The sequence below is a fragment of the Agrobacterium sp. genome, from assembly GCF_032092815.1.
Taxonomy (GTDB): domain Bacteria; phylum Pseudomonadota; class Alphaproteobacteria; order Rhizobiales; family Rhizobiaceae; genus Agrobacterium.
Genome location: NZ_DAMDBP010000031.1, coordinates 1 through 46,478 on the forward strand (window position 1 = coordinate 1; position 46,478 = coordinate 46,478).

44 protein-coding genes and 3 tRNA genes are annotated in these 46,478 nt (G+C 55.7%); 34 read left to right on the top strand and 13 right to left on the bottom strand.

All coding sequences use genetic code 11. From position 1 onward, the window contains the following. From phnD to RT613_RS16855, 8 genes are all read left to right on the top strand, one after another. The coding region (gene phnD / locus RT613_RS16820; RefSeq protein WP_313617162.1) for a phosphate/phosphite/phosphonate ABC transporter substrate-binding protein at positions 1 to 529 on the top strand (529 nt) is incomplete at its 5' end. A gap of 128 nt (positions 530 to 657) precedes the next feature. Next, the gene (phnE, locus tag RT613_RS16825; protein WP_313617237.1) at positions 658 to 1,578 is read left to right on the top strand and encodes a phosphonate ABC transporter, permease protein PhnE; all 921 of its coding nucleotides are present in this window, start codon (positions 658 to 660) and stop codon (positions 1,576 to 1,578) included. Next, entirely contained in the window at positions 1,578 to 2,927 is a 1,350-nt protein-coding gene (gene phnE, locus RT613_RS16830) for a phosphonate ABC transporter, permease protein PhnE (protein WP_313617163.1), read from the top strand. Before phnE (RT613_RS16825) ends, phnE (RT613_RS16830) begins: the two co-directional genes overlap by 1 nt. Positions 2,928 to 3,060: 133 nt before the next feature. Further along, positions 3,061 to 3,729: a DUF1045 domain-containing protein gene (locus RT613_RS16835; RefSeq protein ID WP_313617164.1), complete on the top strand. Its 669-nt coding sequence runs from the start codon at positions 3,061 to 3,063 to the stop codon at positions 3,727 to 3,729. Positions 3,730 to 3,742: 13 nt separating this feature from the next. Next, positions 3,743 to 4,882 (top strand): alpha-D-ribose 1-methylphosphonate 5-triphosphate diphosphatase, encoded by a 1,140-nt coding sequence (locus RT613_RS16840; RefSeq protein WP_313617165.1) that lies wholly within the window; start codon positions 3,743 to 3,745, stop codon positions 4,880 to 4,882. Further along, entirely contained in the window at positions 4,882 to 5,475 is a 594-nt protein-coding gene (gene phnN / locus RT613_RS16845; protein WP_313617239.1) for a phosphonate metabolism protein/1,5-bisphosphokinase (PRPP-forming) PhnN, read from the top strand. The genes RT613_RS16840 and phnN overlap by 1 nt, the downstream gene beginning before the upstream one ends. 147 nt (positions 5,476 to 5,622) lie before the next feature. Continuing rightward, positions 5,623 to 6,660 (top strand): AraC family transcriptional regulator ligand-binding domain-containing protein, encoded by a 1,038-nt coding sequence (locus RT613_RS16850; protein WP_313617166.1) that lies wholly within the window; start codon positions 5,623 to 5,625, stop codon positions 6,658 to 6,660. A 354-nt stretch (positions 6,661 to 7,014) separates the two neighbouring features. Continuing rightward, on the top strand, positions 7,015 to 7,260 hold the full coding sequence (locus tag RT613_RS16855) for a LuxR C-terminal-related transcriptional regulator (RefSeq protein WP_313617168.1): 246 nt from the start codon (positions 7,015 to 7,017) through the stop codon (positions 7,258 to 7,260). 367 nt (positions 7,261 to 7,627) lie between these two features. Here RT613_RS16855 and RT613_RS16860 read toward each other — a convergent pair whose 3' ends face one another. The 4 genes from RT613_RS16860 to exbB all read right to left on the bottom strand — a co-directional run bounded on the left by RT613_RS16860 (position 7,628) and on the right by exbB (position 11,499). Beyond that, positions 7,628 to 8,617, bottom strand: a complete 990-nt coding sequence (locus RT613_RS16860; RefSeq protein ID WP_313617169.1) for an Ldh family oxidoreductase — start codon at positions 8,615 to 8,617, stop codon at positions 7,628 to 7,630. Positions 8,618 to 8,753: 136 nt separating this feature from the next. Beyond that, on the bottom strand, positions 8,754 to 9,701 hold the full coding sequence (locus tag RT613_RS16865) for a TonB family protein (protein WP_313617171.1): 948 nt from the start codon (positions 9,699 to 9,701) through the stop codon (positions 8,754 to 8,756). Next, positions 9,698 to 10,189, bottom strand: coding sequence for a TonB system transport protein ExbD (exbD, locus tag RT613_RS16870; protein ID WP_313617173.1), 492 nt, complete (start codon positions 10,187 to 10,189; stop codon positions 9,698 to 9,700). Before exbD ends, RT613_RS16865 begins: the two co-directional genes overlap by 4 nt. Before the next feature lie 5 nt (positions 10,190 to 10,194). Next, on the bottom strand, positions 10,195 to 11,499 hold the full coding sequence (gene exbB, locus RT613_RS16875; protein WP_313617175.1) for a tonB-system energizer ExbB: 1,305 nt from the start codon (positions 11,497 to 11,499) through the stop codon (positions 10,195 to 10,197). A 39-nt stretch (positions 11,500 to 11,538) separates the two neighbouring features. Between exbB and RT613_RS16880 the strand changes: the two genes are divergently transcribed. Both RT613_RS16880 and RT613_RS16885 read left to right on the top strand, forming a co-directional pair. Next, on the top strand, positions 11,539 to 11,784 hold the full coding sequence (locus RT613_RS16880) for a hypothetical protein (RefSeq protein ID WP_313617177.1): 246 nt from the start codon (positions 11,539 to 11,541) through the stop codon (positions 11,782 to 11,784). A gap of 167 nt (positions 11,785 to 11,951) precedes the next feature. Next, positions 11,952 to 12,665 (top strand): YoaK family protein, encoded by a 714-nt coding sequence (locus tag RT613_RS16885; protein ID WP_313617179.1) that lies wholly within the window; start codon positions 11,952 to 11,954, stop codon positions 12,663 to 12,665. A gap of 15 nt (positions 12,666 to 12,680) precedes the next feature. On the opposite strand, the gene RT613_RS16890 is transcribed toward RT613_RS16885, so the two are convergent. Continuing rightward, positions 12,681 to 13,154 (bottom strand): hypothetical protein, encoded by a 474-nt coding sequence (locus RT613_RS16890; protein WP_313617181.1) that lies wholly within the window; start codon positions 13,152 to 13,154, stop codon positions 12,681 to 12,683. A 117-nt stretch (positions 13,155 to 13,271) separates the two neighbouring features. On the opposite strand from RT613_RS16890, the gene RT613_RS16895 reads away from it, so the two are divergent. Beyond that, the gene (locus RT613_RS16895) at positions 13,272 to 13,907 is read left to right on the top strand and encodes a trimeric intracellular cation channel family protein (RefSeq protein WP_313617182.1); all 636 of its coding nucleotides are present in this window, start codon (positions 13,272 to 13,274) and stop codon (positions 13,905 to 13,907) included. Positions 13,908 to 13,938: 31 nt separating this feature from the next. Here RT613_RS16895 and irrA read toward each other — a convergent pair whose 3' ends face one another. Then, positions 13,939 to 14,358 carry an iron response transcriptional regulator IrrA gene (irrA, locus tag RT613_RS16900; protein WP_313617184.1) on the bottom strand — a complete coding sequence of 140 codons (420 nt, stop codon included), beginning with the start codon at positions 14,356 to 14,358 and terminating at the stop codon, positions 13,939 to 13,941. Between the two features lie 305 nt (positions 14,359 to 14,663). On the opposite strand from irrA, the gene fabA reads away from it, so the two are divergent. The 5 genes from fabA to RT613_RS16925 all read left to right on the top strand — a co-directional run bounded on the left by fabA (position 14,664) and on the right by RT613_RS16925 (position 18,681). Next, entirely contained in the window at positions 14,664 to 15,179 is a 516-nt protein-coding gene (fabA, locus tag RT613_RS16905; protein ID WP_313617186.1) for a 3-hydroxyacyl-[acyl-carrier-protein] dehydratase FabA, read from the top strand. A gap of 77 nt (positions 15,180 to 15,256) precedes the next feature. Next, on the top strand, positions 15,257 to 16,480 hold the full coding sequence (gene fabB, locus RT613_RS16910) for a beta-ketoacyl-ACP synthase I (RefSeq protein WP_313617188.1): 1,224 nt from the start codon (positions 15,257 to 15,259) through the stop codon (positions 16,478 to 16,480). A 5-nt stretch (positions 16,481 to 16,485) separates the two neighbouring features. Next, on the top strand, positions 16,486 to 17,292 hold the full coding sequence (fabI, locus tag RT613_RS16915) for an enoyl-ACP reductase FabI (protein WP_313617189.1): 807 nt from the start codon (positions 16,486 to 16,488) through the stop codon (positions 17,290 to 17,292). A 218-nt stretch (positions 17,293 to 17,510) separates the two neighbouring features. Next, positions 17,511 to 18,104: a TadE/TadG family type IV pilus assembly protein gene (locus RT613_RS16920; RefSeq protein ID WP_313617191.1), complete on the top strand. Its 594-nt coding sequence runs from the start codon at positions 17,511 to 17,513 to the stop codon at positions 18,102 to 18,104. Positions 18,105 to 18,111: 7 nt separating this feature from the next. Further along, the gene (locus RT613_RS16925) at positions 18,112 to 18,681 is read left to right on the top strand and encodes a TadE/TadG family type IV pilus assembly protein (RefSeq protein WP_313617193.1); all 570 of its coding nucleotides are present in this window, start codon (positions 18,112 to 18,114) and stop codon (positions 18,679 to 18,681) included. Positions 18,682 to 18,757: 76 nt separating this feature from the next. Here the strand turns inward: RT613_RS16925 and RT613_RS16930 are convergent, their stop codons facing one another. From RT613_RS16930 to RT613_RS16940, 3 genes are all read right to left on the bottom strand, one after another. After that, positions 18,758 to 20,536: a sulfite reductase subunit alpha gene (locus RT613_RS16930; protein ID WP_313617240.1), complete on the bottom strand. Its 1,779-nt coding sequence runs from the start codon at positions 20,534 to 20,536 to the stop codon at positions 18,758 to 18,760. Between the two features lie 24 nt (positions 20,537 to 20,560). Then, positions 20,561 to 26,071, bottom strand: coding sequence for a glutamate synthase-related protein (locus RT613_RS16935; protein ID WP_313617195.1), 5,511 nt, complete (start codon positions 26,069 to 26,071; stop codon positions 20,561 to 20,563). A gap of 394 nt (positions 26,072 to 26,465) precedes the next feature. Beyond that, entirely contained in the window at positions 26,466 to 27,761 is a 1,296-nt protein-coding gene (locus tag RT613_RS16940; protein ID WP_313617197.1) for an MFS transporter, read from the bottom strand. 311 nt (positions 27,762 to 28,072) lie between these two features. Between RT613_RS16940 and cyoA the strand changes: the two genes are divergently transcribed. The 6 genes from cyoA (at position 28,073) to RT613_RS16970 (ending at position 33,400) form a co-directional block, all read left to right on the top strand. Continuing rightward, positions 28,073 to 29,140 (top strand): ubiquinol oxidase subunit II, encoded by a 1,068-nt coding sequence (cyoA, locus tag RT613_RS16945; protein ID WP_313617241.1) that lies wholly within the window; start codon positions 28,073 to 28,075, stop codon positions 29,138 to 29,140. Between the two features lie 70 nt (positions 29,141 to 29,210). Then, the gene (gene cyoB, locus RT613_RS16950; RefSeq protein ID WP_313617199.1) at positions 29,211 to 31,214 is read left to right on the top strand and encodes a cytochrome o ubiquinol oxidase subunit I; all 2,004 of its coding nucleotides are present in this window, start codon (positions 29,211 to 29,213) and stop codon (positions 31,212 to 31,214) included. Positions 31,215 to 31,218: 4 nt separating this feature from the next. After that, positions 31,219 to 31,845, top strand: a complete 627-nt coding sequence (gene cyoC / locus RT613_RS16955) for a cytochrome o ubiquinol oxidase subunit III (protein WP_313617201.1) — start codon at positions 31,219 to 31,221, stop codon at positions 31,843 to 31,845. Next, on the top strand, positions 31,845 to 32,237 hold the full coding sequence (gene cyoD / locus RT613_RS16960; protein WP_313617203.1) for a cytochrome o ubiquinol oxidase subunit IV: 393 nt from the start codon (positions 31,845 to 31,847) through the stop codon (positions 32,235 to 32,237). Before cyoC ends, cyoD begins: the two co-directional genes overlap by 1 nt. A 106-nt stretch (positions 32,238 to 32,343) precedes the next feature. Continuing rightward, positions 32,344 to 33,123 (top strand): SURF1 family protein, encoded by a 780-nt coding sequence (locus RT613_RS16965; RefSeq protein WP_313617205.1) that lies wholly within the window; start codon positions 32,344 to 32,346, stop codon positions 33,121 to 33,123. Between the two features lie 201 nt (positions 33,124 to 33,324). Further along, positions 33,325 to 33,400 (top strand) — tRNA-Phe (locus tag RT613_RS16970). 76 nt (positions 33,401 to 33,476) lie between these two features. Here the strand turns inward: RT613_RS16970 and RT613_RS16975 are convergent. Beyond that, positions 33,477 to 33,791: a tyrosine-type recombinase/integrase gene (locus RT613_RS16975; protein WP_313617243.1), complete on the bottom strand. Its 315-nt coding sequence runs from the start codon at positions 33,789 to 33,791 to the stop codon at positions 33,477 to 33,479. Positions 33,792 to 33,963: 172 nt separating this feature from the next. Here RT613_RS16975 and RT613_RS16980 point away from each other — a divergent pair, with 172 nt between their 5' ends. After that, complete coding sequence (locus RT613_RS16980; protein WP_409558842.1) at positions 33,964 to 36,465, top strand: helicase C-terminal domain-containing protein; 2,502 nt, start codon at positions 33,964 to 33,966, stop codon at positions 36,463 to 36,465. Between the two features lie 236 nt (positions 36,466 to 36,701). Here the strand turns inward: RT613_RS16980 and RT613_RS16985 are convergent. Further along, a tRNA-Thr gene (locus RT613_RS16985) sits at positions 36,702 to 36,777 on the bottom strand. A gap of 244 nt (positions 36,778 to 37,021) precedes the next feature. Further along, complete coding sequence (locus RT613_RS16990; protein WP_313617209.1) at positions 37,022 to 37,978, bottom strand: nitronate monooxygenase family protein; 957 nt, start codon at positions 37,976 to 37,978, stop codon at positions 37,022 to 37,024. Positions 37,979 to 38,206: 228 nt separating this feature from the next. Between RT613_RS16990 and RT613_RS16995 the strand changes: the two genes are divergently transcribed. Beyond that, positions 38,207 to 39,391, top strand: coding sequence for a hypothetical protein (locus RT613_RS16995; RefSeq protein ID WP_313617211.1), 1,185 nt, complete (start codon positions 38,207 to 38,209; stop codon positions 39,389 to 39,391). 133 nt (positions 39,392 to 39,524) lie between these two features. On the opposite strand, the gene RT613_RS17000 is transcribed toward RT613_RS16995, so the two are convergent. Beyond that, positions 39,525 to 39,599 (bottom strand) — tRNA-Thr (locus RT613_RS17000). A 154-nt stretch (positions 39,600 to 39,753) separates the two neighbouring features. Here RT613_RS17000 and RT613_RS17005 point away from each other — a divergent pair. The 10 genes from RT613_RS17005 to RT613_RS17050 all read left to right on the top strand — a co-directional run. Continuing rightward, positions 39,754 to 40,017: a hypothetical protein gene (locus RT613_RS17005; protein WP_313617213.1), complete on the top strand. Its 264-nt coding sequence runs from the start codon at positions 39,754 to 39,756 to the stop codon at positions 40,015 to 40,017. Between the two features lie 104 nt (positions 40,018 to 40,121). Further along, entirely contained in the window at positions 40,122 to 41,414 is a 1,293-nt protein-coding gene (murA, locus tag RT613_RS17010; RefSeq protein WP_313617215.1) for a UDP-N-acetylglucosamine 1-carboxyvinyltransferase, read from the top strand. A gap of 137 nt (positions 41,415 to 41,551) precedes the next feature. Continuing rightward, on the top strand, positions 41,552 to 41,989 hold the full coding sequence (locus RT613_RS17015; protein ID WP_313617216.1) for a DUF2948 family protein: 438 nt from the start codon (positions 41,552 to 41,554) through the stop codon (positions 41,987 to 41,989). Positions 41,990 to 42,129: 140 nt separating this feature from the next. Next, positions 42,130 to 43,428: a histidinol dehydrogenase gene (gene hisD / locus RT613_RS17020; RefSeq protein ID WP_313617218.1), complete on the top strand. Its 1,299-nt coding sequence runs from the start codon at positions 42,130 to 42,132 to the stop codon at positions 43,426 to 43,428. 3 nt (positions 43,429 to 43,431) lie between these two features. Further along, positions 43,432 to 43,905 (top strand): UPF0262 family protein, encoded by a 474-nt coding sequence (locus tag RT613_RS17025; RefSeq protein ID WP_313617220.1) that lies wholly within the window; start codon positions 43,432 to 43,434, stop codon positions 43,903 to 43,905. Between the two features lie 9 nt (positions 43,906 to 43,914). Next, entirely contained in the window at positions 43,915 to 44,394 is a 480-nt protein-coding gene (locus tag RT613_RS17030) for a low molecular weight phosphatase family protein (RefSeq protein ID WP_313617222.1), read from the top strand. Positions 44,395 to 44,512: 118 nt separating this feature from the next. Beyond that, positions 44,513 to 44,731, top strand: coding sequence for a translation initiation factor IF-1 (gene infA / locus RT613_RS17035; protein ID WP_027673809.1), 219 nt, complete (start codon positions 44,513 to 44,515; stop codon positions 44,729 to 44,731). Between the two features lie 122 nt (positions 44,732 to 44,853). Beyond that, positions 44,854 to 45,477, top strand: coding sequence for a Maf-like protein (locus tag RT613_RS17040; protein WP_313617223.1), 624 nt, complete (start codon positions 44,854 to 44,856; stop codon positions 45,475 to 45,477). A 5-nt stretch (positions 45,478 to 45,482) separates the two neighbouring features. Continuing rightward, entirely contained in the window at positions 45,483 to 45,686 is a 204-nt protein-coding gene (yacG, locus tag RT613_RS17045) for a DNA gyrase inhibitor YacG (RefSeq protein WP_313617225.1), read from the top strand. Positions 45,687 to 45,713: 27 nt separating this feature from the next. Further along, a partial coding sequence (locus tag RT613_RS17050; protein WP_313617227.1) for a DUF6030 family protein occupies positions 45,714 to 46,478 on the top strand: 765 nt, incomplete at its 3' end.

The following is a 46,478-nucleotide window of genomic DNA, read 5'->3' on the forward strand; positions in this document are numbered from 1 at the left end:
CGGCATCAAGACGCTGGCTGATGCCAAGGGCAAGAAGATCGGCTTTGCTGACCCTGACTCTACCTCTGGCTACCTCGTTCCAAACGTTGCGCTGCCAAAGGAAATCGGCGCTTCCGTCAAGGAATATTTCTCTGAAAGCGGCTTCGGCGGCGGCCATGAGAACCTCGTTCTCGCCGTTCTCGACAAGAAGTTCGACGTTGGCACGACCTTCGGTTCGGGCGTTGGCAAGTGGGAAGAAGGCTACACCGGTGGCAACCTTCACCAGATGGTCAACAAGGGCAACCTCGACATGGACGATATCGTCGAAGTCTGGAAGTCCCCTCTGATCCCGAACGGCCCGCTGATGGTTTCCAACAAGGTCGGCGAAGAAATGAAGACCAAGGTTGAGGACTTCTTCCTGGCCCTGCCAAAGAACGACAGCGCTTGCTTCAAGGCGTTCACACAGGGCGACAACAAGGAATACATCAAGGTTGATGCTTCCTTCTACCAGACCATCATCGACGCCCGTAAGTCCGTTATCGGCGGCTGATTGGTAGAGATAAAAATAGAGCGGCGGCTTCTTAGCCGCCGCTTTTTTTCGCAACAGGAAGATGCAGCATGAGCGGACATTCGACGACTTCGACACTGGGCGGGCTGGGACAATCCGCGTCCACCGTCATGCGTCATTATCAGCAGCAGTTGAGAACACGACGGCTTTATACGGCCATTTCGATCGTTGTTTTCCTGATCGCGCTCGGCGCGTCGTTGAACTTCGCCAATAATGCAAATTCGGGCAAGTTCTTTGAACGCCTTCCTTACCTGTTCGATTTCATCAAGACATTCGTGCCAGACAGCCCGCTGGAAATTTTCCGCGCCATGTTCGACCTGCCGTCACCCTATGATGATGGCTCGCTCAAATACAATTACACGGCTGACCGGGTCTATGTGACGGATAATTTCTACATTCCGTTCTTCATCTACCAGCTGATCATCACCCTGAATATCGCGCTGGTTTCGACACTGATCGGCACCGGCTTTGCATTCATCCTGTGCTTTTTCGCCTCGACCAATCTGGTCGGTGCCGGCATCGTGCGCTGGGTTGTGCGCCGTATCATGGAAGTGATGCGTGCCTTTCCGGAAATCGTGGTCGCGGGACTGCTGACCGCGATCCTCTCGATCGGGCCGATTGCCGCGATCGTCGCCATCACCATCCATACGGTGGGCGCTCTGGGCAAATTGTTCTTCGAAGTGGTCGAGAATGCCGATATGCGCCCCGATGAAGGCCTGCGTGCCGCCGGTGCCAACTGGCTGGAGCGCGTCCGTTACGCCATCGTGCCGCAGGTTCTGCCAAACTTCGTATCCTACGCATTGCTGCGCGCTGAGATTAACGTGCGTGCCTCGACCATCATCGGCGCCGTCGGCGGCGGTGGTATTGGTGAGGTGTTCCGTCTGGCCATTGGCCGCGATCACGCCGCCAAGACCTATGCCATAATCATCCTGCTGCTGATTACCATCATCGCAGTGGACCAGTTTTCGTCATGGCTTCGCCGCCGGCTGATTGGCCAGCAGGCATTTGACAGCGCGCAAGGAACAGTCTGATGAGATCCACACCATCGATCAACGCCTCCGAGCGCGAGCGCCTGACAAAGACCTATCCCCACGTCTTCCAGAAGAGCTTCATGCAGCGCTACGGCCTGTTTGTCGGCCTTGGTGCCGTGATTGCCTATCTGGCGCTGTGTTTCGTGTTCTTCAACGTTGGCCCGGCGCTGATGCAAGGTCGCTGGGACCGCGCATCATCCTATATTCAGGACTGGTACTCCTGGCGCGCGCAACCGCGCCTACGCTTCCAGGATGGCACTGTGGTGCCACAATGGTCGAGCCGCGGGCAATATCCGGCAGGCGCTGACATCGACTGGCTGATCCCCGGCCAGAATGGCAGCTATACGGTAACCTATGGCAGCATGGACGACCGCCTCGACATCACCACCGACAAGGTCGACGTTTACGTTGCCGGCACGCCTTACACCGTCACCATCTCGCAGGACATGGTCACTGCCCCGGTTGATGCACCAGCCGCCATCCAGCAGGACGGAAGCAAGGTCATCGTCAATTATGGCTTTGAAGGTCAGGCGGAAATTCGCAACAGCCAGGTTTATGTGCAGCGCCGTTTCATGGGCTGGGCAAACTTTTTCTTCGATACGCAGTCTGAATTCTGGGGCAAAAGCACCGGTGAGCTGCTTGCGCTGGCAACGGTTGGCGAACGGCTGGATCCGAACCAGTCCAACATCGCCAACATGGCTGACGACTTCCTCAACAACAAGGTCTGGCAACACGCGGACATTCTGTCCAAGCTGATGCAGACGCTAGTTATGGCTTTTGTCGGTACCCTACTGGGCACGCTGGTCGCCTTCCCCTTCGCCTTCATCGCAGCGCGCAACATTACGCCAAACCGCCTTGCCAACTGGGGCATGAAACGCGCCTTCGATTTCCTGCGCTCCATCGACATGCTGATCTGGGCGCTGTTCTTTACCCGCAGCTTTGGTCCCGGACCCATTCCCGGTATCGCGGCGATCTTTTTCACCGACACCGGTGCGCTTGGTAAGGTCTATGCCGAGGCGCTGGAAAACGTCGATGACAAACAGCGCGAAGGCGTGAAGTCTGTGGGGGCATCGCCTGCTGTGGTCAATCGTTACGGCGTGGTGCCACAGGTGCTGCCAGTGTTCATTTCGCAATCCCTGTATTTCTGGGAAAGCAACACCCGTTCTGCCACCATCATCGGCGCCGTGGGTGCTGGCGGTATCGGTCTCAAGCTGCTGGAAGCCATGGGCACCAATGCCGACTGGGACAAGGTTGCCTATATGGTGCTGCTGATCCTTTTTGTGGTTTTCCTGTTCGACGGCATTTCCAATGCCATCCGTTCGAGACTCATCGGTAAAACCGCACATTAAGGGGTGAGACTTCATCGGCATCATCATTCTGTCATGGAAATCATTTAGGCGCATGGCCTGACTTGCAGCGTACACCGCTTTGCCCTCAAATGCGGGTTCGCTGAAGCTCCCATGACGTTTGAAAGATTCCACAGTGCGTTACGCTGTTTATTTCACACCTCCGCAGACACACCCTTTAAACCTTGCTGCAGCACGATGGCTTGGTCGGGATGCCTTTACCGGCGAGATCCACGCAGACAACGAAGCGCGGGAAGAGCTGACGGCTGAACCGCGCCGTTACGGTTTTCATGCGACGCTGAAAGCGCCGTTTGAGCTTTCGGAAAAGAAGAGCGAGGCACAACTGTTGGCCGCGCTTCGGAACTTTGCCGAAACGCGCACAGCTTTCGACATTCCGCAGATCGTGGTTGGCCAACTCGGCCCATTTTTTGCCCTGGTACCGCATGAAACTCATGGTCCGCTGCAGGATTTCGCTGCCGATATCGTCGATTTCTTCGACGAATATCGCGCACCCCTATCTGACAGCGACATTGCTCGCCGTCGCCCGCAGAACCTCACGCAGAAACAGCGCGATAATCTCATGTTGTGGGGCTACCCGCATGTGATGGACGAGTTTCGTTTTCACATGACGTTGACCGGCCCGACCGACGAGCCGCAGCGCCCCGATATTCACAGCCTGCTCAACGGGCATTTTTCCGATTTTATCAACCGACCACTTTCCATTACCGGCCTTGCGCTTTTCGTTGAAGAAACGCGTGGAGAGCCCTTTAAAGTTCACTCCTGGCATCCCCTTGCCACTCGATAGAAAGACACCCTCAATGCGTTCCGAACAGGTTCTTTCCAACGCCCGCATCGTCCTTGAAGACGATATCATCTCCGGCTCAGTGCTGATCCGTGATGGGCTTATTGCAGATATCAGCACCGGTCCTTCGACAGTGGGTGAGGATTTCGAAGGCGATTACCTCATTCCCGGCCTCGTTGAACTGCATACCGACCATCTGGAGCAGCACTATTCGCCACGCCCAGGCGTGACCTGGAACAAGACTGCTGCCGTTCAGGCCCATGATGCCCAGGTGGCTGCTTCTGGCATCACTACGGTGTTCGACTGCCTGCGCCTCGGCTCTGACGAGGACGGCGGTTTCAAGAAGGGCGAAATGCGCGACATGGCCGATGCCATCGAGCTTGCTGCCAGCCAGAACCGTCTGCGCGCCGAACACCTTCTGCACCTGCGCTGCGAAGTGGCATCGTCCGACGTTCTTGAGCATTTCGAAGATTTCGAAAACGACCCGAATGTGAAACTGATCTCGTTGATGGACCACTCCCCGGGCCAGCGTCAGTTCCAGTCGCTGGATCAATACATCCTCTACTACCAGAAGAAGCGTGGCCTGAGTGACGAGGCATTTGCCCGGTTTGTCGAACGCCGCAAATCGGCCTCGGCACAATATTCCGCGCCACACCGTGATTATCTGGCAGCGCGCTGCGCCGAGCGTGGCATCACCGTTGCCAGCCACGACGATGCCACCACAGAACACGTGCAGGAAGCGATCGGCCATGGTGTGAAGGTTGCGGAATTCCCGACCAGCGTTGAAGCGGCCCGCGCCTCACATGATGCCGGCATGAGCGTGCTGATGGGTGCGCCGAACATCGTGCGTGGTCAGTCCCACTCCGGCAACATCGCTGCCAAGGATCTGGCTGAGCTTGGCGTGCTCGACGTACTATCGTCCGACTACGTGCCATTCAGCCTGCTTTATGCGCCGTTCATTATTGCCGATACGGTGGATAGCATCTCGTTGCCGCAGGCGCTGGCATTCGTGACAACCAATCCGGCCCGCTCTGTCAGCCTTGACGACCGTGGCGCCATTCGCACCGGCCTGCGCGCTGATCTGGTGCGGGTCCACCGCGAAGAGGGCGTTCCAGTGGTTCGTTCCGTCTGGCGTCAGGGGCGACGTGTCGCGTGATGGACAGTGACCCTTCCCCACAAGGCATAACTGGGACGAAACGCGGCACACTGGTTGCCGTGGTTGGTCCCAGCGGTGCCGGCAAGGACAGCTTGCTGGCGCTGGCAGCAGAACATTTTCAGGACTGCCCGGATGTGCATTTCGTGCGCCGGGTCATTACCCGCAGCAAGGATGCAGGCGGCGAGGACCATGACAGCGTAACCGCCGATGAGTTCACGACCCTTCAGGCCGAAAACCGGTTTGCCGTGTGCTGGCAGGCGCATGGTCTCAGCTACGGCGTTCCGGCAAAGGTATTTTCGCAACTGGAAAAAGGCGATCTGGTCATCGTCAACGGTTCACGCTCGACCTTGCCGGATTTCCGCTCAGCCTTTGCACACCTTCAGGTGATCAACATCACCGCACGGGCCGAGGTTCTGGCGGAGCGGCTTGAAAAACGTGGCCGCGAAAGCAAGGCAGATATTCTACGCCGCCTTGAACGCAGTGCCTTTGAAATCCCCGACACGTTCAATGTTGCGACGATAGACAATAGCGGCGACCTTCACGCCGCTGGCAAATCTCTCATTCAAATTCTGGAAAATTACCGACAGGCCTGAACAGAAAAGAGCCCTTAAAACGGCTCTTGTTCATGGTGGCATAATTTTCGGTATTCGGCGAAAGAAAATTACAAAAGGCCTCGACATACCGCAATATCCGGATTACCTTTTGGCGACATTTTTTGAACATCACGCGCCAATTGTGTTATGCCCCAACAAAGGCTCATCGACGAGATAACCATTGTGGCCGGTTTAGGATCGGCTATTTCCGGTTATGCGCAATCCTGCGGCATTGATATTGGTCCGATCGCCAAGTCTCTTGGCATCGATCCCGAGGTTTTGCAGAGCCTGACAGCACGTGTCAGCCTGGATCGTCTATGCCGATTGCTGGAGACCTGCGCGACGCTGGTCGATGATGACACATTCGGTTTGCAATGTGCAGGATTTTTGACGCCAGGCGCCACCGGCCCCTTCGGTTACGGCCTGATGAGTGCGCCAACTGTGCGTGATTATCTGAAATTCGTCGATGAACACCTGTATTACGCCAGCAATGCCAGTGACACGCAGCTGGAGTTTGGCGATAAATTCGCAAGCATTTCATGGACTTTTGCACCTGTGATCGCCAAACGCGACCAATATACCGATATGTCGCTTGCCATGGCGTTCAACCGTCTGCGGCAGATCATTGGCGATGAAACCGATGGTCTACTGGTTGAACTCGAGCGTCCCAAGCCCAGAAATACCAGCCTTTTCAAAAAAGCGTTTTCGAAACACATCGAATATTCGCGGCGTATCAACCGGGTGCATGTCCCAAACCAGTTGCTGGATGTTGCAAACCCCAAAGGTGATATCCGTCTGTTTACATTGATGGATTTGCAATGTCGGGCAATGCGGCCTGAGATTTCGGCGCTGTCCGACCAGCATTTCGTCAGCCAGGTGCGCCGCTACATGCAAATGCGCATGAACGAACACGAGATTTCGCTGGAGGACATCTCCCCCTATTTCAGCCTGTCTCCCCGCACATTCCAGCGGCGACTGGCCGAAGCGGGCACCAATCTCAATACATTGCGTGATGAGGTGCGACGTGAGGCCAGCCACACACTGCTGACAGAGAGCGAACTGCCCATTGCCGACATATGTTATCGTTTGGGCTATTCTGCACCGAGCGCCTTTTCACGCTCGGTATCGCGCTGGTTTGGCATGACCCCAAAAGCCCTGCGCGACAGTACATCGCGAAATTATTGAATAACACAACCTGCTTTTGCGCATCAAAACATCGCAAAGTTGCTTGACATATTCGGGAAAAATCGGGAAATTCAACGAACTGATCCAAAATGGCACAGAATATATCCGAGAAATGTATCTGCTGTGCATTTTTTGGCGCCTGAGGTTATATATTTTCTACCTCCCCCTGTATATTAGGCTGCGCAACTGAACGCCCGACGCAACGATGCGCTGTGCTGATTAATTCATGACATTCACTGAAGCTTTGCTGCATATGGCAGCGCGCTTTCTAATTCTTGGAATAAAGACAACGCCATGTAACCGCATTCGCGGTCAATGGGCGTTTTTGTCAGAATGGTACTGAAAAGAATGACCATGTCTCCGCATAAACAACATGCGGGCGATTTTGCACGCCCGGATTCGCTGACAGACGACGAAAAGACATACCTCGCCATGGCGGCAGAGGGTATGCATCCATCTGTCATCGCCAAAAATCTCGAAAAATCCGAAGATGATGTACAGGATGCACTGGCAAGTGCACGACAGAAGCTGGGCGCAACCAATCTTCTGCATGCCATCAGCATCGCCCTACTTAAAGGCATCATCGAACGCGACATCTGACGCGCATTATTCTTCCGCTGGAAACACGGGTTGTTTTCTGCGGAAAAGGCTCAAATTCCTTTCCAAATCCGATCGCCCTACCCCAAAACGGGCAGTTATTTCGGAAAGGCATGACGTAAGCCTGAACTCGATCACATGTCTGCTGCCGTTACAGGCAACCACATCGGACGACATGTGTTTTCCTTCGCTGCCAAGTTTTGCGTTTGCAGCGCAGCCCGTGCGGTGTTTTCGAGGCGATGACGCCTTCGGTACCACACGTAACCGCGGTGGCCGGGTTTTCCCGGTGGCGGATCGCACTAGCGGTTAACGGCCTGGCGGGGTAAATGATTACCCTGTCAGGCCGCTTCGTTTTTTACCGCATAGCCGTCTACAATGCGGCGATCTCTTCCAGAATGTCACTTTCAATGACGATGCCTTCGTCATAGGCGCGTTTGCGGTTTCCCTGGCTGCGCCGTCCCGGCAACCGTGCCTCGGGTTGCGCTTCGATTTCGCCGGCAAACATTGCAAGACGGCTTGCAAACATGTCGCCAGCCGTCACCGAGGGATCAATGGCGATGATGGTGTGGCCGAGCGCCACCGAGCGGCTTTTTTCATCAAACAGCGACGGCGATTCAAACGCGAAGTCACCACCGGTCAAACCAGCCGCCATGATTTCCACCATGAAGGCAAGTGCGGCACCCTTGGCATCACCGGCCGGGATCATCGTTCCGGCCATGGCCGCATCGGCATCGGTCGTGGGTTTACCATCCACGTCGAGCGCCCAGCCCTCGGGAATTTTGTCGCCCTTTTGCCGCGCTGCCATGACCTTGCCACGCGCAACCTTTGACAGTGCCAGATCGATAACCAAGGGGTCCTGACCGGCCACTGGGGCGGCAAAGGCGATCGGGTTGGTGCCAAACAGCGGCTTGGTTCCGCCCCAGGGCGCAATCGCTGCCGGGGCATTGGCAACCATCAGCGCCACCAGCCCCTGTTCGGCGAAACGTTCGACCGTCAGAGCCATGACACCGGCGTGGTGCGAGCGCGAGATGGCAGCCAAGGCGATGCCCTGCTCGCGTGCCATGGTGGGCAGGTCAGCGACAGCCGCATCAAGGGCCGGATAGGCATAACCATGGGCCGCATCAATGGCCAGGACACCCGCCTTCACCCTTTTGGTTGTGACGGTTGCCTTGCCATTTACCTTGCCAGCACGTGTCTGTTTTACATAGGCAGGAATGCGTCTGAAACCATGGCCACCCTGCCCGGCAGCTTCTGCTGCGACAAGCGCTTTTGCCGTAGAGCGGGCGCTGGTGGAAATCACGCCATTCTGTTCAAAAATACCGGAAACAAAATCTTCCGCATCGGAAATGCTGAACTTCATAAAATGCTTGCCTTCTCTCCTGTGCACCGCCGACAAAACGTCCGCGGAAAAGCACGTCATGACAAGCGATAGCAAGCTACCCTTGTCATGACCAGAAGAGCATTTCGGATCAGTGCATGTAAATGCCGTTCACCACTCAGCGAATGGTGAACTGAACCGGTGCGACAACCGTCTTGCTGGCGCCAGGTGGTGGTGCAGGAACCGGCGAGGCACGGCGAACCATGGCAACCACTTCCTCATCCAGTGCCGCGAAACCAGACGAGCGTGACAGCGATACCGACAATACATTGCCGCTTTCATCGATCTGGAACCGGACAAAAGCCGTTCCCTGCTCCTTGCGGGAGCGGGCATCTGACGGGTAACGCTTGCGGCGTTCAAGATGCGCCATCAGGCGAGACTGCCAGCGCGCTGGCGAAACCGATGATGACGACGAACCGACACTGGTCTTCTGCGCTGCTGTGCGATTGGACTGCGTGGCATCGGCCTTGGCCATCTGCGCAGCTTTCGAGGCCGGTGGCGGCTTCTTCGGCCGGGTGTCAGGCTTCTTCTTCTCGACGACCTTTTTCGGCTCAGGCTTTTTTTCGACCGGCGGCGGCGGACGGCTGACCGGCAGCGGAACCTCTACATTTTCCAATGCGGCAACCATTTCCTGCTGCAGCGGATCAACCTCTTCCACCGGCTCCGGCATTTCTTCCGGTAGAGGTTCTGCAACCTCTTCGACAGGCGGATCTGGCGGAGTTTCCTCAACAACCGGCTCTGGAATGGGTTCTGGCTCCGGTTGTGGCTCAGGTGGAACCTCGGCTACTTCTTCAACGGGTTCTACCGTATCGCTCTTGATGTCTTCCGCTTCGGCAGTATCCGGATTGATGACGTTTTCCGTGGTATCCACGGATTCCGGCATTGCCGCCATCTCAATCATGATTGCCGCAGGTGGCGAGTCCTGTGCCGCCGTCGGTGCCGGCTCCCGCAGCAGCAGTGCTGCAAGGCCCGCATGCACCGAAAGCATGACGAAGGCAGCAAAAGACCAGAGCAGGATTTCGCCCACTCTGGAATGTCTTGCCTGCGGCTGACGAAGCGTTGTCATTGAGCAGTTCCCGTTGTTCCAGCATTTGGCGCCGCTTCATCCGGCGCCGTTGGCGAAGAAACCGGCGCAGGCAATGATTCAAGACCGACCAGTGCGATCTTGAGGTAACCTGCGTCGCGAAGCGCGTTCATGACTTCCATGAACTGTCCGTAATCGACCGTCTTGTCTGCCCGCAGGAAAATACGAGCATCCTTGTTGCCTTGAGTCTTGCCATCCAGCATGGAGGCAAGGTTTTCCTTTTCGACCGGGTCATTGCCCAGATTGAGGCTGAGATCTTCCTTGACCGTCAGGTAGATCGGCTCATCAGGACGTTCTGCCGGTTTGGCTGTCGAGGCAGGCAGATCAACATTGACGTCGACCGTCGCCAAAGGCGCTGCCACCATGAAGATGATAAGAAGAACCAGCATAACATCAATAAAAGGCGTAACGTTGATCTCGTGGTTTTCAGAGAGATCGTCGCCGCTTTCTTCACGAATACCGCCAGCCATGCCCGTTATCTCCCAACAAGAGAAACGGCAGGCTTGTTATCGCCAGACGGAACGCGACGAAAATCGATGTCGCGGCTGACCAGTCGCTCAACGCCTGCAGCAACATCCGCAAGCAGATGGCGATAGCCAGTGATTGAACGAGCAAACACGTTGTAGATGACAACCGCTGGGATAGCGGCGACGAGGCCGATCGCCGTTGCCAGAAGAGCTTCAGCAATACCCGGTGCAACAACCGCCAGGTTGGTGGTCTGCGATTCCGAGATGCTGATGAACGAGTTCATGATGCCCCACACGGTACCGAAAAGACCAACAAACGGTGCGGTCGATCCAATCGTTGCCAATACACCGGTGCCACGGGACATACGGCGACCACCATGGCTTTCGATGCGCGACAGGGCAGAAGCAACACGTTCCTTGATGCCGGCACCATCGGTGTGTTCGACAACCGGATCGGAAACCTTCATTTCGAACGAGGCAACCTTGAGCATCAGCGCTGCAGGACCGCCCTTGTTTTCAACCGCCTGAACGGCTTCGTCCAATGTGCGGGCGCGGCGGACAATGCGCAGTGCTGCACCAACACGCACACGGGCGCCAGCGAGCTCAACAATCTTTGCGAAACCAACTGTCCAGGTGACGATCGAGGCGAAAGCAAGACCAATCATCACCGCCTTGACCACCCAGTCCGCAGCCATGAACATGCCAACTGGCGACAGGTCATGCGGAATGTCGGAACGTTCGCCAGGGCTCTGGAACAGCTGCTCCAGCATGGTGGCTGGCTCCTGCGGTTCTGCCGGAGCCGCGTCTGACTGTGCGGCAGCGTCTGACGGTGTTTCGGCCGTTGCCGGCTGCTGTGATGTGATCGACTGGTCTGCAGCCGGCGCCTGCGGCGCTGTGGTATCAGGCGTTGTCGCTGGTGTGGCAGGTGCCTGTGTTTCACCTGTTGCCTGGCTGGCTGCTGGCGTAGCGGCAGTTGGTTCAGCTGCCTGTGGTGCCGGTGTGGCAGCCGGTGCAGAAGGAGCAGTCTGCTGCTGTGTCGTTGTTTGTGCCGAAGGTGCAGCCGGCTGTTGTTCAGGTGTTGCCTGTACTGGCGTTGCCTGGGTCGGTGCAGCAGGCGTCTCAGCTGCCGGTGCCTGCGTCTGCGCCTGCACAGCTGCGGGTTGTTCAGAGCTTACGGAAGGAGCCGGAGTTTGCGCCGCGACATGACCCGCAGTCATAATAGCTGCAAGGGCGACAACACAAACAGAAGCAATGGAGACATTGCTGCGTCGCACGCTGGAAGCGGATGAGGTGATGGACGTATCGGCGAGCATGATATTGGTTTCCCGGTCTACCGTAAAAAAAGAGCACCCATGAATACCGTCAAGCCTTTGGCTCAATTGAGCAAGGATGCCCCGGCTCTCTTTCATCGCAGTCCGATAATAAACATGAGTACGTTTGGCAACTATATATTTACCGATTTGCAGAGTCTTGTACTTTTTGCATGTTTTTGTACGAACCACGGCACTGACCTGCAGAGATTTGCCCGCAACGCCATGCGAAAAGCACAAATGAGCGTAGCGCAACCGCATGCACAGGTGACGCAAAATGCGCCCTGATCCCTTACATTCAAGGCGGATCAGACCGGGAAGCTGCGATGTAAAGTTGCAGTGATCTGGGGAATGCGCCTACAACAAAAGCACAAGCACTCTATTTTGAGTCGGACCCGATCCGCGCATCACCACGGCTCGTCGGCCCGCGAAACCCATTCGCAGTCGAGCAGAACATGACACGACAAAGACGCCGCTCTCTCATCAAAGCCAGACGTACCGGCATGGGTATTGCCCTTGTCGCCACCCTCTCCTTCATCGCCGGCATGACGGACGCCATCGGCCTTCGGATGTCCGGTGACTTCGTGTCCTTCATGACGGGGAACACGACCCGGGCAGCCATGTCATTGCAGGCTGGCAACTGGGGTCATGCCCTGATATTGCTGGGCGCTATCGCAACTTTTGTACTGGGCAATGCGATGGGGATTGTGATTGCACACAGGGTCGACAATCGCATCTTTGCGGTGCTGGCCGCAGTTGGTGCAACACTGGCCATCGCCTCGGTCATGCCGACCACCGATGTACCGCTTATACAGTTTTATCTGGTTGTGTTCGCGATGGGCATGATCAACGCCGCAGTCGAGCATATCGAAGGCCTGCCAATCGGGCTGACCTATGTTACCGGCGCGCTTTCCCGTTTCGGGCGCGGCATTGGCCGCTGGCTGATCGGTGAGCGCAAGATCGATTGGACCATCCAGATCGTGCCGTGGCTTGGCATGTTGAGTGGCGCTTTGTGCGGTGCGGTTGTCGGCGCCTATATGGACTATGCGTCCCTTTGGATCGTTGCCGCTATCGTTACGCTGCTAGCCTTCATCACCATGCTGATGCCGCGCTCGCTGCGGCACCGTTATAACCAGCGTGTGACAATAAGAAAGTTGCCCGCCCCTTGAGATGAAGGCCAGCAATCAGTTCTTGGAAATGGTCACAAAACGGGTACCGCGCACGCGAACGGTCATCTCGCACTGACGCTCATCGGTGCGGTCGCAATATTTCGGATGCATCTTGAACACGAACACCATATTGCCGAAACGCTTGATGAAATCGTAGCTGTAGAGCTGTGCCGTCGCGATCATGATGTGACCGCCTTCCTGCACCTGCACATAGAAATTATAGGGGCAACCCTCATCCGTGCAGCCAACGCCCTTTTCACCATCGCAGGTAATGGCGCCGTGATTGGTTACGACATCCATCAGGCCATCATTGTTGATGTCCAGCTGCGTGACGAAGTCAGCGCCAAATTCCGCCTTCTCGCAAACCTTGCTGAAATGGGCCTGTTCATATTCGGCAGGGTCCCGCACCAGCTCCTGCTGCGCCAACGCACCTTGCGAAAACGGCAACATGAATATCAACTGAAGCAGGATGACGATTGGCAATCTCACGGCATTTTCCTTTGCATTTCTTTCCGCTATGGATGTCTGCGAAGCTTGGCCCGGACAATTAAGCCATTGTGCTTGCGTGACACTGACGCCGTATTTGATAATTCGAGGTAAATTCCCATGACGCTGCTTGGCTTTCTCGATTACGCAGGCGTTGCCGTTTTTGCCGCAACTGGCGCTCTTGCCGCATCACGCAAACAGCTGGATTTCATCGGCTTCCTGTTCTTTGCCGCAGTCACCGGTATTGGTGGCGGCACCTTGCGCGACCTTGTTCTGGGACGTGCACCGGTCTTCTGGGTGATCAACCCGACTTACATTCTCGTCTGTGTCTCGGTCGCCGTTCTGGTGTTCTTCACTGCACACCTGTTTGAATCACGCTACAAGCTGCTGATCTGGCTCGATGCCATTGGTCTTTCCGCCTATTGCGTGATGGGCGCTGCCAAAGGCCTGGCCGCAACAGGATCACCAACCGTTGCCATCGTGACCGGCACATTGACGGCGACATTTGGCGGCATATTGCGCGATATCCTGGCGGGAGAACCATCCGTGCTGCTGCGGCCGGAAATCTACATCACCTGCGCATTGGCAGGCGCTTGCGTGTTCACCGCAGCCAATGCGTTTGGCTTTCCGCTCTATGCGGCATCGGCCGCAGGTGTTGCGACGGCCTTCGCCATCCGAAGCGGCGCACTGATTTTCGGCTGGACATTTCCGCGCTACCGCACGCGTCCGGGCCGTCCACCAGAAGACGTATTATAATGTCTCTATAGGATAATGTGTGACCCGACGATCAATCACGGGTGCGGCGCAGCCTGATCACCACGTCAACGTGGGCGATCTCCATGCCTGGAGGAGGCTCCGGCAGGTTATCAATCTGGATATTGCTGACCGGAATATCGAGAACCTCATTGTCGTCTTCGACAAAGAAGTGATGGTGGTCGGAAACATTCGTATCGAAGTAGGTGCGAGCGCCTTCCATGGCCAGCACACGGATAAGGCCAGCTTCGGTGAACTGATGCAAAGTATTATAGACGGTTGCCAAAGAAACCGGCACGCCAGCCATCACGGCCTCTTCATGCAATTCTTCGACAGTCAGGTGGCGATCACCCTTGGCAAACAACAAGTCTCCCAACGCAACACGCTGCCGGGTCGGGCGCAAGCCATAACGGCGAAGCCGAGATCCAATATCGATATTTGCGTCTAGTGACATCAAGGCCGTTCCTAAAAACCATCCAATTTCAGGTTAATCTCTTAAAGCATATAACTTTTACAGACATCTGTTTCAATAGCTTCCATAGGCTACAGAACCGACAACACCTGTGAATTGGCCGTGTTTTTCAATTTTTCTCTGGTTCACAAGGTCTGCTTCCTGTATGCGGACCGGAAAGAACATTAGGATTTGTTATTTGCATGCATCATGATGACGCGGCGCCGACCCCTTGCAACGCTTCATTTTGAACATCACATGCTCTAGACAAATTTGAGTTGAACAGTATCGGGGAAACGGAAAAGAGCATGACGACGAGGCAATCGAGCTACAATTACGAGGAAATTCTGGCATGTGGCCGCGGAGAACTTTTCGGCCCCGGCAATGCGCAGCTTCCTCTGCCTCCGATGTTGATGGTTCACCGTATCACTGAAATTTCCGAGACCGGCGGCGCGTTCGACAAAGGCTACATTCGTGCAGCTTACGATGTCAGCCCAGACGACTGGTATTTCCCTTGCCACTTCCAGGGCAACCCGATCATGCCTGGCTGCCTTGGCCTTGACGGCATGTGGCAGCTGACCGGTTTCTTCCTTGGCTGGCTGGGTGAAGAAGGCCGCGGCATGGCGCTTTCCACCGGCGAAGTGAAGTTCAAGGGCATGGTTCGCCCGCACACCAAACTTCTCGAATACGGCATCGACTTCAAGCGCGTGATGCGTGGCCGCCTCGTGCTGGGCACCGCTGATGGCTGGCTGAAGGCTGATGGCGAAACCATTTACCAGGCAACCGACCTTCGGGTTGGTCTTTCGAAAGAAAAGACTGCCTGAACCTGGCGGTCAGAGTCTGACAGGCGCCCGGCGGATATAAAGCCGCCAAGCGACATTCAAAGAAAAGGTCCACGTTCATGAGACGCGTAGTTGTCACCGGCCTCGGCATTGTTTCCTCCATCGGCAGCGATGCCGCAGAGGTAACGGCATCCCTCAGAGACGCAAAGTCCGGCATTTCCTTCTCGCCGGATTTCGCCGAGCACGGTTTCAAGTGCCAGGTATGGGGCAAGCCTTCGCTTGACCCAACCGATCTGGTTGACCGCCGCGCCATGCGCTTCCTGAGCCAGGGCGGCGCATGGAACCATGTTGCCATGAAGCAGGCGATTGCCGATTCCGGTCTTGAGGACAAGGACATCAGCGAAAACGAGCGTACCGGCATCATCATGGGCTCCGGTGGTCCGTCCACGCGCACCATCGTTGAAGCATCCGACATCACGCTGAAGAACAACAGCCCGAAGCGCATTGGCCCATTTGCCGTGCCGAAGGCAATGTCTTCGACCGCGTCTGCCACGCTTGCCACATGGTTCAAGATCCACGGCGTGAACTACTCGATCTCGTCTGCCTGCTCGACATCTGCGCACTGCATCGGCAATGCGGCTGAAATGATCCAGTGGGGCAAGCAGGACATCATGTTTGCCGGTGGCCATGAAGACCTCGACTGGTCCATGTCCAACCTGTTCGACGCCATGGGTGCCATGTCGTCCAAGTATAATGACACGCCTGCAACGGCTTCGCGCGCCTATGACGCCAACCGCGACGGTTTTGTCATCGCTGGTGGTGCTGGCGTTCTGGTTCTGGAAGAGCTGGAGCATGCCAAGGCACGCGGCGCGAAGATCTACGCTGAAGTCGTCGGTTACGGCGCGACATCTGACGGTTACGACATGGTTGCTCCGTCGGGCGAAGGCGCGATCCGCTGCATGCGTCAGGCTCTGTCGACCGTGAAGGGCGATGTCGATTACGTCAACACACACGGCACCTCGACCCCTGTTGGCGACAGCAAGGAAATCGGCGCGATCCGCGAAGTGTTCGGCTCCAAGATCCCGCACATCCAGTCCACCAAGTCGCTGACGGGTCACTCCCTCGGTGCAGCTGGCGTACAGGAATCCATCTACGGCCTGTTGATGATGCAGGAACGTTTCATCGGTGAAAGCGCCCATATTTCCGAGCTTGACCCGGAATTCAATGGCGTTCCGATCGTTCGCAGCCGCATTGACAACGCGAAGATCGACACGGTTCTGTCCAACTCGTTCGGTTTCGGTGGCACCAACGCTACGCTCGTATTCCAGCGTTACAACGGATAAAAGCCATGAATGGCATCATGCAGGGTAAACGTGGCCTCATCATGGGTGTGGCCAACAACCATTCTATTGCCTGGGGTATTGCCAAGGCGCTTTCTGCACAGGGTGCCGAGCTCGCCTTCACCTACCAGGGCGAAGCGCTTGGAAAACGCGTCAAGCCGCTGGCTGCAGAGCTCAATTCTGATTTCATCGTGCCTTGTGACGTTGAAGACATTGCGTCAGTCGACGCACTGTTTGCAGCGCTCAAGGAGCGTTGGGGCAAGATCGATTTCGTCGTCCACGCCATCGGCTTTTCTGACAAGAACGAGCTGAAGGGTCTGTATGCCGACACGACCCGCGAAAACTTCAGCCGCACCATGGTCATTTCCTGCTTCTCATTTACGGAAATTGCCAAACGCGCTGCTGAACTGATGACCGATGGCGGTTCCATGCTGACGCTGACCTATAATGGTTCGCAGCGTGTGATCCCCAACTACAACGTCATGGGTGTGGCAAAGGCAGCTCTGGAAGCCTCCGTGCGTTACCTGGCTGCGGATTACGGTCCGCGCAATATTCGCGTCAACGCCATTTCGGCAGGCCCAGTTCGCACACTGGCAGGTGCCGGTATTTCCGACGCACGCGCCATCTATGCCTGGAACCAGAAAAATGCCCCGCTTCGTCGCACGGCCGACATTGAAGACATTGGTGGTTCGGCGCTTTACCTGCTGTCCAACCTGTCGCGTGGCGTGACTGGCGAATGTCATTATGTCGATTGCGGTTTCAACATTACCTCGACGCCAACGCTTGAGGTTTTGTCCAAGGCCGATCACGACTGATTGTTGCCAAAACATCAACATCAAAGCCTGCCGTTGTCACCAACGGCAGGCTTTTTGTTTTGAAACCGGCCATTTCGTCCGATTCATGATCATTAAAGCTACATTTGCGTCGCATTCTCCCCAACAGCGCAAGACATTTTAAACATTGAGCTTCTAACGTGGCCGCGTATTGCCGATGATGAGCATCGGCAGGCGCCGTGCACCATGAAGATAGCCTCATGCGTTCAGTATTCAGTTTTTTCGGGCAGATCAGACGACTGCGGAAATCAAGCGATGGCGCTGCCGCGATAGAATTTGCTATCCTGGCCATTCCCTATTTCATGATCATTTTTGCGATCATTGAGACTTTCATTGCCTTTACCGGCGAACAGCTGGTGTGGAATGCGGTTGAGACCATGTCCCGCAAACTGCGCACCGGGCAGATCACCTACAAGGTCGATTCCGCGACCGACAAGGAAGCCGAGCAGTTCCGACAGCTGTTCTGCAATGAAATTGCCATCATGATCACTTGTTCAGCGAGCGAGGCAAAGACGCCGCAGAAGCTGTTCATCGATGCGCGCACCTTCACCAATTTCGCTGATATGCCAAGCTCGGTCCCGGTCAAGAATGGTGACCTCGATACGTCAGCCTTCAAGTTTGAACCAGGTGGTCCAGGCACCATCAACATGCTGCGTGCCTATTACAAATGGCAGGTTCTGACGGACCTGATCCGGCCCTATATCAGCAATATTCGCCCGACGGATGCTTCGGTTCCGTCCTATTTCCTGATCATTGCAACATCGGCCTACCAGAATGAACCACGATTCAAGTGAGCGCACGATGAAGCAAGAGCGCAGCTTTTCCGGCATCTTCAAACGGTTGGCAAAAGACCGTGAAGGTATGGGTGCCGTTGAATTTGCGATTATCGTGCCCATCCTGCTGATGGTCTACATCACATCCTTCGAGCTGACGATCGGCCTGAGTGTTGCCAAACGCGCCACGCGCGCATCGGGCGCGATCGCCGATATCGTGACGCAGCAGAGCAGCGTCAACAAGGCCTATCTGAAAACCATGATCAATGCCGCCGACGGCATTTTTGAGCCTTACAGCATTACCGGCCTGCAGCTGAAGATCACCGGTATTTCGATTGATGCATCATCGAAACCGACCGTTGCCTGGTCGTGGGCGCAGGACGATAGCCGGCCTTACGCCGTTGGCGCGGCCGTTACCATTCCAAGTGCGCTTGTTGTGGCCAATACGTTTCTTGTGCGTTCAGAGCTGACCATTCCGCATGAACTGGCAATGTTCATGCCAGCGGTGATGCCGCCGCAAATCAAGACCATCAATATTTCGCGGGAAGATTTCTTCCGTCAGCGTGCGGGCACCACACTCGCCTGCACCAACTGCTGATCAATCCGGGGAGTTCCGGAGCAGTATCTGTAAATCCTCGGGGGCTGCCCCCCGAGGATTTTTTCTTTCAAGGCAATCAATAGACATCGCGAAGATAACGCTTTTCGCGTTTCAACGCGTTGACATAGTCACCCGCCGCTTCGGCGGACAGGCCGCCATGGGTGGCGACGATATCATGCAGGGCATCATCAACGTCCTTGGCCATGCGCGTGGCATCACCGCAGACGTAGAAATGACCGCCCTCATCCAGCCAGGCATAAAGCGCCTTGCCGTTTTCCTTCATACGGGTCTGCACGTAAATCTTCTCTGCCTGGTCGCGCGAGAAGGCGAGATCCAGACGGGTCAACACGCCGTTGCTGCTCATCTCGCCCAATTCCTGTTCGTAGATGAAGTCATTGGCGCGGTGCTGGTCACCAAAGAATAACCAGTTCTTACCCTTGGCACCACGTTCGCGGCGCTCCTGAAGGAATGCGCGGAACGGTGCGATGCCAGTGCCCGGACCAACCATGATCATGGGAGCATCATTGTTGGACGGTACACGGAACGCCTTGTTCTGCGACACGAAGATGCCGGCGTTTTCGCCTGCAGCGACACGGTCTGCCAGATAGGTCGAGCACACGCCGCCATGATCGCGGCCCTGCGCGTGGTAACGCACACTGGCGATGGTCAGATGCACACTGCCCTTGGCGGCAAGCGGGCTAGAGGAAATCGAATAGGCGCGATGCTGCAAGGGTTTCAGCAGCTTTACGAATTCGTCCGCGCTCAGGCCCATGGCCGGATTGAGCGACAGGAGATCAAGCGTATCCTTGCTCCACAAAAAGGCATCCAGCGCCTGCTTGTCGCCGTTGCGCAAGATATGGTTCAGCTCTTCATGGTTGGCGCGCTTGCCAACTTCCTGCACCAGTTCACGCGATGGCGTGGAGATTTCAAACTGCTTCAAAAGCGCGTCGCCAAGCGGCTGGTCAGTGCCTGGGACGCTGGCATCCGCAGACGTGCCGAGCCGCTGGAGAATGGCGTCCACCAGTGCCGGGTCATTGAACGGGACAACACCCAAGGCGTCACCGGCTTCATATTCCAGACCACTATCGCCAAGATCGAATTCGTAGTGACGGATTTCCTTGGCGGAATCGATACCGGACAGCCGGTGATTGACTGAAACAACCGAGGAATAGGGATTTTTGCGGTTCCAGGTAGATTTGGCCCGGGCCGGTTCTGCCGCTGCCACAGGTGCTGCAGTGGCAGATGCCTCACCACCATCGATGGCACCAGCCACCGGCAGTGCCTCACCGATCCATGCGGCAGCAACATCTTCATAGTCGATATCGCAGTCCAGACGGGTATGAAGGCGCTTGGCACCAAGCTGTTCAAAGCGTGTATCGATCAGCTTACCGGCCTGGCAGAAACCGTCATAACCGGTGTCGCCAAGTGCCAGCACGGCAAAGTTGACGGCTTCCAGACGCGGTGCGTTATCGGCCGACAAGGCATCCCAGAACAGCTGGGCATTGTCGGGCATGTCACCTTCGCCATAGGTCGAGGTGACAATGATGACCCGCTTCATGGCCGACAGGCTTTCCATCGAGACATCATCCAATGCAGCAACAACCGGCTGCATGCCCTGGCCGCGCGCGGCGGTGGCGATATCCATCGCCAGACCTTCGGCATTGCCGGTCTGCGTGCCGTAAAGCACGTTGAGAACGGCAGCCGCAGCTTTTGGCGACTGCCCCGCGGCGACTGCCGTAAAACCTTCGCCGCCAATGCTCATGCGCGAATGCAGACCTGCCAGAAAACCGGACAACCAAGCACGCTGGTCACCATTGAACGGAGCATCTTCGGGAATGTAAGGTATCTTCATAATTCTCACTCAGTTCAATCTAACGGGTCAGTTCTGTCTGGATGCGACGGCAAGGTCCGGCAGCGCATTGGCCGCGAACAGTTCCTCGAAGCCCGGCAGGCGTCCGATCTTTTCGATGTTTCTGGCGTTCTGCTGAATGATCCAGCCATAGGTGCCGGGGCTGTCCATCGACAGGATGTTGCGCTTGGAAAGCGCCTGCCTGTAGTCATCCAACCGCTTGGCTGCAATCATCACCGCAAGCTGTTCATCCGTATGCGATGCCAAGGCTTCACGGGCATATTTCAGCAAACGTTGCATCAGCGCAAAATCTTCCGTGAGGATGAGGTTGCGCACCGCCTTTTCAATCGCCGGATCCGACGGGCCACGTGCCATTGGAACACGCTGCATGGCAATGGCCTGCGCCATGCTCAGCACCGTGTAGTTGTTCAGCAGCGCATACATGTCTTCTGTGTCGGTTTCGCCATAACCCGGCACGGTGCCATTCAGCACTGCGCGCTTGTCACGGTAGGCCAACTTGAACTTGCGAACCTGATGGGCGGCAAGCGCCGTTGCCAGTTCCTCCAGCAATTCCTTGCGTGGCTTGGCTTTCAGGATTTCGTCGCTGTCCTGATAGAGCAAGAGGGCGCGCGGCATGCCGTAAACGAAGTTATGCTGCTCGCTTTCCCAGTTTTCCAGAAGCCATGCGGCCTTGGCAGAACCAGTTTCGGCAACATGCCATGTCAGCAACTGATGCACGGCCTGATTGTGGATTGCGGCCTGCTCATCATCACCAGTGATCGATCCCAGAAGAATGGAATCGTGGCTGACCTTCTTTGGCAGATCGCCATAGGGGTCGTACTGGTAAACGAAACCGCCGCTCATGCCATTGCCGAAACCCTTGCCGAAGCTGCCGAGGTTGAGGACCGCACCATTGGTCATGTATTCGCAGGCAAAGTCGCCGACACCTTCAACAACCGCTGTCGCACCGGAGTTGCGCACCGCAAAACGGTCACCCGCCTGCCCTTCAACAAAGGTCCGTCCGCCCGTTGCGCCAAACAGCGCAAAGTTACCGACCAGAACATTGCCACCGGCCTCGGCCGAACCGCCACCTGGCGAACGCACGACAATGGTGCCACCGCAGGCGCTTTTGCCAACGCCATCATTGCAGGTGCCGGTGTGAACCATGACCATGCCGTCATTGCAGAAGGCACCGAAGGACTGGCCGGCAGACCCTGATGTGGCGATACGCACGGCACCAGGCTCCAGGAAGCGACGACCACGCTCGTCCTGACGGACGGCCGGAAGTGTCGCCACCTGCTCATCGCTCAGTTCATGGTTCAGAATGCGTTCAATATCGACCGCAAGCTGACCGCCAACGCTCTTGTTGCAGTTGTTGAGGAACCGGTTGCCACCAAGCTCGATGCTGTCACGCTTGCCATCGACCAGTGCCGAACGCACCAGTTCGATGAAGGCATCATCCAGCGCAAAGTCCTTTTCCATGTAAACCGGATTGGCGATCTTCACCTCCTCGACAACGGTCAACATTGCCCGGAGGTCAAGCTGGCCAACGCTGGACGGATGGTCGAGAAGGTGAAGAAGATCGGAACGCCCGCGTGCCTGCGCCAGAGACTGCATGCCAAGGGCCGCCAATATCTCGCGTGTTTCGTGGGCAATGTTCATCAGATACTGCGCCAGAGCGCGCGGGTCACCATTGAACACTTCCTGGTTGGTGGTGAGGCCTGCCGGGCACTTGATGTTGCAGTTCTTGGCCATGACGCATTTCAGCATCATCAGCGCCGTGGTGCCGAATTCGAAGCTGTCGCCACCCAAAAGGGCAGACTTGACGACGTCACTTGCTGTCTGGTGCGCGCCGGAGCAACGCAGCAGAACCTTGGCACGCAGACCATTGGCGCACAGTGCCTGATGCACTTCGGCAATGCCGATTTCTGCCGAACGGCCGGTGTATTTCAGGCTGGTGACGGCAGCGGCACCCGTGCCTCCGGTGTTGCCGGCAACGTTGATGACATCTGCGCCGGCCTTTGCCACGCCAACCGCAATGGTGCCGATGCCTTCCGACGATACGAGCTTGACGATAACCCGAACACGCGCCGCCTTGGCATCGTGGATCAGCTGCGCCAGGTCCTCAATGGAATAGGTGTCGTGGTGCGGTGGTGGTGAAACCAATTCAACGCCCGGTGTGCCGCCACGGGCTGCGGCGATATCCACCGTGACCTTTGGTGAAGGCAGCTGACCGCCCTCGCCCGGCTTTGCGCCCTGACCGATCTTGATCTCGATCTCTTCCAGCATCGGGTCAGCAAGATAACCTGCCCAGACGCCAAAACGACCAGACGCAAACTGCTTGATACGCGAGGCACGGATGGTGCCGTACCGCGAAATATGTTCGCCACCTTCGCCGGAGTTGGACATGCCGCCAACCATGTTGGTGCCATGCGCCACCGCTTCATGCGCGGCGGCAACAAGCGCGCCATGGCTCATGGCGCCGGAGGCCAGAAGTCTGGTGATGTCACTTGCCTTTTGAACTTCCTCAAGCGGGATGCTGGCAGGGGCAGTGTGGATCAGAGACAGGTAATCCAGTGCCTGCCCCTTGACCTGGACAGCCAAAGCGCCGCCTTCCAGCCAATGACCGACAATATCCTGCCCGAAACGGATGACCAGCGATTGGCCAAGGGCTGCAAGCCGTGTCAGGTCACCGCCGGACGGACCTGTCAGGCGCAGACGAAACTCTTCGTCGCCAACGCTCTCAACGGTCAGACCGCGCACCATGAAGCTGTTATTGCCCTTGCGGGAAAAACGACCCATTTCCTTGCGGAATTCTGCTGGAGAATTGGCAAAAGTAACGTCAGCCGGCAGGTCTAGCACATCGCGCAACGCAGACGGGCGGCGCATGCGTTCTTCGCTCATCATGCGGGTGAAGGCACGATAACCCGGTGTGATCTGGAACTTATCGATTGCCTCAGGTGTCAGGCGGTCGAAGCTGTTGTGGTAATAGGCAGAATCGTTGAGGCCAAAGGCATCTTCCAGCCGGTTGAGCGGCAGCAGGCGCAACATGTCCTCGTTTTCGCCGACACCGTTTTCGGCGTCCTTGTCGAAAGCGATCTTTTCCTCGGTCATGTCAACGAAACCACGCACAGCCGTGGTGCCATAGGAATGGCCGGCACCTTCAGCGCGTTCCTTGAACAGGCCCAGCAGTGGAATGTCGGTCTCGCCCTTGACGGTCAGCGCCTTGCGGTGCCAGTCGGCAACGGCCTGCGCGATAACGGCAAAGTTGACACCACCTACCGGCGTCTTGACGTTGGGGAAATACTTCTTCAGCACCGGATCGCTGGTGTCGAGGAAGTTTGGTTCAAAGAATTCACCGCCGATATAGCTTTCAGCCGTGCAAAGCCCAACCTTGCCCATGGTCTTCATCAAAGACTTTTCGGCAGCCTTGGCAAAACGCTTAAAGGCCTTGTCGGCATCTGCACCAAACTTTTCTTCGGCGCGGAACTGCACACCGAGCGGATAAACGCCGGATGCACCAAAGCCGAGAGCCGCTGCAATGTGATGCGACGAGGAGAACTGACCACTTTCGGCAATCAGCGACACGCGCAGGCGCAGACCTTCCTCGATCAGCTTCTGGTTCAGGGCCGAGATCACGACGATCATCGGCAGTGCAGCGCGATCAGTGGCAACGTGGCGATCAGTGATGACGGCAATACCACCTTCTTCGGCGGCGAATGCTGCGACTTTGTTGCAAACGCTATCGATGCCCGCCTGCAACGCCGCCTCGTTGGCCTTCGGATCGTTGTAAACGGGGGTATAGAGCATCTCAAACCGACGAACCGGCGTTTCCGTCTGCTCACGGATTTTCAGCATGTCGAGATGGGTCAGGATCGGCGAGCGCACGACGATCTGGCGGGCTGCCTTTGCGCCGATATTCGGCTTGGCACCCAGCGCGACGCGCAGCGTCATGCCGTCGGCTTCACGGATACTGTCGAGCGGCGGGTTGGTGACCTGCGCGAAACGCTGCGAGAAATACTTCGCCACGCCGCCTTCCTGATCCGACAACGCATTGATGGCGTTGCCATAACCCATGGCGGAAATCTTTTCAGCGCCGGTGGCCAGCATCGGGTCCATCAGGAACTTGAAGCTTTCCTGATTGTGCGAATAGGCGACATAACGCTGGTGGCGTTCCAGATCACCATTGTAACGCAGTGGCGAACCCTGCTTTTCTGCGGGAACCTCCGGCAGTTCTTCCAGCGTGACACGGGCTTCGCGCAGCAGCGTTGGATAATCGCGGCGCGATGCCAGCATTTCCAGCGCGTCGATGGTCGACCATGCACGGCGCTCGGCCTGATCGAAATAGAGCATGCCGCCAGCTTCGATACGGCCACGATGAATGACGCTTTCTGGCGGGAAGGCAATCTGGCCTGCTTCCGACATCACGCAGAGATACTCATCCGTTTCAACGGTACGCAGCGGACGCAAGCCTAGACGATCGAGGCGAGCGCCAACAATGGTGCCATCGCCAAAGATCAGCGCAGCAGGGCCATCGTTCTTTTCTTCGTACAGCGAGAAATACTCAAACATCGCGCGCACCTGCGGCGACAGTGTTTCATCGTTTTCCCAGGCGGGCGGCATCATCGAGACGACGGCCGTTACCAGATCAAGCCCGTCTTCCATGACACGCGCCTGCAGCGTCTGGTCGAGACGGCAGCTATCCGACTGGCCTTTTGGACGGATGATGCTGGCATTGCGTGCCAAGGCGACCGCTGCTTCCGACAGGCGGTTCTTCTTGTCGGTGTTGAGTTCGCCATTATGCGCCATCAGGCGGAAAGGCTGCGCCATCGACGGATGCGGATCGGTGTTGGTGGAAAAACGGGTGTGGAAGTACATGGTGTGCACTTCATGGCGCGGGTCCACCAGATCGCAGAAGTAAGGCATTACCTCAGTCGAATTGAGGCGGCCTTTGAAAACCTGCGTACGTGCGCTGAGCGACAGCGGATAAAAACCTGTGAGTTCGGGCTGTGTGTAGGCAATCGCTTCGATGGCCAGCAGGGCCTTGTGGATGCGCCAGTCAAACTCGCCACGATCGCGGCAGCCGGCATGGGCCGAAAACACCCATTGGCGAATGGGCAGCTGGTAACGAACGGCAGCGTCACGGATGGCGCTGTTATCGACCGGTACATCACGCACCAGAAGCACGGAGAAACCCTGTTCTTCCAGCGCCTTTTCGATGATCTCGATCGCCTCATCATGGAAGGCGGCGTTTTGCGGCAGGAAGAAGTTACCGACACCAAACCGACCGGCTTCCAGTTCGACAGAGCCGGTCAGTTGACGAAAAAAAGACAGGGACAGATCCACCGAGATACCGGCACCATCACCAACGCCTTCTGCCGACATGCCACCGCGATGCGGCACTGCGCAGAGCGCTTCATGGCCACGCTTGAGCACGTCATGGGTCTGCAAACCGTCTTTGCGCGTAATAAAGCCTACGCCGCAGCTGCTCTTCTCAGCAGTGATGTCATAAAGGCCATAATCAGGTTCATTCACGCTCATCGGTCTCTCCCGTTCCGGCGCATTTGCGCAGCGAGGCGTCACCTTTTTCACCCGCAGGCGGAGCCGCAGGTGACCTGACTGCTCCTTTTCAGATTTCTGTTATCGGCGTTTCGCGGCGCGGATAATCGACGTGCGCGTATTGGCTGGCACTGTGGTGCCGGCAATCGCCGCTTTCATCGATTTTATGGTCGAAACGTATTTCATGACCTGCGCCAAACTGTGCTGTCGACACGAACACCGCGCCAATTTATGTCAGCATGACTTACATATCTATGTTGATTTCAGAAATCAAGATTAATTAACGCCCGCGCAATAAAAATACGAAAAGCCGTGAAATCCTTTACGAATTTCACGGCTTCAAGGTTACTCAGGTTAGTTTGTTGCTAAAAATCAATCAGGTCGCATCAAGCGTCGTGCTGAATGCAAGGGCAATAAGCGTCGCGACTGCGCCGGACAGCAAATAAAGTCCGGCCGCGATGAGACCAAATTCTGACGAGAAGCCCAGAGCGACCAGAGGTGCAAAACCGGCACCAATCAGCCAGGAAATATCCGAGGTGAGAGATGCACCGGTGTAGCGATATTCACGGCTGAAACGAGAGGCCAGCGCACCACTTGCCTGGCCGAAGGACAGACCGAGCAGCGAGAAACCGATCAGCACGAACAGATAACGACCGATATCACCCGAGCTGAGCAGCAGCGGCGTGATGAGGCTGAACAGCGCAATCATGATGGCTGCAGCGCCGAGCAGCTTGCGACGGCCAAACTTGTCCGCCAGCACGCCCGATACGACGATCATGCCACCACAGATAATGGCGCTGACGAACTGCACGAACAGGAAGTCCGAAATCTTCTGATCGGTATTGAGTGTTACCCAGCTGAGCGGGAACACGGTGACCAGATGGAAGAGCGCAAAACTTGCCAGCGGAACGAAGGCACCGGTCAGAACGATGCGTGACTGCGACCGCAGCATTTCGAAAACCGGCTTTGGTTCCAACTCATGGCTTTGCACCATGGCCTGAAATTCCGGTGTGACGATCATGCGAAGGCGGGCAAACAGTGCCAGAACATTCAGCGCTAGTGCCACGAAGAACGGGAAACGCCAGCCCCACGCCAGGAATTCAGCATGCGACAGCTGCGTGAAGAACACGATGAAGAAGGCGCTTGCCAGACCAAAACCCATGGCAGCACCGATCTGCGGCATCATGGCGTACCAGCCACGCTGTTTTGCAGGTGCATTCATGGCGAGAAGCGAGGTCAAGCCATCCCATGCGCCACCGAGGCCAAGACCCTGACCAATGCGGAAAACCGCAAGCAACAGGGGGGCGAGCATTCCCGCATCTGCGAAGGATGGCAGGAAACTGATCGCCATGGTGGACCCACAGAGGGTGAACAATGCGACGGTGAGTTTGGCTGCGCGTCCGAACTTTCTGTCAATCTGCAGCGAGATCATGGAGCCGATGGGGCGGGCGATAAAGGCCAGCGAGAAAACGGCGAAGGAATAAAGAGTTGCGGTCAGCGGGTCTGCGTAGGAAAAGAAGACGTAAGGGAAAACCAGTGCCGATGCGATGGCGTAGACGAAGAAGTCGAAAAACTCCGTCATTCTCGCCAGAATGACCGCGATGGTAATGCGGTCCGGATCGACTGTCGCAGGTGCATCAGGATAGGTCTGCGGACTATTGATATAACTCATTTTATTCCTCCTGCGTGTGGCGAACCATGTCCGGTAACGCTCTGGCTCCTCTTCCGTTGCGTTACCTGCGGCGGATTGTCACACAGTGTACGCGCACCCGTCAAATGAAGATTGCAGGAAAGGCTTGCCCCAAGGGCCTTGTATGAGATAATGCACCCACGCATGCCGCTGCTGTTGCGCTGCGGCGATCCCGCTGCACCGCGACAAAATACCTCATTACAATAATGACGTTTGCCAACTATTCGCGGTACAATTGAAACAGTACGAGTTTTAAGAACGTGCGCACGATCAAGAAAATCTCTTTTGCCTTCATGGCACTCTCGTCGTTGCTGCTTCTCAGCGGCTGCGATCTCGTGGTTATGAATCCTTCCGGGGACATTGCCATCCAGCAACGTGATCTCATCATCACCTCAACCGTGCTGATGCTGCTCATCATCGTTCCGGTACTTGCATTGACCCTGTTCTTTGCATGGAAATACCGTGAATCGGCGAAGGCAGAAGATTACGATCCAGAGTGGCATCACTCCACGCGCCTTGAAATGGTGATCTGGTCTGCTCCCGTTGCGATCATTCTCATGTTGGGTACCGTGACGTGGATTGCAACCCACCGTCTGGATCCTTACCGTCCGATCGACCGCATTGATGCGGACCGTCCAGTGACTGCCGAAACCAAGACCCTGACGGTCGAGGTTGTGGCCATGGACTGGAAGTGGCTGTTCTTCTACCCGGAACTGGGCATTGGCAGCGTCAATGAATTTGCCGCTCCGGTTGATGTTCCAATCAACTTCAAGATTACCGGCACCACGGCGATGAACTCGTTCTACGTGCCTGCACTGGCTGGCCAGATTTACGCCATGGGCGGCATGCAGACCAAGCTGCACGCCGTCATCAACAAGGAAGGCGTTTATGACGGCTTCTCGGCGAACTTCTCCGGCCCCGGCTTCTCGCACATGCGCTTCAAGTTCCACGGCCTCAGCAATGAAGGCTTCGAACAGTGGGTTGCCAAGGTCAAGGACGGCGGCAAGGGCTTCGGCCGCATGGAATACCTCGAATTCGCCAAGCCGAGCGAGCGTAATCCTGTCGAATACTTCGCCAATGTCGACCCTGAACTCTATGACGCCATCCTCAATCGTTGCGTGGAGCCAAACAAGCTCTGCATGCGCGACATGATGCACATCGACGCCAATGGCGGCGGCGGCAAGGAAGGCATCGACATCGCCAAGGCGCTGAACTCCGTGATCTGCACCCCGCTTTCGCCTTACGGCGTGGCATCCGGTTCGCAGTCCATGCCAGCCGCCATCGAAGGCCAGACATTCGTTCCTGCTGCACTGCCAGACATCAAGGCCGCCCTGCCGGAAAGCAAACCGGCCGCTGGCTGACAGGCATCACTGACTTTCTACGGCGCGGAGACCCCGCGCCGATATTTGTTTTGAATCGCAAGAGGCTAAAATGGTCGTCAATTCCGATCAAACGTCCTTCCTTTTCGGGAAGCTGACGTGGGAGTCCATCCCGCTCCACGAGCCAATTCTCGTTGTAACTTTCGCAGCTGTTGCCCTCGGTGGCGCAGCACTTCTCGGCCTTCTCACCTACTTCCGACTTTGGGGCTACCTGTGGAAAGAATGGTTTACCAGTATCGATCACAAGAAGATCGGTATCATGTACATCATTCTGGCCCTCGTGATGCTGCTGCGCGGCTTTGCCGATGCCATCATGATGCGAGTCCAGCAGGCTATCGCTTCGGGCGGATCCGAAGGTTATCTCAACCCGCACCACTATGACCAGATCTTCACCGCCCATGGCGTGATCATGATCCTGTTCGTGGCAATGCCGATGATCACCGGTCTGATGAACTTCGTCATTCCCTTGCAAATCGGTGCGCGTGACGTTTCCTTCCCGTTCCTCAACAACTTCTCGTTCTGGATGACGACGGCCGGTGCCATCATCACCATGATCTCGTTGTTCATCGGCGAATATGCACAGACAGGCTGGCTGGCCTATCCGCCGCTTTCCGGCATCGAAGGCAGTCCAAGCGTTGGTGTGGATTATTACATCTGGGGTCTACAGATCGCCGGTGTGGGTACCACCCTGTCAGGTATCAACCTGATCGTCACCATCATCAAGATGCGCGCACCTGGCATGACCATGATGCGCCTGCCGATTTTCGTCTGGACATCGCTGTGTTCCAACATCCTGATCGTGGCCTCGTTCCCGATCCTGACCGGAACCATCGCCCTGCTGACGCTTGACCGTTACGTTGGTACGAACTTCTTCACCAACGATCTCGGCGGCAACCCGATGATGTATGTCAACCTCATCTGGATCTGGGGCCACCCTGAAGTTTACATCCTGATCCTGCCTGCCTTCGGTGTTTTCTCGGAAATCGTATCGACCTTCTCGCGCAAGCGTCTGTTCGGTTACACATCGATGGTTTACGCATCGGTGGTTATCACCATTCTGGCCTACATCGTTTGGCTGCACCACTTCTTCACCATGGGATCCGGTGCCAGCGTGAACGCCTTCTTTGGTATCACCACGATGATCATCTCCATCCCGACGGGTGCGAAGATCTTCAACTGGCTGTTCACCATGTACAAGGGCCGCATCAATTTCGATGTCCCCATGCTGTGGACCATCGGCTTCATGATCACCTTCGTCATCGGTGGCATGACCGGCGTTCTTCTCGCCGTTCCTCCAGCAGACTTCGTGCTGCACAACTCGCTGTTCCTGATCGCCCACTTCCATAACGTGATCATCGGCGGCGTGCTGTTCGGCGTTCTCGCCGGCATCGTCTACTGGTTCCCGAAGGCATTCGGTTACCGTCTTGATCCATTCTGGGGTAAATTGTCCTTCTGGTTCTGGTTCGTCGGTTTCTACTTCGCCTTCATGCCACTCTACGTACTTGGCCTGATGGGTGTAACCCGCCGTCTCAGCCAGTTCGAAGACACGTCGCTGCAGATCTGGTTCATCATTGCCGCGTTTGGTGCGTTCCTTATCGCACTCGGCATTGCCTGCTTCCTGATCCAGCTCGTCGTCAGCTTCTTCAAGCGCGAGCAGCTTCGTGACCTCACCGGCGACCCCTTCAACGGTCGTACGCTGGAATGGTCCACGTCTTCTCCGCCGCCTGCCTATAACTTCGCCTTCACGCCTGTCGTGCATGAAGTCGATGCCTGGGCCGACATGAAGAAGCGCGGTGCAGAACGTCCACTGGAAGGGTTCATCCCTATCCACATGCCGAAGAACACCGGTACGGGTGTCATTCTCAGCGCCATCAGCATTGCACTTGGCTTTGCTCTGGTGTGGCATATCTGGTGGCTGGCTGCGCTGTCGTTGCTTGCCATCATCGGCGTCTCCATCGCTCATACCTTCAACTACAATCGCGACTACTACATTCCGGCTTCGGACGTGACCAAAGTAGAAGCGGAGCGCACCAAGCTGCTCGCAGAACAGGCGTAACAGAATGGCCCAGACACACGCACCAACCGCCGATACAGGCGAAGCGCCGGTCTTTTACCTGAAGGAAGACCACCACCCGGAAAACGGCACATCGCTGGGTTTCTGGCTCTACCTGATGAGCGACTGCCTCATCTTCGCAACTCTGTTTGCCACCTATGCCGTGCTCGGCCGCAGTTATGCGGCCGGTCCTTCCGGTGCAGACCTGTTCGATCTCAAGCTGGTTGCCATCAACACGGCGTTCCTGCTTCTTTCCTCGATCACCTATGGCTTTGCCATGCTGGAATCGGAAAAGAAGAAGATCAAGACGACGCTGATCTGGCTCGGCATAACAGGCGTGTTCGGCCTCGCCTTCCTGTGTGTTGAACTTTACGAGTTCTACCACCTGATCCATGAAGGCGCGACACCACAGCGTTCGGCGTTCCTCTCGGCGTTCTTTGCGCTGGTCGGCACGCACGGTCTGCACGTGACCTTTGGCATCATCTGGCTGGTTACCCTGATGTTCCAGGTTGGCAAGCATGGCCTTATCCCGGCCAACAAGCGTCGTCTGATGTGCCTTTCCATGTTCTGGCACTTCCTTGACGTTGTCTGGATCGGCGTATTTTCCTTCGTATATCTGATGGGAGTTCTGTGATGGGTTCCGAAACACATGCACACCACGATGATCATGACCACGATCATCACGATGGCGCAGATCACGGCAGCTTCAAGTCCTACATGATCGGCTTCATCCTGTCGGTTCTTCTGACAGCTGTTCCGTTCTGGCTGGTGATGGGCGACGTTCTTGATAACAAGACCTTCACCGTGCTGCTCATCATGGGCCTCGGCGTGGTGCAGATCTTTGTTCACATGATATACTTCCTGCACATGAACACCAAGTCCGAAGGCGGCTGGACCTTCATGGCACTGATCTTCACCGTTGTTGTGGTGATGATTACCCTGATCGGTTCGCTCTGGGTCATGTACAACATGAACAAGAACATGATGCCGACCATGACAATCGAGCAAATGCGAAACTTGCCCTGATCATTCAGGGCAAAGTGAGCGCCGTGCATTCACCCGAATGCACGGCGTTTTTCTTTCCGGCACCGGGCAATCGCCAGAGATCCGGAACAGGGCAGAAAGTACGCCAATGACCACATCCTCTCCCCTTCCCCCATCGACGACAAAATCCGCTGGCCCGTCGCGCCTTGCGGTCATCATTCTTTACACGCTGTCAGCCTTCCTTATCGCTGCGCTGCTGGCCCTTGGTACCTGGCAGGTTCAACGGCTCGGCTGGAAGCTGGACCTTATCCAGCGTATCGATGCCCGCGTGCATGCCGACCCGGTTGCACTTGCCCCCCGCAGCGACTGGGCAGCGATGACACCGGAGGAGTACGAATATCGTCACGTGCAGGTGTCGGGCGAATTCATGTACGACAAGGAAGCTCCGGTTTACACCGTGACCGATTATGGCCCGGGTTACTGGATCCTGACGCCGCTGCGCCTCGCAGATGGCTCTACAGTGATCATCAACCGTGGTTTCGTGCCGACGGACAAGCGTCTGGCGGAAACGCGCCAGCAGGGGCAGATAGCCGGCCCTGTGACGATTGTCGGGCTGATGCGGGCGCCGGAACATGGCGGGCTTTTCCTGCGCAAGAATGATCCCGCCAATGGCCGCTGGTATTCGCGCAATATCGAGGAGATCGCCACAGCGAGCGGCCTGACGGACACGGCGCCATTCTACATCGATGCCGATGCCAGCCCCAATGTGGGTGGCCTGCCGATTGGTGGACTGACGCAGATCAAATTCCCCAACAGCCACCTCTCCTACGCGATAACCTGGTACGCGCTGGCGCTGATGGTGATCGGCGCAACATGGTATGTGCGCAAGAACATGAACACGCGGCGTTCACACAGCGCAGAAGACTGAAATCATAAAACTCCATATTTTCAGCGATCTAGCGTGATTTCTGGCGGCTTTCGGGCCGCCATTTCATTTAGCGGTGAAATTCCTCAAAAAAAATGCTTTCAGGCGCTGGACATGGCCGAACAAGATGTTATAACCCCGCTCACTTTCGGGAGAGCAAAACTCTCGATGACCTGAAAGGGTCAACCTCAGACGAGGTAAAGTGCCCGAATAGCTCAGTTGGTAGAGCAGCGGATTGAAAATCCGCGTGTCCGTGGTTCAAATCCGCGTTCGGGCACCACTTCTTTTCCTTGATATTGTTATGCTTTTACATCTTGTTCCGCTTTCGCTTCAACGTGAGTTTGGCAAACTTTTGATCAGAGTTTGACAACCTTGGTTTTTCGTTTGTTCACTTCCGCCTCAAAATCCACCGCAACACTCTGTGCCTGCTTGGATCGATCAGCGCACCGGGAATAGTGTTTTGCCATCGCTTCCGTGGTGTGGCCGAGAACCAATGCAATGGTGGCATTATCTCTGCCCATTTCAGCGAGGATCGTTCCTACAGTGTGGCGAAGGCCTTTGAGCGTTAAGCCAGGCTGGATTATGCTTGCGACCTCCAGCTTCTTCTTGAGCTTGTCCCAATTCGTGCTGAAACCGTCATAGGTCCACGGCTTGCCATTACTATTTGCTATGCTGACATGCTAGACAGGATGTTTTTCACATACTCGTGTTTCATGCTCCAGGATTGACCGCGGGACAGCGGACAATGCGCTGTTGAGCCGCTCTTATGACTTGCGGAATCCAGAAGTCTCGTAATTCCTTTATTAATCGATCATGCTTATGCATAGTTGCATTAACTTACGTATGCAAGGAGTGCGATATGCTGGATTTTGGTGCTTTGTCGGGTGGGGCGATGGAACCGGAGAGGCCGTAATTGATCCACAAAAGATATTTACGACTCTCGTCAGGCACCCACGCTTCAAATTTCCATCCGCTAATCAGGGCGAGGTTTTGGATAAGTGGTTCGGTCTTCGTCAACGCTCTGACAATACGATCAAAATGAATACTGGTTCCGGCAAAATGTTGATCGGCCTTCTTGCACTTCAAAGCTCTCTTAATGAGCAAGTGGGACCGGCTCTTTATGTTGCACCAGATAATTATCTCGCTGGCCAGGTCTTACAAGAGGCAGAAGACTTGGGGATTAAGGCAACAGACGACATTAACAGTGCAGCCTATCTGTCTGGCGATGCCATTTTAGTCGTGAATGTTCACAAGCTTTTCAACGGAAAGTCGCTTTTTGGTGTGGGCGAAACACGGATAACTATAGGTACTGTCGTTATCGATGATGCGCACGCTTGCCTTTCAGTAATTGCAGATCAGTTCATGATGCGACTACCAACAGCGCATCCGGCATACCACGCCTTATTCGCGCTATTTGAAGAAGATTTGAGGCTTCAATCAGAATTGGGCTTAATCGAAGTGAAGGGCGAAGATCCAAATGCTCTCATTCTTACCCCTTTTTGGTCATGGTATGATAAACGCGAACAGGTAATTTCCATACTTCATAAACATCGTAATACCGAAGCTTTAACATTCAGCTGGCCGCTGTTGAAAAACGTCATTCCATTCTGCCAATGCGTTTTTGGCGGAAGCGGCCTGGAAATTTCCCCTCGCTGCCTTCCGGTCGACGCGATCGCTAGCTTTTCAAATGCGAAACGTCGCATATACATGACTGCAACTTTAGCAGACGACGGCGTCCTCGTTACGCAACTACAGGCGGATGTCGCTGCAATCTCGGATCCGATAAAGCCAAAGGGTGCCGGGGAGATTGGCGACCGCATGATTATTGCTCCTCAAGAGGTAAACCCAGACATTACTGACAGTGATGTCAAGTCCATAGCGGTCGAAGTGGCAAAAACAAGAAATGTTGTCGTGATTGTGCCTTCAGAAAGACGATCTCATTTCTGGAAAGACGTTGCTAGTCAGGTGCTGATGTCTTCGAACATATCTGCGGGTGTGGATCGTCTTAAGAGTGGCGAGCATGTTGGTATAACCGTCCTCGTAAATCGCTACGACGGAGTTGATCTGCCCGAGGAAGCATGTCGCCTTTTGATAATTGATGGTCTACCTGAAGTGCAAGGTCTCACGGGTCGAGTTGAGGCTGGCCTTTTGGAAGGAACACAGGCGCACTTGCTTCGCCAAATCCAAAAATTGGAGCAGGGCATGGGACGCGGTGTGCGATCGGCGGAGGATCGATGTGCCGTTTTGCTGTTAGGGCCGCGGCTCACGCAAAAAATCAATCAATCTGACGCGAGAGCACTTTTCACACCAGCTACGCTCGTTCAAATGGATATAGGCCGAGAGGTAACGAGGCAAATCAAAGGGCAACCTGCAGAAAAATTGCAGCCCATTCTTGATCTCTGCATATCGGGTGATCGGCAATGGTGGCAGGCGGGACGAGCAAGACTTGCCAAAGCTCCAGACGGCGGTGCAAGCAGAGTGGAACAGTCTGTGGTAGCGCAACGGCAGGCATTTGACTTCATAACGATGGGACAGCAAGCTAGCGCCGCAGCAGCATTGCAGGCAGCCATAAACTCCCAAGGCGACAACAAAGTACGCGGCTATCTCAAACAACAACTCGCAGAAGTAACCCATACTGCGAATCCTGCGAGGGCGCAGGAGCTACTTATCTCAGCCATTGCAGACAACCGACATGTCATTAAGCCACTTGCCGGTATTAGCCATGTAAAGATTAAAGCACCTGAAATCCAAGCGAAAGCAGTAGCGTCATATATATCGGCACGCTTCATCGATACGAATGGACTTGTACTGTTCACAAATGCTCTCGCAGGGGACTTGGTTTGGGATGAACAACGAACAGATCAATTCGAAAGTGCAATCAGAGACCTAGGAGCGTTCCTCGGCTTTGGATCACAAAGACCTGACAAAGAGTACCGTGATGGTGGACCAGACAATCTCTGGGCAATCGGTGATCTAACGTTCCTAGTAATCGAGTGCAAGAGCGGTGTAAAAAACGACGGTCGATTAATTTCAAAAGATCACTGCAACCAATTGCTCGGTGCGCGTTCTTGGTTTGCAAGAGGTTACGACCAGACATGCCAATCAATTCCAATATTGGTTCATCCTGTTAACAAATTTCAGAGTGAAGCTTCGCCATCTGCCGACATGAGAATTATCGACAATGAAAAATTAACTGAACTTCGGACTGCGGTGCGACGACTTGGCGTCGCGTTGACTACAAATGGTACTTTTGGCGACGAAGCCACAATTGCATCAAGCCTTGAACACTACGGTTTCACTAGGGCGAAGTTCGTACACACTCATACAAAGCCATTTAGAGGTTGATCCTTAACCGGCTTCCGGTGCTTGCCTTTTAGGCAAGCACCGACATTATCTACGAAGTGCACAATGGAACTCTGCACGACATGTCATAGTCACGCAGCAGCATCTTCATATCAACAGCTTGTGCTGTCTGCGCCAAAACCCTCGCTCAGCCCCACATTTTTATAAAATTTTCCGGACCAATGTGACGTAGCAACGACGTTGCTGCTCATCCACTCATTCGTTACATCGGGAAGAAATGGTGCCGCTTACGTGACTCGAACACGTGACCCCGTCATTACGAATGACGTGCTCTACCAACTGAGCTAAAGCGGCACTTTCGTTATCCGTGAACGGATAAACATCATGCCGGGGCTGATACAGATAATGGCGGTGGATTTCAAGTGCTGAAATAACCGCAGGTCAATTTTCCATGGCCAAATCGCCGCCGATTTGAGCAATGCCCAGACCCCATTTGTAGAATGTCAAATTCACCAGCTGGGAGTACGCCGCCGCCAGAGCTGACGGCACATCCCCACTGCGTTTATTCGCCCAAAATGCCGTCAAAGACGACAAGACATCATAGCGCCAGAGCTTGGCGGGCCTGGCGATATTCTGCCTCCAGCCGATCGACGAGAGCTGACACCGGGCCGACATGATCGATGGAACCCACGCCTTGCCCGGCACCCCAAATGTCCTTCCAGGCCTTTGCGCCGGTGACTGCCGCACCAAAATCCATCTTGGAGGGATCAGCAAGCGGCAGGTTGTCGGGATCAAGACCTGCGGCGGTGATGGATGATTTGAGGTAGTTTCCGTGAATGCCGGTAAAATAGCTAGAATAAACGATGTCTCCGGCGCGGGCCTCAACCAGCGCCTGTTTATAGGCATCCGTGGCTCTGGCTTCATCTGTCGCGATAAACGGCGTGCCGATATAGGCCATATCGGCGCCCATGGCTTGCGCTGCCAGAATGCCGCCGCCCGTGGCAATGGCACCAGCCAGCAGCAACGGGCCATCAAACCAGCTGCGAATTTCCTGCACCAGCGCGAAGGGCGACAATGTGCCGGCATGGCCGCCCGCACCTGATGCAACCGCAATCAAGCCGTCTGCCCCCTTGCGGATGGCGGACTGTGCATGGCGATTGTTGATGATGTCATGCAGCACGATACCGCCATAGGAATGAATGGCGGCGTTGACCTCCGGCACCGCGCCGAGTGAGGAAATCACCACCGGCACCTTATATTTCACGCAAAGCATGAGATCATGCTCCAGGCGCTTGTTGGAGGTGTGCACGATCTGGTTGACGGCAAATGGTGCCGCCGGACGTTGCGGGTTGGCGGTATTATGTGCAGCAAGTTCCTCCGTCAATTCGGCAAGCCATTCGTCCAGCTGGCTTTCCGGCCGGGCATTCAAGGCGGGAAACGCGCCGATGACACCAGCCTTGCATTGCGCCAGTGTCAATTGCGGGTGCGAAATAATGAAGAGCGGAGATGCCACAACAGGCAGCCTCAAATTATCTTTCAGCACGGGCGGCAGCATTCGTTTCCTCCATATTACGTTTACGCGCACGTCAACAATATAAGAGTGATCGTGCCACACAAGTCAAAATCATTGATAGCTTCACTGTTTTGAGACAGCATCGAGCCGCCCGAGTGCTTGTTTTCCCGGGATCAATGATGCATTTGATTAGCTTAGAGCTTGTGATTGCCAAAATCTGACGATAGCGATTGCACAAGAATCAACTGAGACGTCAAAAAAGGGCCCTGAGTGAGCGGACTGGAAACGGCAATTCGCAATGCGCTTGAGAAATCGGACCGGGCAAATCCTGAGGTGCGCGCGCGCATCTACCAGTCATCCCGCCAGGCTCTTGAAGCGGGCATGCGTAAGCAGGGCATGAATGACCCTGAGGTTATTGCCCAGCAGCGCCACCGTCTCGAAACCCTGATCCGCGAAATCGAAACGCAGGAACGCGACCGACTTCTCGACAAGATCGAATCACATCTGGCGAGGCCGCCCTCACCGGAAAGCCCTGACGTCGCGCCACCTGTTTCCGCGCAGCGCACGGCTCCCAGCTTCACCGAATCGGTTGAGCCGGAAATGCGTGCAGCGCCTGCTGATGAGTATGACGCAGCGCCAAGTCTTGATGACCATGACAGGCATTATCCGCGCGCTGAAGCGCCGATGCATGATGCCTACCCGGCAGCACCCGCACCACAGCGTGCATCAACGGCGGCCACAGATAGTGGAACCGGTTCTTTGGCTTTCAAGCCTGAACGCGCTGCGCGCCCGAGAAAAAGACGCGGCTTTTTTGCACGCCTGCTGATTACCTCGGTCACCCTCGCCTTTATCGGCATGGGTGCATGGTGGGTATATTCGTCAGGCCTGCTGTTGAGCGATGCAGAGCGCGATACCAGCGTGCCAAACCCGCCGGCGCAGGTCGAATCAGAAGATTTCCAGGGCAACGCCCCCACCCCAGCTTTTGATCCGGGCCGTGGTTTTTCCGATGACTGGGTGGAAATCTACCATGCAGACAAGCGCGGACAGGGTTTGACGGCCGGTTCATCCGCCAGCGTCGAGCAGATTGCGACTGCCGCCGGTGTTGCAAGCCGCATTACCTCCAAAACACCATCGGCGCAGGGCAATGTCAGCATTGAAGTGCCGGTCAACGTGCTTCAGGAGCTTGCCGGCAAGTCTTCGACCATTGCCGTCACCTTGCAGTCCTCGACCGACCGTCAGACACAGGTGGCCATCAGCTGCGACTTCTCCAGCCTGGGTGATTGCTCACGCCACCGCTTTACGGCAACGCCTGAAAAGGCTGACCTGCTGTTTCGTGCGACATTTGAGAGATCGTTGGTACCAAACCAGCCCGGTCATTTGCTGATCAACAGCGATATTGATGGCAACGGACTACCGGTCAATATTTACTCCGTGCGCATTCTGCCGGGCCAATAAGGCTTTCCAACAGATTCGAAGATTCCTTTCGCGCGAGAAGAAATTCTTTTTCTTGCGCCAAGACATACGCATAGACGCGATTAACCCCTATCAGGTTAACTGTGAAAATCATCAATTATTTTAATGAGGTAAATGGTGCTGCTAGAGAGATTTGAACTCTCGGCCTCTCCCTTACCAAGGGAGTGCTCTACCCCTGAGCTATAGCAGCATCCGGTGTCTGACTTCGTCTCGACACTTAAAGCGTGGCGCCTATTGCCATAGGTTTTTCCCAAGCGCAAGCAGCAATTTGATAGTTATTCACATAGCGGTGCAAAAAATTACCGGCTCTATGGATTTGAGGATTTTTCCGATAATGTCGAAACATGACTGAAGACACCACAAAACAAGGGCTCGAGCCCATTTCCTCCTCCGCTGATGACACCGCACAGCCACTTGAGCAAAAAATTGCAAAAAAGGGCGACCGCAAAGATCAGGTGAAAGAACGCGAGGAGCAGCGCCGCGCGCGCGCCGCACAAAAGCTGCGCGAGAACCTGCAACGGCGCAAACATCAGGCCCGGGCACGACGTTCCGGCGAAGAAGATGACACAATCGGTTTGCCTGCCGCAAAAACGGACGAATCGTGCTGACAAGAAATCTGACAGCCAAAATTGCAACGCTGCGGGATTTCGTCTAAGGACACCAATCCTTCACAAAGGCACGAGAAAGGCGGGCGCAAAGCCCGTAGGGACGTATGGATCGCATCAAAGTAACCGGCGGCAACAAACTTAACGGCATTATTCCGATTTCGGGTGCCAAGAATGCTGCCCTGCCGTTAATGATCGCCTCGCTGCTTACCAGTGATACCCTGACACTTGAGAACGTGCCGCATCTGGCCGACGTGGAGCAGTTGATCCGCATTCTCGGCAACCACGGCGTTGATATTTCCGTCAATGGTCGCCGCGAAAGCCAGGGCGAATCCTATTCGCGTACCGTTCACTTCACGTGCCGCACCGTTGTTGACACCACCGCTCCTTACGAGCTGGTTTCCAAGATGCGCGCCAGCTTCTGGGTTATCGGCCCGTTGCTTGCTCGTGAAGGCAGAGCACGTGTTTCGCTGCCAGGCGGTTGCGCCATCGGCACACGTCCGGTTGACCTGTTCATCGACGGTCTGCAGGCGCTTGGCGCAACGATGGAAATCGATGGCGGTTACATCACTGCCACTGCACCAAAGGGCGGCCTGGTTGGCAACAGCTACACCTTCCCCAAGGTATCGGTTGGCGCAACCCATGTGATGTTGATGGCAGCCACGCTCGCCAAGGGCACGACGGTTATTCACAACGCAGCCAAGGAGCCTGAGGTTGTTGATCTGGCCAAGTGCCTCATCGCCATGGGCGCCAAGATCGAAGGTGCGGGCACATCCACCATCACCATTGAAGGCGTGACATCGCTTTCCGGCGCACGCCACCGCGTGCTGCCAGACCGTATTGAAACCGGCACCTACGCCATGGCTGTGGCCATGACCGGTGGTGACGTGGTGCTGGAAGGCACAAGCGCTGCCCTGCTGGACACGGCCCTTGAAACCATTCGCCGTTCGGGTGCCACGATTACCGAAACCGAAAGCGGTCTGCGTGTGGTGCGCAACGGCAATGGCATTCAGCCGGTGGATATCGTCACCGAACCGTTCCCCGGTTTCCCAACCGACCTGCAGGCACAGTTCATGGCGCTGATGACCCGTTCACAGGGCGTGGCGCATGTGACCGAAACCATTTTCGAAAACCGCTTCATGCATGTGCAGGAACTGGCACGGCTTGGTGCCAAGATCACATTGTCTGGCCAGACAGCGCGCATTGAAGGCACAGAGCGCCTGCGCGGTGCACAGGTCATGGCGACGGACCTTCGCGCATCGGTTTCGCTCGTTATTGCCGGTCTGGCCGCAGAAGGCGAAACGGTTGTGTCACGCGTTTATCACCTAGATCGCGGCTTTGAGCGCCTTGAAGAAAAACTGACCCGTTGCGGCGCACTGGTTGAGCGCATCAGCGACTGACCTGGTTGTCATCTCACGTTGATCTTGCGTTGCGCATGCAGTTGCGCAACGCCGCCTGATTTCCTATCTCCTTTACAAGACACACAGAACACTGGTGCAGGCGGGCATATGCCGCCTCCGCCTCAAGGAATGGAACGATGGCTGACCTTAAACTTCTGGCGCTGGATGGCGAAGATCTCGCCGTTATTTCAACCCATATGCAAGACAGCGTTTTCAAGCTGGCAGATGCATCCTACGACGCAAAGCGCGGTCAGTTTGCCGTTTCCGTCAACCGCTTCGTCTGGGAAACCTCTTCGGCCAAAGGCCGGCCTTTCGAGCGCAGCCGCGCCGTTCTGGTTTTGAAGCGTGTTCAGGCCGTTCGATCTCACGACATTGACCGTAACAACAAGGATGCGGTTCACTCGCTGCTTGCCATCCGTTTCACCGCAAAGGGCGATGGTCCGGACGGCACGATCGAGTTGACGCTTTCCGGCGGCGGCGCAATTGCACTTGATGTGGAATGCATCGAGGCACAGTTGGCGGATGCCAGCGGCTCCTGGGAAACCGCATCAAAGCCGCAACACGCCGACGAATAACAGGCACACAAATTTAACTCGGCGGATGTTGCACAAAACATCCGTTTCGATCTATGCCGCAGCCCTGAAATCGCTATACACTCGGTGTGATATGCAATACCCCGCCAGCGCAAGTGGCGGGGCATGAGAGGGTTCAAGACGTGGCAATCTGGCTGGAACAGACATCCGAAACGTTCGAAAAGACTTTTGCGGATTTCCTGACAACCAAACGTGAAGTTTCCGAAGATGTGAACGCAACCGTCCATGCCATCATTGATGATGTCAGGAAACGCGGTGATGCGGCGCTTGCCGATTATTCCTTGCGCTTCGACGGGCTGGACTTTTCCAAGGTTCCGATGCGCGTCAGCAAGCAGGAAATTGCTGACGCTGTTGATCTGGTTGATCCGGCGGTTGTCGACGCGCTGAAACTGGCTGCGAAGCGTATCGAGAAACATCACGCCCGCCAGATGCCAAAGGATGATATCTACGAAGACGATATTGGCGTTGGTCTCGGTTCCCGCTGGACGGCCATTGAAGCCGTTGGCCTTTATGTGCCGGGCGGTACGGCAAGTTACCCAAGCTCGGTGCTGATGAATGCCGTTCCGGCCAAGGTTGCTGGCGTGGAGCGCATCGTCATGGTCGTTCCGGCCAATGGCGGCAGCATCAATCCGGCTGTTCTGGCCGCCGCCCACATTGCTGGCGTTGAAGAAATCTACCGAATTGGTGGCGCACAGGCCGTGGCGGCGCTGGCTTACGGCACGGAAAGCATTGCACCGGTTGCCAAGATTGTCGGCCCGGGTAATGCCTATGTGGCCGCGGCAAAACGACAGGTCTTCGGCACGGTCGGTATCGACATGATTGCAGGCCCTTCCGAAGTGCTTGTCATTGCCGATAAGGACAACAATCCGGACTGGCTGGCCGCCGACCTTCTGGCGCAGGCCGAACATGACCGTGGCGCGCAGTCCATTCTGATCACCGATGATGCAGAACTTGGTCATGCGGTGGAAGCGGCCGTTGAGCGACAGTTGGAGCTGTTGTCCCGTTCGGAAACGGCAACGGCAAGCTGGGCCGATTTTGGCGCCATCATCATCGTGCCTGACCTGGCAGCCTCCATTCCGCTGGCAAACCGCATTGCGGCCGAACATCTGGAACTTGCCGTGGAAGATCCGGATGCCCTGATCAGCAAGGTCAGAAATGCCGGAGCGATCTTTGTTGGTCGCCACACGCCTGAGGTGATCGGTGATTATGTCGGCGGATCCAACCACGTTCTGCCAACGGCACGATCTGCCCGTTTCTCGTCCGGTCTCTCGGTTCTGGACTTTGTGAAGCGCACCTCGATCCTGCGGCTTGGTGCAGAGCAGTTGCGTCAATTGGCACCGGCCGCCATCACTCTTGCCCATTCAGAAGGGCTGGATGCGCATGCCAAGTCGGTGGCCATACGGCTCAATCCAGAAGGGTGATGAATGGCAACAGACGCTTTCAGGCTTTGCGACGTCATTCTGGATGAGAGCATTGGTCGCTCCACGCCGGATGTCGAGCATGAACGCGCCGTTGCCATTTTTGACCTGATTGAAGAAAACAGTTTTGAGCCGCTTGGTCATACCGGCGGCCCCTACCGGCTTTATATTTCGCTGGTTGAGGCCAAGCTGGTTTTTTCCATAAAAAGCGAAGACGACAAGGATGTGGCAACCCATATCCTGTCGCTGACACCGTTCCGGCGGATCATCAAAGACTATTTCATGATCTGCGAAAGCTATTATGAAGCGATCCGTTCGGCCACGCCGAGCCAGATCGAGGCTATCGACATGGGGCGTCGCGGCATTCACAATGACGGTTCGCAAACCCTGATGGACCGCCTGTCCGGCAAGATCAAAGTCGATTTCGATACGGCGCGCCGCCTGTTCACCCTTGTCTGTGTTCTTTACTGGCGGGGCTAGGTCGGAGTGATGATCGATCCTTCAGCCACCCACACTGAACCCAAGGCTCCGCGCGCCATCCTGTTCATGTGTGGCATGAATTCCATCCGCTCGCCGATGGCCGAGGTCATTGCCAAACAACTGATCGCGCCTGGCATTTATATTCAATCGGCCGGTGTGCGCTCTGGTGAGCGCGATCCTTTCGTGGATGTGGTGCTGGATGAGGTTGGCCTGACGCTTGGCAAACACAAGCCGCGCACGCTGGAAGAAATCGAAGATGATTTTTTCGATCTCATCATTACATTAACACCAGAAGCACATCATTCCGCGCTTGAACTGACCCGTTCCAACTCGCTCGATGTGGTCTACTGGCCAACCATGGATCCGACGGTTATATCGGGCACGCGCGAGCAGATTCTGGATGCATATCGTGACGTGCGGGATTACCTGACACGCATGATTAATGAGCGATTGCCAACCCGCGGCAAACCCTTCTCGGAGACGGTTTGAAACAATTGCAGATTTCGTGAACTGCAAGGTTCACAAATGGGTGGCGATTGTGTAGTTTCCGCCCAATTTTCCCGGACTTATCCGTCCGGCATAGATAGAACAGAAAGAAAACCTCCACATGACAAAAGAAGAAGTCCTCGAATTTCCGGGTGTCGTCACCGAACTTCTGCCAAACGCGACCTTCCGCGTGAAGCTGGAAAACGAACATGAAATCATTGCCCACACTGCTGGCCGCATGCGCAAGAACCGTATTCGCGTTCTGGCAGGCGACAAGGTTCTGGTGGAAATGACCCCTTACGACCTGACCAAGGGCCGTATTACGTACCGCTTCAAATAAGACCATAGGGCTGGCGCATCGCTCCGGAATTATGAAGCGAGTTCGGACAACACGGTGCGTCGATAAACAGGGTTGAGCGCTTTTTTTAAGCGCACGGCACTCGAGAAGCGGCTGGGGCATTCATGACGGCACTCACTCAAAAGCTGATACTGGCGTCCGGATCACCGCGCCGGCTGGATCTTCTCAACCAGATCGGAATCAAACCTGCGCGTTTGATGCCGATGGATATTGATGAAACGCCGGTGCGTCTTGAGCATCCCAGAACCCTGTGCCGCCGCCTCTCCCTGCAGAAGGCGCAAGCTGCCTATGCTGCCATCAAGGGTGAGCTGAGCTGGAGCGATGCCTATGTGCTGGGCTCCGACACTGTTGTTGCCGTTGGACGGCGCATTGTCGGCAAGGCGGAATATGTCGAAGAAGCGTCTGCGGCGCTGCATCTTCTGTCCGGTCGCAGCCACTGGGTCTATACCGGCATTTGCCTGGTAACGCCCGGCGGCAAGGTCCGCCAGAAGATTGCGGAAACGAAAGTTCGTTTCAAACGCCTGTCCAGCAGTGAAATCGACAATTATATTGCCTCCGGGCAGTGGCGTGGCAAAGCCGGTGCCTACGGCATTCAGGGCATTGCTGGATGTTTCGTCCAAAAATTGACCGGTTCCTATACCAATGTGGTGGGATTACCGCTCTATGAAACAGCAACATTGCTGGCTGGAGAAGGCTTTGATGTCGCGTCCGGCTGGGTGGAAGGCTGATACGGATGACCACGACTGGAAATGTAACCCCTCTTCGCAAAACGCAGCCATGCCCGGAATGCGGGCACCCGTCCACGCGGGATAATTATCCCTTCTGTTCGGATCGCTGCCGTTCTCTTGATCTTTCCCGCTGGCTTAAAGGCTCCTATGCCATTCCGGTGGCGGAAGATGAAAGCAAGGCGATGTCCGAACGTCAGGGTGATGAATAAGTTAAAGCGTTGCCGGGAACAGTTCGGATGGACAATCATCCTCTCAAACGGAAAAGCCGGACGCTTCCAATCCTGATTTCCATAGCACTGGCCTGTGCCGCCATCGGCACGCCACTGCTGCTTGCCAATGACAAGCGACATCTCCGCTCCCTGCTCGACTATTTCCACATAGACTGGCTGCACCCCAAGCCAGTGGTCGAGGCTACGCCGGAGACAAAAACTGACCGACCGCAAGCTGCACAACGTCCGCCCGTTCCGGCGCGGCTGGTGCTTCCTGTCCTCAATGACCTGCCATCCGCCTTCGTTCGGGAATTTCGCATCAATGGTCAGACATTGTGTGAGGTGTTTGCGCAAAGCGGTTTTGTGATTGCCGAAGGGGGCTGGCAGGCCAGCCCTTTCGATATCAATACCTATGAATGCCTTGCCGAAGAAATGCATGCGGCAACCGACGGCAGCAATGATTTCGCGTCGTTCTTTCTGGATATCAAGGGCGCAGCGGACGGGCGGATCACATCACTGCGCATGAAGATTGCCAGTCCCGCAACAGATGACGGCAAGCGTATGCGCGAACAACTGGACAAGGCTTTGACCCTTGCTGCCGGGCAACTGCGCTGGACGGACCTGCCGCAGACCCTTGCAGCGGAAGATTATGATACCAACCATTTCGGCATGCGCGTTTCGATCAAACGTGAGTTCAACAATCAGGACCGTTACAATATCCTGATTGTTCCGACAGACCGAAGCGCTGAGCTGAAGCGCACCCGCAACTTCTTTGATACGGCACAGTGGCTT

Coding starts and splice junctions, on each gene's coding strand:
- irrA (WP_313617184.1), bottom strand. CDS start 14,358: ATGTCACTAGACGCAAATATCGATATTGGATCTCGGCTTCGCCGTTAT.
- RT613_RS16935 (WP_313617195.1), bottom strand. CDS start 26,071: ATGAGCGTGAATGAACCTGATTATGGCCTTTATGACATCACTGCTGAG.
- RT613_RS17005 (WP_313617213.1), top strand. CDS start 39,754: ATGACTGAAGACACCACAAAACAAGGGCTCGAGCCCATTTCCTCCTCC.
- RT613_RS16940 (WP_313617197.1), bottom strand. CDS start 27,761: ATGAGTTATATCAATAGTCCGCAGACCTATCCTGATGCACCTGCGACA.
- RT613_RS16990 (WP_313617209.1), bottom strand. CDS start 37,978: ATGCTGCCGCCCGTGCTGAAAGATAATTTGAGGCTGCCTGTTGTGGCA.
- exbB (WP_313617175.1), bottom strand. CDS start 11,499: ATGCTCGCCGATACGTCCATCACCTCATCCGCTTCCAGCGTGCGACGC.
- cyoD (WP_313617203.1), top strand. CDS start 31,845: ATGGGTTCCGAAACACATGCACACCACGATGATCATGACCACGATCAT.
- RT613_RS16855 (WP_313617168.1), top strand. CDS start 7,015: ATGTCTCCGCATAAACAACATGCGGGCGATTTTGCACGCCCGGATTCG.
- fabB (WP_313617188.1), top strand. CDS start 15,257: ATGAGACGCGTAGTTGTCACCGGCCTCGGCATTGTTTCCTCCATCGGC.
- cyoC (WP_313617201.1), top strand. CDS start 31,219: ATGGCCCAGACACACGCACCAACCGCCGATACAGGCGAAGCGCCGGTC.
- RT613_RS17040 (WP_313617223.1), top strand. CDS start 44,854: ATGACGGCACTCACTCAAAAGCTGATACTGGCGTCCGGATCACCGCGC.
- RT613_RS16895 (WP_313617182.1), top strand. CDS start 13,272: ATGACGCTGCTTGGCTTTCTCGATTACGCAGGCGTTGCCGTTTTTGCC.
- infA (WP_027673809.1), top strand. CDS start 44,513: ATGACAAAAGAAGAAGTCCTCGAATTTCCGGGTGTCGTCACCGAACTT.
- murA (WP_313617215.1), top strand. CDS start 40,122: ATGGATCGCATCAAAGTAACCGGCGGCAACAAACTTAACGGCATTATT.
- yacG (WP_313617225.1), top strand. CDS start 45,483: ATGACCACGACTGGAAATGTAACCCCTCTTCGCAAAACGCAGCCATGC.
- exbD (WP_313617173.1), bottom strand. CDS start 10,189: ATGGCTGGCGGTATTCGTGAAGAAAGCGGCGACGATCTCTCTGAAAAC.
- RT613_RS17015 (WP_313617216.1), top strand. CDS start 41,552: ATGGCTGACCTTAAACTTCTGGCGCTGGATGGCGAAGATCTCGCCGTT.
- phnE (WP_313617163.1), top strand. CDS start 1,578: ATGAGATCCACACCATCGATCAACGCCTCCGAGCGCGAGCGCCTGACA.
- RT613_RS17030 (WP_313617222.1), top strand. CDS start 43,915: ATGATCGATCCTTCAGCCACCCACACTGAACCCAAGGCTCCGCGCGCC.
- cyoB (WP_313617199.1), top strand. CDS start 29,211: ATGGTCGTCAATTCCGATCAAACGTCCTTCCTTTTCGGGAAGCTGACG.
- phnE (WP_313617237.1), top strand. CDS start 658: ATGCGTCATTATCAGCAGCAGTTGAGAACACGACGGCTTTATACGGCC.
- RT613_RS16840 (WP_313617165.1), top strand. CDS start 3,743: ATGCGTTCCGAACAGGTTCTTTCCAACGCCCGCATCGTCCTTGAAGAC.
- RT613_RS16885 (WP_313617179.1), top strand. CDS start 11,952: ATGACACGACAAAGACGCCGCTCTCTCATCAAAGCCAGACGTACCGGC.
- RT613_RS16865 (WP_313617171.1), bottom strand. CDS start 9,701: ATGACAACGCTTCGTCAGCCGCAGGCAAGACATTCCAGAGTGGGCGAA.
- phnN (WP_313617239.1), top strand. CDS start 4,882: ATGGACAGTGACCCTTCCCCACAAGGCATAACTGGGACGAAACGCGGC.
- RT613_RS16850 (WP_313617166.1), top strand. CDS start 5,623: ATGCCCCAACAAAGGCTCATCGACGAGATAACCATTGTGGCCGGTTTA.
- fabI (WP_313617189.1), top strand. CDS start 16,486: ATGAATGGCATCATGCAGGGTAAACGTGGCCTCATCATGGGTGTGGCC.
- RT613_RS16880 (WP_313617177.1), top strand. CDS start 11,539: ATGAATACCGTCAAGCCTTTGGCTCAATTGAGCAAGGATGCCCCGGCT.
- RT613_RS16965 (WP_313617205.1), top strand. CDS start 32,344: ATGACCACATCCTCTCCCCTTCCCCCATCGACGACAAAATCCGCTGGC.
- cyoA (WP_313617241.1), top strand. CDS start 28,073: ATGGCACTCTCGTCGTTGCTGCTTCTCAGCGGCTGCGATCTCGTGGTT.
- RT613_RS17025 (WP_313617220.1), top strand. CDS start 43,432: ATGGCAACAGACGCTTTCAGGCTTTGCGACGTCATTCTGGATGAGAGC.
- RT613_RS16920 (WP_313617191.1), top strand. CDS start 17,511: ATGCGTTCAGTATTCAGTTTTTTCGGGCAGATCAGACGACTGCGGAAA.
- fabA (WP_313617186.1), top strand. CDS start 14,664: ATGACGACGAGGCAATCGAGCTACAATTACGAGGAAATTCTGGCATGT.
- RT613_RS16860 (WP_313617169.1), bottom strand. CDS start 8,617: ATGAAGTTCAGCATTTCCGATGCGGAAGATTTTGTTTCCGGTATTTTT.
- RT613_RS16925 (WP_313617193.1), top strand. CDS start 18,112: ATGAAGCAAGAGCGCAGCTTTTCCGGCATCTTCAAACGGTTGGCAAAA.
- RT613_RS16980 (WP_409558842.1), top strand. CDS start 33,964: ATGCAAGGAGTGCGATATGCTGGATTTTGGTGCTTTGTCGGGTGGGGC.